The 43,977-nt window shown below is 70.4% G+C and carries 42 protein-coding genes (1 of these 42 running past the window's edge); 19 read left to right on the plus strand and 23 right to left on the minus strand.

Going from position 1 to position 43,977, the window contains the following annotated elements; genetic code table 11:
• Together murJ and AMK27_RS18390 are read right to left on the minus strand one after the other, a co-directional pair.
• Nucleotides 1–723: the beginning of a murein biosynthesis integral membrane protein MurJ gene (murJ, locus tag AMK27_RS18385; RefSeq protein ID WP_073908739.1), read on the minus strand. Its footprint begins 1,545 nt before the window's first position; 723 of the gene's 2,268 nt are visible here — the first part of the coding sequence; its start codon is at nucleotides 721–723; its stop codon lies beyond the left edge, outside the window.
• A 45-nt stretch (nucleotides 724–768) separates the two neighbouring features.
• Nucleotides 769–3,174: a DUF6049 family protein gene (locus tag AMK27_RS18390; RefSeq protein WP_073908742.1), complete on the minus strand. Its 2,406-nt coding sequence runs from the start codon at nucleotides 3,172–3,174 to the stop codon at nucleotides 769–771.
• A gap of 211 nt (nucleotides 3,175–3,385) precedes the next feature.
• Between AMK27_RS18390 and AMK27_RS18395 the strand changes: the two genes are divergently transcribed.
• Nucleotides 3,386–4,852, plus strand: coding sequence for a CCA tRNA nucleotidyltransferase (locus AMK27_RS18395; RefSeq protein WP_073908745.1), 1,467 nt, complete (start codon nucleotides 3,386–3,388; stop codon nucleotides 4,850–4,852).
• Nucleotides 4,853–4,933: 81 nt separating this feature from the next.
• Here AMK27_RS18395 and AMK27_RS18400 read toward each other — a convergent pair whose 3' ends face one another.
• The 3 genes from AMK27_RS18400 to AMK27_RS18410 all read right to left on the minus strand — a co-directional run bounded on the left by AMK27_RS18400 (nucleotide 4,934) and on the right by AMK27_RS18410 (nucleotide 8,082).
• Nucleotides 4,934–6,196, minus strand: coding sequence for an MFS transporter (locus AMK27_RS18400; protein ID WP_073908748.1), 1,263 nt, complete (start codon nucleotides 6,194–6,196; stop codon nucleotides 4,934–4,936).
• Nucleotides 6,197–6,270: 74 nt separating this feature from the next.
• Nucleotides 6,271–7,353 (minus strand): inositol-3-phosphate synthase, encoded by a 1,083-nt coding sequence (locus AMK27_RS18405; protein WP_073908753.1) that lies wholly within the window; start codon nucleotides 7,351–7,353, stop codon nucleotides 6,271–6,273.
• 48 nt (nucleotides 7,354–7,401) lie between these two features.
• The gene (locus AMK27_RS18410; protein WP_073908758.1) at nucleotides 7,402–8,082 is read right to left on the minus strand and encodes a PadR family transcriptional regulator; all 681 of its coding nucleotides are present in this window, start codon (nucleotides 8,080–8,082) and stop codon (nucleotides 7,402–7,404) included.
• Nucleotides 8,083–8,454: 372 nt separating this feature from the next.
• Between AMK27_RS18410 and AMK27_RS18415 the strand changes: the two genes are divergently transcribed.
• Both AMK27_RS18415 and AMK27_RS18420 read left to right on the plus strand, forming a co-directional pair.
• Nucleotides 8,455–11,223 (plus strand): transglycosylase domain-containing protein, encoded by a 2,769-nt coding sequence (locus AMK27_RS18415; protein WP_073908761.1) that lies wholly within the window; start codon nucleotides 8,455–8,457, stop codon nucleotides 11,221–11,223.
• A 147-nt stretch (nucleotides 11,224–11,370) separates the two neighbouring features.
• Complete coding sequence (locus AMK27_RS18420; protein WP_073908764.1) at nucleotides 11,371–12,870, plus strand: glycosyltransferase family 87 protein; 1,500 nt, start codon at nucleotides 11,371–11,373, stop codon at nucleotides 12,868–12,870.
• A 30-nt stretch (nucleotides 12,871–12,900) separates the two neighbouring features.
• On the opposite strand, the gene AMK27_RS18425 is transcribed toward AMK27_RS18420, so the two are convergent.
• From AMK27_RS18425 to AMK27_RS18435, 3 genes are all read right to left on the minus strand, one after another.
• Entirely contained in the window at nucleotides 12,901–13,932 is a 1,032-nt protein-coding gene (locus tag AMK27_RS18425) for an alanine racemase (protein WP_073908767.1), read from the minus strand.
• An 82-nt stretch (nucleotides 13,933–14,014) separates the two neighbouring features.
• The gene (locus AMK27_RS18430; protein WP_073908770.1) at nucleotides 14,015–15,133 is read right to left on the minus strand and encodes a lipid II:glycine glycyltransferase FemX; all 1,119 of its coding nucleotides are present in this window, start codon (nucleotides 15,131–15,133) and stop codon (nucleotides 14,015–14,017) included.
• Between the two features lie 119 nt (nucleotides 15,134–15,252).
• On the minus strand, nucleotides 15,253–15,567 hold the full coding sequence (locus AMK27_RS18435) for a hypothetical protein (RefSeq protein ID WP_073908773.1): 315 nt from the start codon (nucleotides 15,565–15,567) through the stop codon (nucleotides 15,253–15,255).
• A 281-nt stretch (nucleotides 15,568–15,848) separates the two neighbouring features.
• Between AMK27_RS18435 and rpsF the strand changes: the two genes are divergently transcribed.
• The 4 genes from rpsF (at nucleotide 15,849) to rplI (ending at nucleotide 17,574) form a co-directional block, all read left to right on the plus strand.
• A complete protein-coding gene (rpsF, locus tag AMK27_RS18440) occupies nucleotides 15,849–16,139 on the plus strand; it encodes a 30S ribosomal protein S6 (protein WP_015034882.1) in 291 nt (96 codons plus the stop codon).
• A 74-nt stretch (nucleotides 16,140–16,213) separates the two neighbouring features.
• Nucleotides 16,214–16,816 (plus strand): single-stranded DNA-binding protein, encoded by a 603-nt coding sequence (locus AMK27_RS18445; protein ID WP_073908775.1) that lies wholly within the window; start codon nucleotides 16,214–16,216, stop codon nucleotides 16,814–16,816.
• A 56-nt stretch (nucleotides 16,817–16,872) separates the two neighbouring features.
• On the plus strand, nucleotides 16,873–17,109 hold the full coding sequence (gene rpsR / locus AMK27_RS18450) for a 30S ribosomal protein S18 (RefSeq protein WP_003967857.1): 237 nt from the start codon (nucleotides 16,873–16,875) through the stop codon (nucleotides 17,107–17,109).
• 18 nt (nucleotides 17,110–17,127) lie between these two features.
• A complete protein-coding gene (rplI, locus tag AMK27_RS18455) occupies nucleotides 17,128–17,574 on the plus strand; it encodes a 50S ribosomal protein L9 (RefSeq protein WP_073908778.1) in 447 nt (148 codons plus the stop codon).
• A 104-nt stretch (nucleotides 17,575–17,678) separates the two neighbouring features.
• Here rplI and AMK27_RS18460 read toward each other — a convergent pair whose 3' ends face one another.
• Nucleotides 17,679–19,016: an MATE family efflux transporter gene (locus tag AMK27_RS18460; RefSeq protein ID WP_073908781.1), complete on the minus strand. Its 1,338-nt coding sequence runs from the start codon at nucleotides 19,014–19,016 to the stop codon at nucleotides 17,679–17,681.
• Nucleotides 19,017–19,439: 423 nt separating this feature from the next.
• On the opposite strand from AMK27_RS18460, the gene dnaB reads away from it, so the two are divergent.
• Nucleotides 19,440–20,924: a replicative DNA helicase gene (gene dnaB, locus AMK27_RS18465; RefSeq protein ID WP_073908784.1), complete on the plus strand. Its 1,485-nt coding sequence runs from the start codon at nucleotides 19,440–19,442 to the stop codon at nucleotides 20,922–20,924.
• On the opposite strand, the gene AMK27_RS18470 is transcribed toward dnaB, so the two are convergent.
• A complete protein-coding gene (locus AMK27_RS18470; RefSeq protein WP_073908787.1) occupies nucleotides 20,915–21,781 on the minus strand; it encodes an alpha/beta fold hydrolase in 867 nt (288 codons plus the stop codon). The genes dnaB and AMK27_RS18470 overlap by 10 nt on opposite strands.
• 92 nt (nucleotides 21,782–21,873) lie before the next feature.
• Between AMK27_RS18470 and AMK27_RS18475 the strand changes: the two genes are divergently transcribed.
• On the plus strand, nucleotides 21,874–22,359 hold the full coding sequence (locus AMK27_RS18475) for a MarR family winged helix-turn-helix transcriptional regulator (RefSeq protein ID WP_079188497.1): 486 nt from the start codon (nucleotides 21,874–21,876) through the stop codon (nucleotides 22,357–22,359).
• A gap of 40 nt (nucleotides 22,360–22,399) precedes the next feature.
• On the plus strand, nucleotides 22,400–23,782 hold the full coding sequence (locus tag AMK27_RS18480; protein ID WP_073908791.1) for a serine hydrolase domain-containing protein: 1,383 nt from the start codon (nucleotides 22,400–22,402) through the stop codon (nucleotides 23,780–23,782).
• An 84-nt stretch (nucleotides 23,783–23,866) separates the two neighbouring features.
• Here AMK27_RS18480 and AMK27_RS18485 read toward each other — a convergent pair whose 3' ends face one another.
• The 3 genes from AMK27_RS18485 to AMK27_RS18495 form a co-directional block, all read right to left on the minus strand.
• Nucleotides 23,867–24,319 carry a GNAT family N-acetyltransferase gene (locus AMK27_RS18485; RefSeq protein ID WP_073908794.1) on the minus strand — a complete coding sequence of 151 codons (453 nt, stop codon included), beginning with the start codon at nucleotides 24,317–24,319 and terminating at the stop codon, nucleotides 23,867–23,869.
• 86 nt (nucleotides 24,320–24,405) lie between these two features.
• A complete protein-coding gene (locus tag AMK27_RS18490; protein ID WP_055599091.1) occupies nucleotides 24,406–24,864 on the minus strand; it encodes a MarR family winged helix-turn-helix transcriptional regulator in 459 nt (152 codons plus the stop codon).
• Between the two features lie 180 nt (nucleotides 24,865–25,044).
• Nucleotides 25,045–25,908, minus strand: coding sequence for a GNAT family N-acetyltransferase (locus AMK27_RS18495; protein WP_073908797.1), 864 nt, complete (start codon nucleotides 25,906–25,908; stop codon nucleotides 25,045–25,047).
• Between the two features lie 162 nt (nucleotides 25,909–26,070).
• On the opposite strand from AMK27_RS18495, the gene AMK27_RS18500 reads away from it, so the two are divergent.
• The gene (locus tag AMK27_RS18500) at nucleotides 26,071–26,727 is read left to right on the plus strand and encodes an HAD family hydrolase (protein WP_073908799.1); all 657 of its coding nucleotides are present in this window, start codon (nucleotides 26,071–26,073) and stop codon (nucleotides 26,725–26,727) included.
• Between the two features lie 106 nt (nucleotides 26,728–26,833).
• Nucleotides 26,834–28,153, plus strand: a complete 1,320-nt coding sequence (locus AMK27_RS18505; RefSeq protein WP_382508562.1) for a globin domain-containing protein — start codon at nucleotides 26,834–26,836, stop codon at nucleotides 28,151–28,153.
• Here AMK27_RS18505 and AMK27_RS18510 read toward each other — a convergent pair.
• The 5 genes from AMK27_RS18510 to AMK27_RS18530 all read right to left on the minus strand — a co-directional run bounded on the left by AMK27_RS18510 (nucleotide 28,096) and on the right by AMK27_RS18530 (nucleotide 31,859).
• Nucleotides 28,096–28,575: an NUDIX domain-containing protein gene (locus tag AMK27_RS18510; RefSeq protein WP_073909553.1), complete on the minus strand. Its 480-nt coding sequence runs from the start codon at nucleotides 28,573–28,575 to the stop codon at nucleotides 28,096–28,098. The genes AMK27_RS18505 and AMK27_RS18510 overlap by 58 nt on opposite strands.
• A 111-nt stretch (nucleotides 28,576–28,686) precedes the next feature.
• Nucleotides 28,687–29,583, minus strand: a complete 897-nt coding sequence (locus AMK27_RS18515) for a LysR family transcriptional regulator (RefSeq protein ID WP_073908801.1) — start codon at nucleotides 29,581–29,583, stop codon at nucleotides 28,687–28,689.
• 267 nt (nucleotides 29,584–29,850) lie between these two features.
• Nucleotides 29,851–30,984: a cystathionine gamma-lyase gene (locus AMK27_RS18520; protein ID WP_073908804.1), complete on the minus strand. Its 1,134-nt coding sequence runs from the start codon at nucleotides 30,982–30,984 to the stop codon at nucleotides 29,851–29,853.
• Nucleotides 30,981–31,472 (minus strand): low molecular weight protein-tyrosine-phosphatase, encoded by a 492-nt coding sequence (locus AMK27_RS18525; protein WP_073908806.1) that lies wholly within the window; start codon nucleotides 31,470–31,472, stop codon nucleotides 30,981–30,983. Before AMK27_RS18525 ends, AMK27_RS18520 begins: the two co-directional genes overlap by 4 nt.
• A 9-nt stretch (nucleotides 31,473–31,481) precedes the next feature.
• Nucleotides 31,482–31,859, minus strand: a complete 378-nt coding sequence (locus AMK27_RS18530; RefSeq protein ID WP_073908809.1) for a phage holin family protein — start codon at nucleotides 31,857–31,859, stop codon at nucleotides 31,482–31,484.
• Between the two features lie 51 nt (nucleotides 31,860–31,910).
• On the opposite strand from AMK27_RS18530, the gene AMK27_RS18535 reads away from it, so the two are divergent.
• The 4 genes from AMK27_RS18535 (at nucleotide 31,911) to AMK27_RS18550 (ending at nucleotide 34,180) form a co-directional block, all read left to right on the plus strand.
• Nucleotides 31,911–32,228 (plus strand): cupin domain-containing protein, encoded by a 318-nt coding sequence (locus AMK27_RS18535; RefSeq protein WP_073908811.1) that lies wholly within the window; start codon nucleotides 31,911–31,913, stop codon nucleotides 32,226–32,228.
• Nucleotides 32,229–32,371: 143 nt separating this feature from the next.
• Nucleotides 32,372–32,590: a DUF5326 family protein gene (locus AMK27_RS18540; RefSeq protein WP_073908814.1), complete on the plus strand. Its 219-nt coding sequence runs from the start codon at nucleotides 32,372–32,374 to the stop codon at nucleotides 32,588–32,590.
• A 243-nt stretch (nucleotides 32,591–32,833) separates the two neighbouring features.
• The gene (locus AMK27_RS18545) at nucleotides 32,834–33,598 is read left to right on the plus strand and encodes an IclR family transcriptional regulator (RefSeq protein WP_073908817.1); all 765 of its coding nucleotides are present in this window, start codon (nucleotides 32,834–32,836) and stop codon (nucleotides 33,596–33,598) included.
• A gap of 138 nt (nucleotides 33,599–33,736) precedes the next feature.
• Nucleotides 33,737–34,180: an SsgA family sporulation/cell division regulator gene (locus tag AMK27_RS18550; protein WP_030317990.1), complete on the plus strand. Its 444-nt coding sequence runs from the start codon at nucleotides 33,737–33,739 to the stop codon at nucleotides 34,178–34,180.
• 51 nt (nucleotides 34,181–34,231) lie between these two features.
• Here the strand turns inward: AMK27_RS18550 and AMK27_RS18555 are convergent, their stop codons facing one another.
• Nucleotides 34,232–35,629: a YibE/F family protein gene (locus AMK27_RS18555; RefSeq protein WP_382502827.1), complete on the minus strand. Its 1,398-nt coding sequence runs from the start codon at nucleotides 35,627–35,629 to the stop codon at nucleotides 34,232–34,234.
• A gap of 211 nt (nucleotides 35,630–35,840) precedes the next feature.
• Between AMK27_RS18555 and thiC the strand changes: the two genes are divergently transcribed.
• Nucleotides 35,841–37,634 carry a phosphomethylpyrimidine synthase ThiC gene (thiC, locus tag AMK27_RS18560; RefSeq protein WP_073908823.1) on the plus strand — a complete coding sequence of 598 codons (1,794 nt, stop codon included), beginning with the start codon at nucleotides 35,841–35,843 and terminating at the stop codon, nucleotides 37,632–37,634.
• Nucleotides 37,635–37,693: 59 nt separating this feature from the next.
• Here the strand turns inward: thiC and AMK27_RS18565 are convergent, their stop codons facing one another.
• The 3 genes from AMK27_RS18565 to AMK27_RS18575 form a co-directional block, all read right to left on the minus strand.
• Nucleotides 37,694–38,347 (minus strand): hypothetical protein, encoded by a 654-nt coding sequence (locus AMK27_RS18565; RefSeq protein WP_073908826.1) that lies wholly within the window; start codon nucleotides 38,345–38,347, stop codon nucleotides 37,694–37,696.
• A 160-nt stretch (nucleotides 38,348–38,507) separates the two neighbouring features.
• Nucleotides 38,508–40,001: a metallophosphoesterase gene (locus AMK27_RS18570; protein ID WP_073908829.1), complete on the minus strand. Its 1,494-nt coding sequence runs from the start codon at nucleotides 39,999–40,001 to the stop codon at nucleotides 38,508–38,510.
• 273 nt (nucleotides 40,002–40,274) lie between these two features.
• Entirely contained in the window at nucleotides 40,275–41,381 is a 1,107-nt protein-coding gene (locus AMK27_RS18575) for a LacI family DNA-binding transcriptional regulator (RefSeq protein ID WP_030317999.1), read from the minus strand.
• A 581-nt stretch (nucleotides 41,382–41,962) separates the two neighbouring features.
• Between AMK27_RS18575 and hisC the strand changes: the two genes are divergently transcribed.
• Nucleotides 41,963–43,066 carry a histidinol-phosphate transaminase gene (hisC, locus tag AMK27_RS18580; protein WP_073908832.1) on the plus strand — a complete coding sequence of 368 codons (1,104 nt, stop codon included), beginning with the start codon at nucleotides 41,963–41,965 and terminating at the stop codon, nucleotides 43,064–43,066.
• A gap of 145 nt (nucleotides 43,067–43,211) precedes the next feature.
• Here hisC and AMK27_RS18585 read toward each other — a convergent pair whose 3' ends face one another.
• Entirely contained in the window at nucleotides 43,212–43,592 is a 381-nt protein-coding gene (locus AMK27_RS18585; protein WP_073908835.1) for a cyclophilin-like fold protein, read from the minus strand.
• Between the two features lie 205 nt (nucleotides 43,593–43,797).
• Between AMK27_RS18585 and AMK27_RS43730 the strand changes: the two genes are divergently transcribed.
• Nucleotides 43,798–43,977, plus strand: a 180-nt coding sequence (locus AMK27_RS43730) for a cytochrome ubiquinol oxidase subunit I (protein WP_241847534.1), incomplete at its 3' end; no start/stop codon positions are given.

Consider the following 43,977-nt stretch of genomic DNA (forward strand, 5'->3'; position numbering starts at 1 on the left):
GCTGCGGACGAAGCCGGTCAGCCGGGAGACCAGGGTGCCGGCGGCCATCACCGCGCTCGACTTGAGCAGCCCCGAGGCGCGGCCGGACTTCTTGGGGGCGGGCGCGGGCATGGGATCCGGCTCCGGGGCGGGCGGGGGCACCTGGCCGGGCGTCTGCTGGTCCCGGTAGAGGTGCGCGAAGGCGTCCGGCTCGGGTTCCTCCTCGCCGGCCCGGGTCACCAGGTCGTCGACGCCGGTGAACTGGACGGTGCGCGCGTCGTCGCCGTACGGGAGGTGGCGGGAGGGGCCCTCGGGCTCCGGAGCGGGCGTCTGGGCCCACACCCGGGGGTCGGGAGCGTGGTGGGGTGCGGCGGGCTGCTGGTAGAGCGGCTGCGGCTCCGGGTACGTGCCGGGCGGGGGCGGCGGGTGCGCGGCGCGGTCGTAGAGCGCCTCGGTCACCGGGTCCTGCGCGGACAGGTCCTGGGCCCGGTACGGGTCGTGGGTGAAGGCGTCCTGGACGTAGGGGTCCTGGGCGTACGGGTTCTGCTGGTACGCGCCCTGCGCGTAGCCGTCCTGCGGGTAGCCGTCCGGCGTGTAGGGGGCGTGCCCCTGGGGGCCGGGGGCACCGGGTGGCAGGGGCGGCACCGGCTGCTGGCCGGAGCCGGGGGGCGCCGCGGGCGTCCCACCGGACGGCGGCGTGCCGCCCGCGCCCTGGCCGCGGTCACCGTCGTACGGCGCGTTCATGGTTACCCCACCTCATCGTCCCCGGCCGACCGGCCACGGCATCGCTCAACGGTCCACTTTCTCACCCGTGCCCGACGGGTCGCCGCTTTCGGGCCCGGTGTCCGGTGTCAGGTCACTCGGCTGCTCGGGTTCGTCCGTTTCGGGCTCCTCCGAAGCGGCTTCCGGCTCCCGCGGCGTGTCCGCCCCGGGTTCCGCCTCGCGGGCCGCCCTGGATTCCGGCTGCGGCTCCGTCTCCTCCGGGGCGGTGTCCGCCTTGGCCTCGGCCTCGGCGTTCCGCGCGGCCACCCGCTTGCGCTGGCTGTACATCCGTACGCCGGCCAGGACGAGGAGGAGGACGCCGCCGGCGATCACCAGCATCACCGTGGCGGTGATCTCGGAGACCTTCACGGTGAACGTCATCGGCTGCCCGTAGGGCGTGCCGTCCTCGGTGTAGAGCTGCGCCGTCATCGGCACCTGGCCGTTGACGTTGGCGGAGGCGGAGAACTTCACCGACTGGCTGTGGCCGCCGCTGATCTTCACGGGCAGTTCTTTGTACCGCTCGCCGCTCAGGTTGAGGCGGTTCTTGCTGCCGGAGGTGAGCCGCAGTACGAGATGCACGTCCTGCAGCAGCTTGTTCTGGACGGTCACGGGGATCGTCGCGCTGCGGCCGGAGAGCGTGAGGTCGGACTTGTCGACCAGCTGCACCCCCTCGGTGAGGGTCTGCAGGTACTCCAGGACGTTGATCCGGTAGAGCGCGGCGGCCCGTGCCTGTCCGCGCCACGAGGTCGACATCTCGCGGTTGATCGCGTTGGTGAAGGGGGGCACGACGCGGTACTGGGCGGTGAGGATGACCTTGAAGTCGTCCAGCTCGTCGCGCGTGGTCTTCATGTCCCGGAAGGCCTGGACCGGAAGCTCACGGTCGCGCAGCTTCTTCGGGTACCGGGAGCCGGCGGGCACCGCGGTGGAGGCGTCGGGGTCCGGCTTGGCCGCGGCGGCCGCCAGGAGGTCGCTGGGCTGGCTCCAGCGCTTGGCGGAGAGCCCGCGCAGGGCGGTCGCCATGGTCTGCGCCTGCGCGACGGTCGGCACCCGCTGCGGGGCGACCACGACGCTGCGCTGGTCCTCCGGCTGCTCCAGGGTGATCGCCAGGGACTGGGCGAGGAACTCCTGGACCGCGAGCGTCGAGTTCTCCGTCCGGACCATGTCCCCGTCGAAGGCCGTGGACAGGAGCGCGTCGCTCACCACCGCGGTCGTGCCGTTGCTGAAGGGGCGGGCCGCGGTGGGCGTGTACGGGAGGTCGTCGCGGACGCTGTCGCTGCGGGCGATCACCTTGTCGGCACCGGCCGAGGTCGCCACCGCCACGATGGACGGATCGACGGCCCCGTCGACGGGCCAGGCGAAGTCGGTGGCGGGCTGGACGTGGAGGATCGTCTCGACCGTCGTCCCGGCGAGGGCGGTCGCCGACTGGAGGTGCCCCAGCGAGCCGGGGACGTCCTTGCCGCGGTGGGCGAGGGAGGCGAGATCGGGGTCGGCGAAGGGCAGGGCCACCACCTTGTGCCCCTGGACGGCCTTCTCCAGCGAGTCCAGCCACCGCTCGGCGAGGGCCTGGTGCTTCCCGGGGACGTGCAGGGTGCCGTCCTTGACGCGGTAGCCGTTCGCCATGGCGTCGACGGAGGCCAGGAGATCCGGGTCGACCACCCAGGTGACCGGGAGGTCCTTGCCCAGGGAGACGAGCTCGTCGAGCCGCCCGCCCGGCTTCAGCTCGGCCGCCAGGGCGTCGTCCTCGAACACCGGGGTCTGCTGGTCGTCGGTGGCCGTCTCGGCCGACACATGGGCCGAGGAGATCAGCGGCCAGAGGTAGGTGAGCTGGGTCCTCTTCTCGGTGGCCTCGGGCTGGTACGGGACGAAGGTCCGCTCGATGCCGAGCACCCGGTCGTAGCGGTGATCCGAGGTCTGCCCGCTGAGCGAGACGCCCAGCTGGTAGACCCCCGCCTCGTCGAATCCGAGGTCGGAGACCGGGACGGAGAAGGAGAAGTCCGCGCTGAGGCCCGGGTTCAGCCGGGGGATCTTGACCTCGGGAGCGTCGTCGAGGGGTGCGGGGTCGCTGTAGGGCCGGTAGCCGGTGCGCCCCGCCACCTGCTCGATCTCGCTGCGGCTGGTCATCTGCGGTCCGACGCGCAGATCCACGGTCGCGTCGGTCACCGCCTTCTTGCCCCGGTTGGTCACCGTGCCGGTGAGGGTGACCGTGTCCCCCTCGACGGGCGCGCTGGGCGCCAGCGTGTCGAGAGACACATCGACGGTCTTCGAGACGGCGGCGTCCTCGGCCGCGGCGGCCGCGGGGGCCGGGGCGGCCGTGGCCGGGGCCTGGAGGAGGCCGGCCAGGAGCGGTGCCCCGAAGGCGACGGTGATCGTGCGCCGCAGCCATCGGCGGGCAGGTGAGGGACCGGTCCCCTGGATGTCTGCCGCCTCGGCCACGCGTTCGCCCGTCCTCGTCGTTGTCTCTGGTGTCAGTGGGGTGGGTGGTTCCCGGTTGCTGTGTCCAGGCATGGTAACGAGGCACGCTGGGAGCAAGTGCCGGGGACTGCTCCAGGCGATCTTCGACCGGTCCCGTCCGACGGCTCCCGGTGCGCCGGCCGCGGGAAAACGAGGACGTCGGCGCGGGCCGGGGCACGTACCCTTTTCTGTTGTGCCGAACGCCAACGAAGACACCCCGACTGCACTGAGCCAGGTGCAACGCCGCGCGGTCAGTGAACTGCTCCGTGTGTCCCCTGTCGCCGACGACCTCGCCCGCCGCTTCCAGGATGCCGGGTTCAGCCTCGCGCTGGTCGGTGGCTCGGTACGGGACGCGTTGCTCGGCCGGCTCGGCAACGACCTGGACTTCACCACCGACGCCCGCCCCGAGGACGTATTGAAGATCGTCCGGCCGTGGGCGGACGCGGTGTGGGAGGTCGGCATCGCCTTCGGGACCGTCGGCTGCCACAAGGAGGCCCGCGTCGGAGACGTCGATCAGACCTACCAGATCGAGGTCACCACGTACCGCTCGGAGGCGTACGACCGGACCTCGCGCAAGCCCGAGGTGTCCTACGGCGACTCCATCGACGACGATCTCGTCCGGCGCGACTTCACCGTCAACGCCATGGCCGTGGCACTCCCGGAGAAGGAGTTCATCGACCCGTACGGCGGCCTTGAAGACCTCGCCGCCCGGGTGCTGCGCACACCGGGTACGCCGGAGGCGTCCTTCTCCGACGACCCGCTGCGCATGATGCGGGCCGCGCGTTTCGCCGCTCAGCTCGACTTCGAGGTGGCCCCCGAGGTCGTCACGGCGATGAAGGAGATGTCCGGCCGGATCGAGATCGTCTCCGCCGAGCGGGTCCGTGACGAGCTCAACAAGCTGCTGCTCTCCTCCCACCCGAGGAAGGGCCTCGGCCTGCTCGTGGACACGGGTCTCGCCGACCATGTGCTCCCCGAGCTGCCGGCGCTGCGCCTGGAGAGCGACGAGCACCACCGTCACAAGGACGTCTACGAGCACTCGCTGACCGTGCTCGACCAGGCCATCGACCTGGAGGAGGACGGCCCCGACCTGGTGCTGCGCATCGCGGCCCTGCTCCACGACATCGGCAAGCCGCGCACCCGCCGCTTCGAGAAGGACGGCCGGGTCTCCTTCCACCACCACGAGGTGGTGGGCGCGAAGATGACCAAGAAGCGCATGACCGCGCTCAAGTACTCCAACGAGATGATCCGGGATGTCTCGCGGCTCGTGGAGCTGCACCTCCGCTTCCACGGCTACGGGACCGGAGAGTGGACCGACTCGGCCGTGCGCCGCTACGTCCGGGACGCCGGCCCGATGCTCTCGCGTCTGCACAAGCTGACCCGCTCGGACTGCACCACCCGCAACAAGCGCAAGGCGGGCGCGCTCTCCCGTGCCTACGACGGCTTGGAGGACCGCATCGCCCAGCTCCAGGAGCAGGAGGAGCTCGACGCGATCCGTCCCGACCTCGACGGCAACCAGATCCAGGAGACCCTGGGCATCGGTCCCGGTCCCGCCATCGGGCAGGCCTACAAGTTCCTGCTGGAGCTGCGCCTGGAGAACGGGCCGATGGAGCACGAGCAGGCCGTGGCCGCACTCAAGGAGTGGTGGGCCACGCAGGGCTGAGCACCGGCCGCGCGCGGCGATGTTTCACGTGAAACGTCGGCCCGCACGACAGCTGCGAGGGGTGATGTTTCACGTGAAACATCACCCCTCCGCCGTGCGTCGCCCGCGCAGGGCGAGAGCGATGCCCGCGTAGATCACGGCCACCAGCACGACCAGCAGCGCGGATCGGCCGTCGGGCGGCAGCATCAGCGCCGCGACCCCCGCCGCGGCCACGAAGGCCACGTTGAACAGCACGTCGTACAGCGCGAAGACCCGGCCTCGGAAGGCATCGTCCACGGAGGTCTGCACCACCGTGTCCGTCGCGATCTTGGATCCCTGGGTGGTGAGCCCGAGGACGAAGGCGGCGGCGAAGAAGGGCAGCGGGGCGAAGGTCAGGCCCAGCACCGGTTCGAGCACGGCTGCCGTCGCCGCGCACACCGTCATCCAGCCGAAGGGCCCGAGCCGTCCCACCGCCCACGGGGAGAGCAGGGCCGCCGCGAAGAATCCCGCGCCCGAGGTGCCGACGGCGATACCGAGGAGCCCGAGCCCCTCGGACTCCGTGGAGCTCCACTCGTAGCGGCAGAGCATGAGCACCGTGACGAGCAGGGCGCCGTAGCAGAAGCGCATGAGGCCCACCGCGACGAGCGCGCGGGCGGCCGGCCGTCGCTCCCCGAGGTGGCGCAGCCCCTCGCCCAGGCCGCGGGCCGTCGATGCCAGGGCGGAACGGAGCCGCTGCGGCACGAGGGCCGGATCGGGGCCCAGGAGCTCCCGGGACATCCGCAGCGAGGCGAGGGCGGCGCAGAGGTAGAGGAAGGCACCGAAGGCCACCACGGCGGCGTCGGACTTGTCGGCGATCAGCTGGATGCCGAACGCGAGCCCGCCGCCCGCAGTCGCGGCGAGGGTGCCGGCCGTGGGGGAGAGCGAGTTCGCCACGACGAGCCGTTCGTCGTCGACGACCCTCGGGAGCGAGGCCGAGAGCCCGGCGAGGACGAAGCGGTTGACGGCCGTGACGGAGAGCGCGGAGGCGTAGAAGAGCCAGTCGGGAACGGAGGCGAGGACGAGCACGGCCGTCCCGCCGGCGAGGACGGCCCGCAGCAGGTTGCCGTAGAGGAAGACCTGGCGGCGCTGCCAGCGGTCGAGGAGCACCCCCGCGAAGGGTCCGACGAGCGAGTACGGCAGCAGGAGGACCGCCATGGCGGAGGCGATCGCGGCGGGGGAGGTCTGCTTCTCGGGGGAGAACACGACGTACGTGGCGAGGGCCACCTGGTAGACGCCGTCGGCGCACTGGGAGAGCAGCCGGACGGCGAGCAGGCGGCGGAAGTTCGTCAGGCGCAGGAGTACGCGCAGATCACGTACGACGGACATGGGAGCAAGACTCACATACGAAGAGGGCCCCCGGGCAGTGGCGCGGGGACCCTCGATCGACAAGCGTGCGGAGCTTAGCGCTCGACCTCACCCTTGATGAACTTCTCGACGTTGGCCAGGGCCTCGTCGTCGAAGTACTGGACCGGCGGGCTCTTCATGAAGTAGCTCGACGCGGAGAGGATGGGGCCGCCGATGCCGCGGTCCTTGGCGATCTTCGCGGCGCGCAGGGCGTCGATGATGACACCCGCCGAGTTCGGGGAGTCCCACACCTCGAGCTTGTACTCGAGGTTCAGCGGGACGTCGCCGAAGGCGCGGCCCTCGAGGCGGACGTACGCCCACTTGCGGTCGTCCAGCCAGGCCACGTAGTCCGAGGGACCGATGTGGACGTTCTTCTCGCCCAGCTCGCGGTCGGGGATCTGCGAGGTGACGGCCTGCGTCTTCGAGATCTTCTTCGACTCGAGGCGGTCGCGCTCGAGCATGTTCTTGAAGTCCATGTTGCCGCCGACGTTGAGCTGCATGGTGCGCTCAAGACGGACACCGCGGTCCTCGAACAGCTTCGCCATCACGCGGTGCGTGATGGTCGCGCCGACCTGCGACTTGATGTCGTCGCCCACGATCGGGACGCCCGCCTCGGTGAACTTGTCGGCCCACTCCTTGGTGCCGGCGATGAAGACCGGAAGGGCGTTGACGAAGGCGACCTTGGCGTCGATGGCGCACTGCGCGTAGAACTTCGCGGCGTCCTCGGAACCCACCGGCAGGTAGCAGATGAGAACGTCGACCTCGCGGTCCTTGAGGATCTGGACGACGTCCACCGGCTCCTCGGCGGACTCCTCGATGGTCAGGCGGTAGTACTTGCCGAGACCGTCGAAGGTGTGGCCGCGCTGGACCGTGACGCCCTTGTTCGGGACGTCGCAGATCTTGATGGTGTTGTTCTCGCTGGCGCCGATGGCGTCCGAGAGGTCGAGGCCGACCTTCTTCGCGTCGACGTCGAAGGCCGCGACGAAGTCGATGTCACGGACGTGGTAGTCGCCGAACTGCACGTGCATCAGGCCGGGGACCTTGGCCGCCGGGTCGGCGTCCTTGTAGTACTCGACGCCCTGAACCAGCGAGGCGGCGCAGTTGCCCACGCCGACGATGGCTACGCGAACCGAACCCATTCCGGTTGCTCCCTGTGTGATCGTGGAAGCCCTGCTGTGCGCAGGGTTTCACTTGGCGGTGTCGTCGGACGGATCCGGCCGGGTACTGCCCCCGTGCCGGGGCAGGCCGCCCGTTTCTCCAGAATCGTTGTCGTGCAGAGCGGGGGCACCGGGGCCGGATCGCTGATCCCGCCCTGCCCGCTCGCTCTCGATGAGCTCGTTCAGCCAGCGCACTTCGCGCTCCACGGACTCCATACCGTGGCGCTGCAGCTCAAGCGTGTAGTCGTCGAGGCGCTCCCGGGTCCGGGCCAGGGAGGCGCGCATCTTCTCCAGGCGCTCCTCCAGCCGGCTGCGGCGGCCCTCCAGGACCCGCATCCGCACCTCGCGCTCGGTCTGCCCGAAGAAGGCGAAGCGTGCGGCGAAGTGCTCGTCCTCCCAGGCGTCCGGGCCGGTGTGGGACAGGAGCTCTTCGAAGTGCTCCTTCCCCGCGGCCGTCAACCGGTAGACGATCTTGGCTCGGCGTCCTGCGAGTGAAGCGGCCAGGGCCTCTTCGGGAGCGCTGCCCGGTTCCTCGATCAACCAGCCGTTAGCGACCAGCGTCTTGAGGCAGGGATACAGCGTTCCGTAGCTGAAGGCCCGGAAGACGCCCAGCGAGGTGTTGAGGCGCTTGCGCAGCTCGTACCCGTGCATCGGAGCCTCGCGCAGCAGGCCGAGGACGGCGAATTCGAGAATGCCGGAGCGTCTGCTCATCCGTCGCCTCCTCCTCCGCTTTCGGGGCCCTTATGCCGCGCTGATGTATCGACTCGATACATCAGCACGATAGAACGGCCCGGAGGTCCCGACAAGTGGACCCGCCGTGACCGGCGTCACATCGTCAATTCACAGCGTTCGACTTGCCTGATTTGGGGTGAACTCCGGCCCTAGATGGGTTTTGGCCGTGCGTAGGCTGTGCGGCATGCAGAACACCGGGAACCGAGCACTGCCGAGGGGCGTCAGTGCTCCGGGTGACCGGCTGCGATACGGAGGGGCCTCCGATGGGGTTCCGGCCGTGCGCATTTCGGGGGGACCGGAACTCAACTGCCGCTTCCAGGCGTTCACGCCTGCCCGAGGAGTAGTCGTTCGATGAGCGAGCATCGTCGCAAAATGCCGCCGCAGCAGCCGCCGACGGGCGGTCGCGCGGCGGCACGGCGCGCTGCCCAGCAGCCGGTGGGCCGCAGGTCGGCCCCGGCCCATGACGTCGGTACGGGGGCCCCGTCGGCCTCGTACGGACCCCCGTCCTCCCCCGGGGAGGAGCAGCGGCCCTACGGCGGTCGCGCGGAGGCCCGCAGGGCCGCCCAGCGCGGCAGCCGCCGGAGGGGCGCAGAGGCCGGCCCGGGAGGTCCCGCAGGGCCCGGCGGCGGACGGCGTGGTGGTGGCGGCGGTGGCCGCGGCGGCGGTCCCGGCCGTGGTGCCGGCGGACGTCCGCCGGGCAAGAAGCGGATCATCGACTACCCCCGCTACGGAAAGTACGGCTGGCGTCGCTGGATGCCGTCGTGGAAGCTCGTGACGGGCACCTTCCTGTTCTTCACGGCCAGCCTGATGGGCGCGGCCGCGATCGCGTACACGCAGGTGGAGATCCCCAACGAGGCGCTGACCGCGAAGTCGCAGAACAACATCTACTACTGGTCGGACAAGACCAGGATGGTCGCGACGGGCAGCGGCACCAACCGCCAGATCGTCCCGTTCGAAAAGATCCCGAAGTCCATGCAGAACGCCGTGATCTCGGCGGAGAACAAGACCTTCTGGGACGACTCCGGCATCGACCCCATGGGCATCGGCCGCGCCGTGTGGAACATGGCCAAGGGCGGCGAGACCCAGGGTGGTTCGACGATCACCCAGCAGTACGTGAAGAACAACCGCCTCGACGACCAGTCGCAGACCCTCAGCCGGAAGGTGAAGGAACTCTTCATCTCCATGAAGGTCGGCAGCGAGGTCGACAAGGACGAGATCATGGCCGGCTACCTGAACACCGCGTACTACGGCCGCGGTGCCTACGGTGTCCAGGCGGCGGCCCGCGCGTACTTCAACGTCGACGCCGAGAAGCTCAACCCCAGCCAGTCCGCGCTGCTCGCCGCGGTGCTCAAGGGCGCGACGTACTACGACCCGGCCGGCTACCCCGAGATCGACGCGGAGGCCACGCGCGAGAAGAACACCGCGCGGGCCACCGACCGGTGGTCGTGGATCCTCGACGAGATGCAGAAGGACGGGCACCTCCCGGCCGCGGAGCGCGCGAAGTACACGACGTTCCCCAAGGTCGAGAAGCCCAGGAAGAGCGCGAACCTGAGCGGTCAGATCGGTTACCTGGTCACCACCGCGAAGGCCAACATCAAGGCCCAGTTCGGCATCACCGAACAGGATCTGGAGCGTGGCGGGTACGAGATCTACACCACCTTCGAGAAGAAGAAGGTGGACGCCATGGAGGACTCGGTCACGAAGATCCTCAAGGAGTACATCGACCCGAAGAAGCGCCCCAAGACGGACACCAACGTGCAGTTCGGCGGTGCCTCCGTCGACACGGCGACCGGGAAGATCGTCGCGCTCTACGGTGGCGTCGACGCGACCAAGCACTTCCAGAGCAACGCCGACAACACCGGCGCCCAGGTCGGATCGACGTTCAAGCCGTTCGTCCTCGCCGCGGCGATGAGGGACGGCGTCCGGGACAAGTCCCTGGGCGAGGTCCAGGACAACTCCAGCCGCAAGATCGTCGACCCTGACAAGAGCCGCTACTCCGGCAAGAACAAGCTGAAGATCCGCAAGTACAACGGCGAGATCTGGCACAACGAGGAGGGCAAGGAGTGGCTGCAGACGAATGACGACGACGCGAGCTACAAGGACATGACCCTGCGTCGCGCCATGATCAAGTCGGCCAACTCGCCCTACGTGCAGCTCGGCATGGACGTCGGCATCGACAAGGTCCGCAAGGCCGCCGTCGACGCGGGCCTGCGCCCCGACTCGCTCGTCGGGGGCGAGGTGCCCTCGTTCTCCCTCGGTATCTCCAGCCCGAGTGCCATCCGCATGGCGGGCGCCTACGCGACCTTCGCCAACGAGGGCGAGCAGAACGACCCCTACTCGGTGGAGTCCGTGAAGAAGGAGGGTGTCGTCATCCATCAGCACAAGGCGAAGACAGAGAGCCCCTTCTCCCCGGCCGTCGCCAACAACGTCACCGACGTCCTCCGCTCCGTCGTGGAGGACGAAGAGGGCACCGGCCGGAAGGCCCGGATCCCGGGTCGCGATGTGGCCGGCAAGACCGGTACCACCGACGGCAACAAGTCGGCCTGGTTCGTGGGCTACACCCCGCAGCTGTCGACCGCGATCGACATGTACCGGTTCGACGACGACGAGTCGAAGAAGAACCGCGAGTTCCAGGAGATGTTCGGCACGGGTGACCAGCCGAAGATCCACGGTTCGTCGTTCCCGTCGCGGATCTGGCAGGACTACATGACCGAGGCCGTGGAGAGCTACCCGGCCAAGTCCTTCCCGAAGCCGGAGAAGCTCGAGGGCGCCGAGGCCGTCTTCGGCGGTGGCGCCTCCAGCCCGACGCCGACCCCGACGGCCACCCCGACGCCCACCGAGACGACGGCCACGCCGACGACGACCGCGCCGACCACCACGCCGCCGCCGACGACGACCCCGCCGACGACGACGCGGACGCCGAAGCCGGACAAGACGACCTGTGGCGTCTGGGGCTGGGGCTGCACGGACGAACCGGGCGACCCCGGCGGCAACACCGGGGAGCCCACCACCACCCCGCCCACCACCGACACACCGACGGAGACGGGCACGCCGACGGACGACGGGAACGGTCCCGGCGGAGGGAACGGCAAACCCGGCAACGGGAGCCTCGTCCCCTGATCCGCCGCTGATCCGCCGCCGGGGGCTTTCCCCGGGCCCCCGCCGACACGCGGGAAGAGGGCCGTCGCGTCCGATCCGTACCTTCCGTACGGGCCGGCCGCGGCGGCCCTCGCCGTTTTCCCGGAGCCGTACGGCAGGATGTCCCCCATGCCGAGCCTCCAGAAGACGAGCGCGCCGCAGGACCGGCCCCAGGGCCGGCCGCAGACGGTCATCCCCACCCACCGGGACAAGGTGGCCGCCGCCGGCAGCGAACTGATCGGCGGCCCCTACGGCCGCCGGGCGAGGACCGGCACCGGGCAGTTCACGCCGGTGCGGGTGATCGCCCTCGTGGCCATCGGCATGTTCGCCCTCGGCATGGTGCAGAAGCTGCCCTGCTACAACTGGGCCTGGTTCCGGGGCACGACCTCCCAGTACACCCACGCCTGCTACTCGGACATCCCGCACCTCTTCACGGGACGGGGCTTCGCCGAGGGCCTGGTGCCCTACTTCGACCGGCTGGGCGGCGACATACCGTTCCTCGAGTACCCGGTGCTGACCGGGCTCTTCATGGAGGTCGCGGCCTGGCTCACGCCGGGCGGCGGCGGCACGATGCAGCGCGAGCAGTCGTACTGGCTGGCCAACGCGGGTCTTCTGATGGTCTGCGCCGCCGTCCTCGCGGTCTGTGTGGCCCGGACGCACCGGCTGCGGCCCTGGGACGGGCTGCTCGTCGCCCTGGCGCCCTCGATCGCGCTGACCGCGACGATCAACTGGGACATACTGGCCGTCGCGCTGACGGCCGCCGCGGTCCTGATGTGGTCGCGCGAACGGCCCCTGGCCTTCGGCATCCTGCTCGGCCTGGCCACCGCCGCCAAGTTCTACCCGATACTGCTCCTGTGCCCGCTGCTGCTGCTCTGCTGGCGGGCCGGGAAGTGGCGGGAGTACGGGACGGCGGTCCTGGCCGCGGGCAGCGCGTGGCTCCTGGTGAACCTGCCCGTGATGCTGCTCGCCCCCGAGGGCTGGAAGCAGTTCTACCTGTTCAGCCGGGACCGCAACGTCGACTTCGGTTCGGTCTGGCTGCTGGTCAGCCAGCGGACGGGCAACGCCATAACGCCGGGCCAGGCCAACCTGTACGCGCTGCTGCTGATGCTGGCGGCGATCGGCGGGCTCGCCTACCTGGCGTTCACGGCGCCCCGCAGGCCCCGCTTCGTCCAGCTGGCGTTCCTGGTCGTCGCCGCGTTCGTCCTGACCAACAAGGTCTACTCACCGCAGTACGTGCTGTGGCTGGTGCCGCTGGCGGCGCTCGCGAGGCCGCGCTGGCGCGACTTCCTGATCTGGCAGGCGTGCGAGGTCATGTACTTCGTCGGCGTCTGGATGTACCTGGCGTTCACGACCAGCGGCAACAAGCAGGGCCTGCCGGTGGACGGCTACCAGTTCGTGATCGTGCTGCACCTGCTCGGCACCCTGTACCTGTGCGTGATGGTCGTACGCGACATCCTCACGCCCGAGAAGGACCCGGTCCGGCAGGACGGCTCGGACGACCCCTCCGGAGGCGTCCTGGACGGCGCCGAGGACGTCTTCGCGCTGGGCAGGGCCGCCCGTCCCGCCCGGCACGCGGCCCCGGTCGCCGAGGACGCGCTGCTGGTGGAATGGGGAACCCCCAGGAGCTGAGCTCCCGGGGGTGAGGGGCGGTCGGCCGGCTCAGCGCTCGACGAGCCGGTCGAACTGCGTCGTGGTGTGGCGCAGATGCGCCACGAGCTCGTCGCCGACCCGGGGCTCCTGCGCGTCGGCCGGCACGAACAGGATCGACACCTGCATGTGCGGCGGCTCGGCGAACCAGCGCTGCTTCCCGGCCCAGACGAAAGGCGAAAGGTTCCGGTTGACGGTGGCGAGACCGGCCCGTGCGACGCCCTTGGCGCGCGGCATCACGCCGTGCATGGCCTTGGGGGCCTCCAGACCCACACCGTGCGAGGTGCCGCCGGCGACCACGACCAGCCAGCCGTCCGACGCGGCCTTCTGCTGGCGGTAGCCGAACCGGTCGCCCTTGGCGACCCGGGTCACGTCGAGGACGGCGCCCCGGTACTCCGTGGCCTCGTGGTCGCCCAGCCAGAGCCGGGTGCCGATGCGGGCGCGGAAGCGGGTCTGCGGGAACTGCTGCTGGAGACGCGCCTGCTCCTCGGCCCGCAGATGGCTGACGAACATGGTGTGCAGCGGCAGCCGCGCGGCCCGCAGCCGGTCCATCCAGCCGATGACCTCCTCGACGGCGTCGGTGCCGTCCGGGCGGTCCAGCGGGAGGTGGAGCGCGAAGCCCTCCAGGCGTACGTCCTCGATGGCGGCGTGGAGCTGCGGGAGCTCCTCCTCGCGGACGCCGTGCCGCTTCATCGAGCTCATGCACTCGATGACGACCCGGGCTCCCACGAGGGCGTGGACGCCGTCCACGGACGACACGGAGCGGATGACCCGGTCGGGCAGCGGAACCGGTTCCTCACCCCGGCGGAAGGGGGTGAGCACCAGCAGGTCGCCGCTGAACCAGTCCTTGATCCGCGCGGCCTCGTAGGTGGTGCCCACGGCGAGCATGTCGGCGCCGTTCCGGGCCGCCTCGTCCGCGAGGCGTTCGTGGCCGAAGCCGTAACCGTTCCCCTTGCAGACCGGGATGACACCGGGGAACTGGTCGATGACGGTCTTCTGGTGCGCCCGCCAGCGAGCGGTGTCGACGTAGAGGGAGAGCGCCATGGCCGGCCCGGAACCTTTCTGATGGCAGCGGTGTATCAAAGGTATGTACGAGACTACGGAAACGTCAGCGGCACGGCACGGGTCACCGGCGCGACATGTAGATGTCGAGCGCCTTGTGCAGCAGCTTGTTCAGCGGGAAGTCCCACTCGCCGACGTACTCGACGGCCTCGCCGCCGGTGCCCACCTTGAACTGGATGAGCCCGAAGAGGTGGTCGGTCTCGTCGAGCGAGTCCGAGATGCCCCGCAGGTCGTAGACGGTCGCGCCCATCGCGTAGGCGTCGCGCAGCATGCGCCACTGCATCGCGTTCGAGGGCCGGACCTCACGGCCGATGTTGTCGGAGGCGCCGTAGGAGTACCAGACGTGGCCGCCGACGACGAGCATCGTCGCCGCGGAGAGGTTCACGCCGTTGTGGCGGGCGAAGTAGAGCCGCATGCGGTTGGGGTCCTCGCTGTTGAGGACGGTCCACATGCGCTGGAAGTACGAGAGCGGGCGCGGCCGGAAGTGGTCGCGGACGGCCGTGATCTCGTACAGCCGCTGCCACTCGGCCAGGTCCTCGTAGCCGCCCTGGACGACCTCGACACCAGCCTTCTCGGCCTTCTTGATGTTGCGGCGCCACAGCTGGTTGAAGCCTTTGAGGACGTCGTCGAGCGAGCGGTTCGCGAGCGGGACCTGGAAGACGTAGCGGGGCTGCACGTCGCCGAAGCCGGCGCCGCCGTCCTCGGCCTGCTGCCAGCCCATCTTCCGCAGCCGGTCCGCGACTTCGAAGGCACGCGGCTCGATGTGGGTGGCCTCGACGTCCTTGAGGCGCTTGACGTCCGGGTCCTGGATGCCGGACTTGATGGCGGCCGAGTCCCAGCGCCGGATGACGACCGGCGGGCCCATCTTCACGGAGAAGGCGCCCTGCTGCTTGAGGTGCGCCAGCATCGGGTTCAGCCAGTCGTCGAGGTTCGGCGCGTGCCAGTTGATGACCGGGCCCTCGGGCAGATAGGCGAGGTAGCGCTTGATCTTCGGGAGCTGGCGGTAGAGGACCAGGCCGGCGCCGACGAGTTCGCCGCTCTTGTCGAACCAGCCGAGGTTCTCCGAGCGCCACTCGGTCTTCACATCAGCCCACGCCGGGACCTGGCAGTGGCTCGCCGCGGGCTGGCTCTGGATGTAGGCCAGATGCTGCTCACGGCTGATGGTCCTCAGGGTCAGGCTCATGCGGGGCGCTCCTCGGCAGGTGTGTCCCCATGGGTCAGGGGCTCCGGCTCTCGCGCCGAAGCCTACTGTGACCGGGGAGCGCCCCGAATGGGTGTGTGCGTCCTGACGTGGCCCTGGGCTCAGCTGATGACCCCGCCGAAGAGCCCGCCGTGGGCCATTCCGAGGTAGAAGCCGAACGCCGACGCGCCGAGTCCGAGGATCAGCAGGAAGCGCTCGCGTGTCGTCACGGAGATGAACTGTCCGTAGGCGCCGGTCAGGATGCCGATGAGCCCCGTCCAGGAACTCAGCAGGTGCAGGTTGTGGAACTGCGCCGTGACGAAGGCGATGACGCCGAGGACCAGCGTCACTCCGACCAGGGCGTCCTGGATGGGGTGCGGTTTGCCGTCGGTGGCGAAGAGGGAGTGGCCGGGGTCGGGTCGCATTGCCTGTGCCATGGGGCACCTCCTGGCGTAGCTGCCGGAAGGCGGCGCATCGTAGCGCCGCCGACATCCGTTGTGTACAGATTGCGTCCCCTCACCAGTGAATTTCAACCGGAGGGCGGTGAGCGGGTACTCTGTACGGTCTGCACCGGTGTCTGCCCTGGTCCGTCTGGATCCGGCAGCGTCCCTCGTTCGCGAGGGGGCTGTCAGTGGTGGCGGATACCGTTGCTTACGCATCACGACCCTCCTGCCACGGAACGACCGTGGCCGCTGAGTCCAAAGGAGGTGGGTTCCACATGCGTCACTACGAAGTGATGGTCATCCTCGACCCCGATCTCGAGGAGCGCGCTGTCTCCCCGCTGATCGAGAACTTCCTTTCCGTCGTCCGTGAGGGCAACGGAAAGGTCGAGAAGGTCGACACCTGGGGCCGTCGTCGTCTCGCCTACGAGATCAAGAAGAAGCCCGAGGGCATCTACTCGGTCATCGACCTGCAGGCCGAGCCTGCGGTCGTCAAGGAGCTCGACCGACAGCTCAACCTGAACGAGTCGGTCCTCCGGACCAAGGTCCTCCGTCCCGAGACCCACTGAGCGACTAGCTCAGTGATCTTCGGATCCGAGTAGCAGCAAAGCAGCCAGAAGCAATCCCGCCGAGAGGTTCCCCCATGGCAGGCGAGACCGTCATCACGGTCGTCGGCAATCTTGTCGACGACCCCGAGCTGCGCTTCACCCCGTCCGGTGCGGCGGTCGCGAAGTTCCGTATCGCGTCCACCCCCCGCACCTTCGACCGTCAGACCAATGAGTGGAAGGACGGCGAGAGCCTCTTCCTCACCTGCTCGGTCTGGCGTCAGGCGGCGGAGAACGTCGCCGAGTCGCTTCAGCGAGGCATGCGCGTCGTCGTGCAGGGCCGGCTGAAGCAGCGGTCCTACGAGGACCGTGAGGGCGTCAAGCGCACGGTCTACGAGCTGGATGTCGAGGAAGTCGGCCCCAGCCTCAAGAACGCCACGGCCAAGGTCACCAAGACCACCGGCCGAGGCGGCCAGGGCGGTTACGGCGGCGGGAACGGCGGCGGCCAGCAGGCCGGCGGCGGTGGCGGCTGGGGTGGAAACTCCGGCGGTGGCCAGCAGGGTGGTGGCGGTGCTCCCGCCGACGACCCGTGGGCGACCGGCGGTCCCTCCTCCTCCGGCGGCGGCCAGCAGCAGGGCGGCGGAGGCGGCTGGGGCGGAAACTCCAGCGGCGGCGGCTACTCGGACGAGCCCCCCTTCTAGGGCCACGCCCCGGAAGCAGCTCGTACCCCCATTCTTGATCACACAGGAGAAACACCATGGCGAAGCCGCCTGTGCGCAAGCCTAAGAAGAAGGTCTGCGCGTTCTGCAAGGACAAGACCCAGTACGTGGACTACAAGGACACGAACATGCTGCGGAAGTTCATTTCCGACCGCGGCAAGATCCGTGCCCGCCGCGTGACCGGCAACTGCACGCAGCACCAGCGTGACGTCGCCACGGCCGTCAAGAACAGCCGTGAGATGGCGCTGCTGCCCTACACGTCCACCGCGCGATAAGGAAAGGGTGACCGAATAATGAAGATCATCCTGACCCACGAGGTCTCCGGCCTCGGCACCGCCGGCGACGTCGTCGACGTCAAGGACGGCTACGCCCGCAACTACCTGGTCCCGCGTGGCTTCGCCATCCGCTGGACCAAGGGTGGCGAGCAGGACGTGGCGCAGATCCGCCGCGCCCGCAAGATCCACGAGATCGCGACCATCGAGCAGGCCAACGAGATCAAGGCCAAGCTCGAGGGCACGAAGGTGCGCCTGGCCGTTCGCTCCGGCGACGCCGGCCGTCTCTTCGGCTCCGTGACCCCGGCCGACATCGCCTCGGCGATCAAGGCCGCGGGTGGCCCCGAGGTCGACAAGCGTCGCGTCGAGCTCGGTTCGCCGATCAAGACCCTGGGCTCGCACCAGGTGTCCGTGCGTCTGCACGCCGACGTCGCCGCGAAGCTCGGCGTCGAGATCGTCGCCGCGTAACGCTGCCGCCGGCGCTCTGCGCTGAGCAGTGAGGAAGGGCCGCATCCCTCGGGATGCGGCCCTTCCGCTGTTTCACGTGAAACAGGGCGTTTCACGTGAAACATTCAGCGTGTGGCGCCGGTGACGATCCAGCGGCCGGAGCGGGAGCGGAACCAGAGCGTGGCCATCCGGACGGTCATCATGAGCGTCATCGCCCACCAGAGGGCCGTCAGGCCGCCGCCGAGCGCCGGGACCAGCAGGGCCACCGGGGCGAAGACGGCGAGCGTCAGCAGCATGGCCCAGGCCAGGTAGGGGCCGTCGCCCGCGCCCATCAGGACGCCGTCGAGAACGAAGACGACCCCGGAGATCGGCTGCGAGATCGCCACCACGAGCAGGGCCGGGAGCAGGGTGTCCTGGACGGCCGTGTCGCCGGTGAAGAGCGGGATGAACAGGGGGCGGGCGACGATGAGCAGTGCGCCGAGCCCCACGCCGGAGATCACGCCCCACTGGACCATGCGGCGGCAGACCTGACGGGCGCCCTCGGCGTCGTTCGCCCCGAGATAGCGGCCGATGATGGCCTGGCCCGCGATCGCGATGGCGTCGAGGGCGAAGGCCATCAGGCTCCACAGGGACAGGATGATCTGGTGGGCCGCGACCTCCGCGTCGCCCATCCGGGCCGCGACGGCCGTGGCGATCATCAGCACCGCGCGGAGCGAGAGCGTACGGACGAGGAGCGGCACGCCGGCCTGGGCCGAGGCACGTATGCCCGCCGCGTCGGGACGGAGGGAGGCGCCGTGGCGTCGGGCGCCCCGTACGACCACGACGAGGTAGGCGACGGCCATGCCGCACTGGGCGATCACGGTGCCCCATGCCGAGCCCGCGATCCCCAGACCGGCGCCGTAGACGAGGCCGACGTTGAGCGCGCCGTTGGCCACGAAGCCGCCGATGGCCACGTAGAGCGGCGTACGGGTGTCCTGGAGGCCGCGCAGGACGCCGGTGGCGGCCAGGACGACCAGCATGGCCGGGATGCCGAGGCTGGAGATCCTGAGGTAGGTGACGGCGTAGGGCGCGGCGGTGTCGGAGGCGCCGAAGAGGTCGATGAGCCAGGGCGCCGCGGGCAGGGTCACCGTGACGACGGCGGTGCCGAGCAGGAGGGCGAGCCAGATGCCGTCCATGCCCTGCCGGATCGCCGCCGGGAGGTCACCGGCGCCGACGCGCCGGGAGACGGCGGCCGTGGTGGCGTAGGCGAGGAAGACGAAGACGCTGACGGCGGTGGTCAGCAGGGCGGCGGCGATCGCGAGACCGGCGAGCTGGGGGGTGCCGAGGTGGCCGACGATGGCGCTGTCGACCATGAGGAAGAGCGGCTCGGCGACAAGAGCGCCGAAGGCCGGCAGGGCGAGGGAGACGATCTCGCGGTCGTGCTGTCGGCGGACGGCCTTGGGCGTCGCGGGAGCCTGGGTCATGGGGTCAATCTAATCTTCCACAGGTAAGAGATGCAATGCATTGGTGATCCTTACTTTCAGAGGGCAAGGCGCTTCGGGTGTGGGTCGTTTGTTCTGATCTTGGTCCAGGGGGAAAAGTTTTTCTCCCCCACAGCCCGTGGATGGGAAAGATGCAGGTCAGGACCCTGAGTCGGGGGTGCCTATGAGTTTGTCCACATGGCTGTCCCCCGGTCCGTGCACAGGTTCCGGCGAGTTCTCCACAGGCTGGGGCCCTTCACCCACAGGGCCTGTGGATAACCAGATTGGCTGACGCCTCTCGCGGGCCTACCGTGGTCCGGCGCCCGACGCGCCAGAAGCGGTCGCAAAGCCACCCGTTGATCAAGCCCGTGGCGTAAGAAAGAGTGGCACGGCGAGGTCCGCGGAGCGGACGGGAGGAGGTGCTTGGTGAGCATTGCCGAGCCCATGGACGACCCTTGGGCCGACAGCGGACCGAGTGACCGACTGCCCACCCGTACCCGCGGCGAGGGACGCGGCCGCGGCCGGAACCGAGACGACCAGCATGAGCGGGGCGGCGAAGGCGGCCCCTGGGACGGCGGGCTCTCCGGCTTCGAGCGGGTGCCCCCGCAGGACCTGGACGCCGAGCAGTCCGTCCTCGGCGGCATGCTGCTCTCCAAGGACGCCATCGCGGACGTCGTGGAGATCATCAAGGGCAACGACTTCTACAAGCCCGCCCACGAGACCGTCTACGCGGCGATCCTCGACCTCTACGCCAAGGGCGAGCCGGCCGACCCGATCACGGTCGGCGCCGAGCTCACCAAGCGCGGCGAGATCACCCGCGTCGGCGGTGCCTCCTACCTGCACACCCTGGTCCAGTCGGTGCCGACGGCGGCCAACGCCTCGTACTACGCGGAGATCGTCCACGAGCGGGCCGTCCTGCGCCGCCTCGTCGAGGCCGGCACCAAGATCACGCAGATGGGCTACGCGGCCGACGGAGACGTCGACGAGATCGTGAACTCGGCCCAGGCCGAGATCTACGCGGTCACCGAGCAGCGGACCACCGAGGACTACCTGCCGCTCGGCGACATCATGGAGGGCGCGCTCGACGAGATCGAGGCGATCGGCTCCCGCAGCGGTGAGATGACCGGTGTGCCGACCGGCTTCACCGACCTGGACTCGCTCACCAACGGTCTGCACCCCGGCCAGATGATCATCATCGCGGCGCGTCCCGCCATGGGTAAGTCGACCCTCGCCCTGGACTTCGCGCGGGCGGCGTCCATCAAGCACAACCTGCCCAGCGTCATCTTCTCCCTCGAAATGGGCCGCAACGAGATCGCGATGCGTCTGCTCTCGGCGGAGGCCCGGGTCGCGCTGCACCACATGCGCTCCGGCACGATGACCGACGAGGACTGGACCCGGCTCGCCCGCCGCATGCCGGACGTCTCCCAGGCCCCCCTCTACATCGACGACTCCCCGAACCTGTCGATGATGGAGATCCGGGCGAAGTGCCGCCGGCTCAAGCAGCGCAACGGGCTCAAGCTCGTCATCATCGACTACCTGCAGCTGATGCAGTCCGGTGGTTCGAAGCGGCAGGAGAGCCGTCAGCAAGAGGTCTCCGACATGTCGCGAAACCTGAAGCTCCTCGCCAAGGAGCTGGAGCTGCCGGTGATCGCGCTCTCCCAGCTGAACCGTGGACCCGAGCAGCGCACCGACAAGAAGCCGATGGTCTCCGACCTGCGTGAGTCCGGCTCGATCGAGCAGGACGCGGACATGGTCATCCTGCTGCACCGTGAGGACGCGTACGAGAAGGAGTCACCGCGAGCGGGCGAGGCCGACATCATCGTCGGCAAGCACCGTAACGGCCCGACGGCGACGATCACCGTGGCCTTCCAGGGCCACTACTCCCGCTTCGTGGACATGGCTCAGACCTGACCTCGCCCGAGGAGCGCGGGAACGACCTCGCTCCAGACCTCGCGGGGGAACACCTCGTGGCCGGTCCGCTCCATGGCGAGGAACCGGGCACCGGGGATCTCCGCGGCCAGGGCGCGACCGTGCGCCAAGGGGAACAACGGGTCCTCGGTGCCGTGCAGCACGAGCGTCGGAGCCGTGATCGCGCCGAGGCGGTCCCGCCAGGGTGCTCCGGCGTCGATCAGGAACGGGTTGGTGGCCTGCGCGGCGATGTCGCGCGCGTGGTCGACGACCCGTCCCGCCCAGGCGCGCATGGCGTCGGTGTCGAACGGGCGTGAGGGGGCGGCGAAGGGGCGCTCGCCCTCGACGAGCCACTCGACGACGGCGGCCCTGTCGTTCCAGTCGGGCACCGGGGCGTCCTCGGCGAAGACCGCGAGGAGCGCCTCGGTGATCGGCGGCAGATCGGGCTGTTCGTGGCCGGGTCCGCCGGGGGTCGAGGACGCGAGGGCGAGCGCGGCCACGCGGTCCGGGTGGCCGAGGGCGAGCAGCTGGGCGACGGCCGCGCCCTGGGACATGCCGACGATCTCCGCGGCCGCCACGTCGAGCGCGTCGAGCAGCCCCGCGGCATCGGTGACCAGATCGCGCAGGCCGTACGGCGGCTCGCCCACGGGGAACGCGGTGGAGCGGCCCGCGTCCCGGCTGTCGTAGCGGATCACGTACCTGCCGCCGGCGACGAGGCGGCGGACGAACTCCTCGTCCCACGCCAGCATCGAGTGGCCCGCGCCGTGGATGAGGAGGAGGGGCGTGCCGGCGGGGTCGCCGAAGGCCTCCGCGGACAGTTCGACGCCGTTGGTCCGAACGATGTGCTGGGTGCCTCGCATGGGGTGCCGCCTTCCCGTCTTCTTCGTTACGTGTAACGAAGATGCTAGCAAGTATTCGTTACATGTCACGGACCTCTTTGTAGACTGGGGGCATGTCCTCCCCTGACCGGCCCGGGCCTCAACGGTCCGAGCTTCACCGGCCCGAGCCCGCCGCGCTGGACGCCTGGCACGCGTATCGCGCACTGCCCCTGCTCATCGACGCGGAAGTCGCCCGCGACCTGGAGCAGGACGCGGGTCTGTCCATGGCCGACTACGACGTGCTGGCCGCCGTGACGGCACTGGCGTCCGACGACACCTGCATCCGTGTCAGCGGCCTCGCGGCCCGACTGCGCTGGGCCCACAGCCGGTTGTCACGGCATCTGGGGCGGATGGAGCGGCGCGGGCTCGTCGCCCGCGAACCGTGCGAGCGGGACGGTCGTGGCGACGACGTCCTGCTGACGCCCGCCGGCCGCGCGGCGCACGACGGGGCGACGCCGGTCTACCAGGCCTCCGTCCAGCGGCACTTCGCCGCGCTGCTGTCCCGGGAGCAGCTCGCCGCCCTGAGCGGCATCGAGGAGACCGTCACGGCGCACCGCTAAACCGGAGGCCTCGGTTCGGAAGATCACGTTGGATGGGGCCATGACGACAACTTTCGAAGCCCTGCTGCCCGGTACCGAGCGGGCTCTGCTGCATCGCGTCGCGGTCGCCCAGTCCGAGGGGCGGGCGCCCTCCTTCGTGGGGGCCGTGGTGCGCGACGGAGCGCTGGTGTGGAGCGGTTCGCGTAGCTGCGTGGACGGGCACGCGCCGGACTCAGACACCCAGTTCAGGATCGGCTCGATCACCAAGGTGTTCACCGCCGTGCTGGTGATGCGGCTGCGGGACGAGGGGCTCCTCGGGCTCGACGACCCGCTGGAGCGGCACCTCAAGGACACGGGCGTCGGAGAGGTGACGATCGCTCAGCTCCTCGGCCACAGTGGCGGTCTCGCGGCGGAGACGCCCGGTCAGTGGTGGGAGCGCTCGTCCGCGGCGCTGCGGCCGGGACTCCCCGACGTCCTGGGGGAGCAGCCCTTCCTGCAGGCGCCGGGGCGCCGCCACCACTACTCCAACCCCGGGTACACGCTGCTCGGTTCACTGGTCGAGGCCGTGCGGGGGGTCTCTTGGGAGGAGGCGCTGCGGCGCGAGATCCTGGAGCCGCTCGGGATGGGCCGTACGACGCTCGATCCGGTGGCCCCGCACGCGGGCGGCTGGGCGGTGCACCCCTGGGCCGATGTGATGCTGCCGGAGCCGTCCGAGGACCTCGGGCTGATGGCGCCGGCCGGGCAGCTATGGTCGACGGCGGGGGACCTCGCCCGCTTCGCCGCCTTCCTCGCGGCGGGCGACGAGCGGGTGCTGGGCGCGTCCACCGTGGCGGAGATGCGGGCGCCGGCTGCCCCGGTCGGCGAGGGGGACTGGGAGGGAGGCTATGGTCTCGGCCTCCAGCTGGTCCGCAAGGACGGCCGGACCCTGATCGGCCACACCGGCTCGCTTCCTGGTTTCGTCGCCGCCCTCTGGGTGAGCGTGGAGGACGGGCTGGCGGCGATCGCCCTCGCCAATGCCACCTCGGCGCCGCTGACGGGGGTCGTGGCCGCCGATCTCGTACGGATCGTGGCGGAGGCGGAGCCGAGGTTCCCGGAGCCCTGGCGCCCGCTTCCCGAGACCGAGGCCGATGAGGAGCTGCTGGCCCTGACGGGGCCCTGGTACTGGGGCACGTACGCCTACGGGCTCCGGGTCGGCGCCGAGCGGAGCGTGGTGCTCGAACCGCTGCGGGGAGCCGGACGGCGGGCCCGCTTCCGGGCGCTGCCCGACGGCGGCTGGGTCGGCCTGAACGGCTACTACGAGGGGGAGACGCTCCGGGCGGTGCGGCGGGCGGACGGCAGTGTGAGCCATCTCGACCTCGGCTCCTTCGTCTTCACCCGGGAGCCGTACGCGCCGGCCGACGTGGTGCCGGGTGGCGTGGACGAGGCGGGCTGGCGCGGTCTCTGAGCCGTTCCGCGGTGTTTCACGTGAAACAGGCGCCCTCGGCGGGCCGGAACCGACTCCCCCGGCCCGCCGAGGGCGTGCTCTGCCTCAGAGGTTCTTCTTGAAGCCCAGGTGGGAGGCCTCGAAGCCGAGCCGCTCGTAGAAGCGGTGGGCATCGGTGCGAGTGACGTCGGAGGTCAGCTGGACGAGTCGGCAGCCCTGGCGTCCGGACTCCTCGACGGCCCACTCGATGAGCTGGGTGCCCAGGCCGCTGCCGCGCTCCTCGGCGTGGATGCGGACGCCCTCGATGATCGAGCGGGTGGCGCCCCGGCGGGAGAGGCCCGGGATGATCGTCAACTGGAGGGTGCCGACGACCTTGTCCGCGCGGACGGCCACGACGAGGTGCTGCTGGGGGTCGTTCGCCAGGCGCTCGAAGGCCACGAGGTAGGGGCCGAGGTCGTCCGGGGACTCGCGCTGCGCGCCCAGGGGGTCGTCGGCGAGCATCGCGACGATGGCTTCGAGGTCCTCCGCGGTGGCGGGGCGTATCTCAAGATCGCTCATGCCCGCAGGGTACGCCGGAGGGCGACACCGCAGTACCGACGGAGGGCGGCACCGCAGTACCGACGGCATGCCGCGCGGCCGGCGCCTCAGGCGGGTACGCCCACGCCTTCCACGACCTGGACCAGCGGGGCGAGCTCCGGGTTCTTGGCGGCCTCGTCGAGCGCCTCGCGCAGAGCGCTGTCATTGGTGGGGCGGGCCTCCGCCAGGAGCTTCTGGCCGGCTTCGGTGACATCGGTGTAGATGCCGCGCCGGTCGGTGGCGCAGAGGTACCGGGTGAGCAGACCCCGGTCCTCGAGCCGGGTGACCAGCCGGGTGGTGGCGCTCTGGCTGAGGACGACCGCGTCGGCGACCTGCTTCATCTGGAGGTGCCCGCCGGGTCCGCTGTGCTGGCGGCTGAGGACGTCGAGCAGCGAGTACTCCCGCACGCTCAGACCGTGCCGTGACTCCAGGGCGCGCTCGATGTGCGACTCGATCCTGCCGTGCAGCAGGGAGAGGGCGCACCAGCGCTGGGAGAGCGCGGTGAGTGCGGGGTCCGTCGCGGTCATGGTCTCTCCTCGGTCTCTCCTCGGCACCGGAGTGGTTCTCGACCCAGGGTAAACGATGCGACGCAATAATGCGCGTGTGCAAGTAAATCCGGAGGGCTGGATCCCGACGTCCGGAGAGGTGGTTCCCGGCCCCGCCCAGAGGCCGGTGGGCCGGACTTCCGCGCTAGCCGGACTTCCGCGCTAGCCGGCCGCGACGGTCAGGGGAGCGAAGCGGCGTCGCCAGTCACCGGGGAGGTCGGGGAGGGAGCGGACCATCACCGCGTTGGAGGCGATCGGGTCGAGGCCGTTCTCCTTCACCCAGCCCAGCAGCGCCGAGTGCCGTACGTCGATGTCCGTGCGCAGCGGTCGGTCGCCGGCGGCCGCGAGCGAGGCGATCAGGGCCTGGGCCGTGGCGGTGTCCCGGGCGATCAGCGGTCCGACCACATGGGTGTCCATGTTGGGCCAGGCCGCCGCGAAGCCGGTGATCTCGCCGTCCTCCTCCGCCACCCGGAGATGGTCCGCGAACGCGGGCAGCCGGGTGATCACATGGGTGCGGTCGAGGCCGAAGACCTCGTGGTCCAGGCGCAGGATCGCCTGGAGGTCCTCCGCTGTCGCCGGGCGGACCGGGACGGCCGGAGCGGGCGCGGCGAACGTGAAGCGCCCGCGCACCATCTCCGCGCGCCCGGTCTCGGTGAAGCCCAGCTGCTCGTAGAGGGGCTGCCCGTTCGGGGTCGCGTGCAGGGTGAGCGGGGTGCTCCCGGCTTCCGCCAGGACGTGCTCCATGAGCCGGCGTCCCACCCCTTGGCGTGCGTACTGCTCGGCGACGAGCACCATGCCGATCGCTGCGAGCCCGGGGCCGTACGACGTGACCACGGAGCAGGTGACCAGCCCGTCTCCGGAAGGGTCGTCGATGCCGTAGCCCGTGCCCGCGGCGAGCAGGAGGCCCCACTTGTGCTCCTCACGCGGCCAGCCCCGGTTCTCGGAGAGGTCGGCGCAGGCGAGGAGGTCGTCCACGCCGAGACGCCGGATGGGGAGCTGGGCGAGCGAAGAGGGGGAGATCGGCATGGTGCCAGGCTGGCCGAAGCGGTGATCTTCCGTCCACCGCTTTAGCGGATCTGGCCGATACGGGCGCGGGACTCCGGGTGGGCGCGGAGCCGGCGTCGGGCCGGCGCCAGGTCGGCAGGCGGTCCGATGACGGCGTTGATTCCACGTCGTGGGACGGAGACCATGTTTCACGTGAAACCACGACAGCAGCGCCTTCACCTCTTCGACCTCGACGGCACCCTGATCCGGGGCTCGGCCGCGGCGGTGGAGATCTCCCGGCAGCTGGGTGTCGACGAGGAGATCGCCGCCCTGGAGAAGAGCTTCCTCCTCCTGGGACTCACCCCGGACGAGTTCGCCGTCCGGGCCCGCGAGCTGTGGTCGGCGCTCACCGTGGACCAGGTCGCGGCGGCCTTCGAAGGGGCACCCTGGCTGCTGGGCATTCGCGAGGTCTGGGCGGACATCCGGGACCGGGGCGATCGGTGCGCGGTCATCTCGCTCTCGCCCGACTTCTTCGTCGAGCGGCTTCTCGACTGGGGTGTCGACACGGTGCACGGCTCGCACTGGCCGGCCGTCCCCTTCACGGAGCCGATCCACCGGCCCGGCATCCTCGACGCGCGGGCGAAGGTACGGATCGCGGGGGAGCTCTGCGCGCGGTACGAGGTGGACCCCGCCCACTGCGTCGCCTACGGCGACTCGATGTCCGACGCGCAGCTCTTCGCGATCGTGCCGGACACCGTGGCGGTCAACGCGGACCACCATCTCGCCGGGCTCGCCCGCCACAGCTACACGGGCGGGGATCTGCGCGAGGCCTACGCCCTCGTCCGAAACAGCGCAGCTTAGTAAGAAACCCTGCCCTTTGGCCCGAGAACGTCGCTTTCTCTCCGAAGCGTTGTGCTGAGGGGTCATGCTGCGTCCACGAAAGCCGGCCAGCGATAGGGCGAGGCACATGATGGATGCTCCGACCACCACGAGGGCAGCGGAGGACGGGGACGGGCCGGAGCGCCCGGCGGCGGGCGGCCACGAGCCCCGCCGCCCGGCGGATGGCGGGAACGAGCCCCGAATACCAGCGGAAGCCTCCACCGACGCGATGCTCGTACGCCGCACCCTCGCGGAGATCGCACCGGTCGCGGACCGGGTGACCTCGTACTTCTACGCCCTGCTCTTCATAGGGAACCCGGGGCTGCGCGAGATGTTCCCCGCGGCCATGGACACCCAGCGGGACCGGCTCCTGAAAGCGCTGCTCACCGCGGCGGAGCACATGGACGACGCCCCGGTGCTCACCGCGTACCTGCAGAACCTCGGCAGGGGCCACCGCAAGTACGGTACCCACTCCGCCCACTACCCGGCCGTCGGCGAGGCCCTCATCGGCGCCCTCACGCGCTACGCGACGACGACCTGGGACGAGGAGACCCAGGCGGCCTGGGTCCGCACGTACACGACGATCTCCCAGATCATGATCGACGCGGCGGCGGAGGACGAGCGCTCGGCGCCCGCCTGGTGGCAGGCCGAGGTGGTCTCGCACGACCTGCGGACCCCGGACATCGCCGTCGTGACGCTCCGGCCCGACCAGCCGTACCCGTTCCTGGCGGGGCAGTACACGACGCTGGAGACCCCGTGGTGGCCGCGGATATGGCGGCACTACTCGTTCGCCTCGGCGCCCCGGCCCGACGGACTGCTCTCCCTGCACGTGAAGGCGGTCCCGGCGGGCTGGGTGTCCAACGCGCTGGTGCACCGGGCGCGTCCCGGGGACGTTCTGCGCCTCGGCCCGCCGGCCGGATCCATGACCGTCGACCACGACACGGACACGGGACTGCTGTGTGTGGGCGGCGGCACCGGGATCGCCCCCATCAAGGCCCTGGTGGAGGACGTCGCCGAGCACGGGGACCGGCGTCCGGTCGATGTCTTCTACGGGGCCCGCAGCGGCCACGACCTCTATGACGTCGACACGATGCTGCGGCTCCAGAAGACCTTCCCCTGGCTCTCCGTCCACACGGTCACCGAGGAGCAGGGACGGCTTCCCGAGGCCGTCTGCCGCTACGGCTCATGGAGCGAACGCGACGCCTATCTCTCGGGGCCGCTCGGCATGGTCCGGCGCGGGGTGGACGCGCTGCGGGGAGCGGGGGTCCCCGCGGAGCGCATCCGGCACGACTTCCTCGCCGAGCTGGCCTCCGCGGCCGACGCCGCCGACGCCGCCGACGCCGCCGAGGATCAGCCCAGGTCGGGGGCGTGCATCGCGCGGACGCCCTCGATGTTGCCGTCGAGGTAGTGGCGCAGCGAGAGCGGGACGAGGTGCACGGCGGCGATGCCGACCCGGCTGAAGGGCACCCGGACGATCTCGTACTCGCCGACGGGCTCCTCCATCTCGGGGCCGTGCCGCAGCGCGGTGTCCATGGAGTCGAGGCGGCACACGAAGAAGTGCTGGACCTTCACCCCGGAGACCCCGCCGTCGACGATGTGCTCGACGGTGTCGACGAAGCAGGGCACCACATCGACGATCTTGGCGCCGAGCTCCTCGTGCACCTCGCGGTGGAGCGCCTCGACGACGGTGGCGTCGGTGGGTTCCACGCCGCCGCCGGGCGTGACCCAGTAGGGGTCCATCCCCGGCTTGGTGCGCCTGATGAGGATGAGGTCGTCCCCGTCGAGCAGGATGGCGCGTGCGGTGCGCTTGATCACGGGCCGTTCGTTCATGGGCCGTTCGTTCATGGGAAGAAAATGGCCCGTCCGGGGTGTCCTGAAACTCGCCGTCCCCGGCGGAAACTCAGCAGTTCCCCGCGGAGGACGGGGTTCACCCACGGGGACTCACCAGTCTCCCGCGGCCCGCAGCAGCTCCTCGTGCGCGCGGGCGATGGGCGACAGCGCGAGCGTCCCCGTCCGTACGACCAGGAAGTAGGTCCGCAGCGGAGGGACCGGAGGGTCGAGCAGCGCCACGAGCCGGCCCTGCTCCAGGGCCTCCTCGCACAGATAGCGGGGCAGCACGGCGAGCCCGGCGCCGGAGGCCGCGGACTCCCGCACGGCACGCAGGTCGGGGGCGATCACGGTGGCGGCGACCGCCGGTTTGGTCTCGAAGACGCTCGCCCAGTAGCGCGCGACGAACGGCAGCGACTCGTGCACCTCGACCACCGGAAGCTGCTCCAGGACCACCGCGCCCTTGCGGAGCAGCGTCTCGGGGGAGAGCCGTGCCGCCCAGCGAGGGGCCGCGACCAGCACGTACTCCTCGTCGCAGAGCGGAGTGGAGACGAGCAGACCGCCCCGGGGGCGGGCCGTGGCGACGGCCAGATCGTGGTGGCCCGCGGCGAGCCCGTCGAGGATCTCCTCGGTGTTGCCGAGGAACGACGTCCGTACGGCGAGCCCCTGGCCGACCAGTGGGGTGAGGGCCGGCAGGACACGGAGCGCGGTGAACTCCGGGGGACCGGCGACGTGCAGGGTGCGGACGCCGCTCTCCTCGTCGAGGCCGGTCTCGGCGATCTCGACCAGGGCGTCCAGATGAGGAGCGGCGCGGTGGGCGAGCTCGTCGCCGATGGTGGTCGGCGTGACGCCGCGGGCCTGCCGGAGGAAGAGCGGCCGGCCGAGCTGTCGTTCGAGGGTCCGGATCTGACTGGTGACGGCCGGCTGCGAGAGCCCGAGGAGCGCGGCGGCGCGGGTGAAGGAGCCGGCCCGGTGCACCGTGACGAATGTGCGCAGCAGGGCCAGATCCATCTCCGCCCCCTCCCGGCCGTGCGGCCGTTCGACTCAGGCGGTCGGCTGACTGCGCCTCAGGAACGTCCAACTATAAATAAGTCGATAGGTCTCTGTCGCTACCGTGATTGGACACTGACGCACAGTCAACTAGCCTTGTTCAGGCGGTCTCCGCGCGTGGAACCGAGGCGTTCCGAGCCACGAGGGGGGAGGCTCGGAGCGTCTCGTTCCGTGCGCGAGAAGGCCGACAGAAGGCCGCCAGGCGACCCCTGAAGGCGCCCGAGGCCGCTAGGACCCGGCCTCGTCGAGGGCCCGCAGCACGTCGGCGATCAGGTCCTCCGGGTCCTCGGCGCCGACCGAGAAGCGGATGAAGCCCTCCGCCACCGCGTCCCCGCCCCAGCGCCCGCGACGCTCCGCCGTGGAGCGCACGCCGCCGAAGCTGGTCGCGTCGTCCACGATCCGCAGCGCGTCCAGGAACGTGTCGGCCCGCTTCCGGTCCGCCAGCTCGAAGGAGACCACCGGTCCGAAGCGCCGCATCTGCCGGGCGGCCACCGCGTGCGAGGGGTCGTCGGGCAGCCCCGGGTAGCGCAGCCCGGTCACGTCCGCGCGCCCCGCGAGCGTCTGCGCGAGCGTGAGCGCGGTGGAGCACTGGCGGTCGATCCGCAGCTGCAGCGTCGCGAGCGAACGGTGGGCCAGCCAGGCCTCCATCGGGCCAGGGATGGCGCCGACGACCTTGCGCCAGCGCCGTACCTCCGCCGCCCGCTCGGGGTCACGGCAGCTGACATGGCCGAGCAGGATGTCGCCGTGGCCGGTCATGCCCTTGGTGTCGCTGGCGACGGAGAAGTCCGCGCCCAGTTCGAGCGGGCGCTGGCCGAGCGGGGTGGCGAGCGTGTTGTCGACGGCCACGAGCGCCCCCGCGGCATGCGCCTCGCGCACCAGCCGCCGGATGTCGCAGACGTCGAGCCCGGGGTTGGACGGCGACTCGATCCACAGCAGCCGGGCCCCTTCGAGGACGGCGAGCTGGCCGTCGCCGCCGGTGGGCGCGGTGCGGACCTCGATGCCGTAGGCCCTCAGCTGCTCGTGCAGCAGGGGCAGCGCCTGGTAGCCGTCGCTCGGCACGACCACCACGTCGCCCGTCCTCAGCTGCGAGAGGAGGACGGCGGAGATCGCGGCCATGCCCGAGGCGAAGACCAGCGTCTCGACGCCCTCCTCCCCCGGCGCCTCCAGCTCGCCGATCGCGCGCTCCAGATGGGTCCACGTCGGGTTCTCGTCGCGGCCGTACCCGTATCCGCCGGTCGGCTCGCCCGGCAGATGGAAGTGCGCGGCGAAGACCGGACCCGGCAGGGTCGGCTCGTACTTCACGGGTTCGGGCAGCCCCGCCCGCACCGCGCGGGTGCCGTCGCCGTAGTGCTTGTCGGTCACGATGTCCGTTCCTCCAGTTCACGGCGTACGGCCGCGAGCAGTCCCTCGCTCGCGGCCTCCACCATCTCCAGGCACTCCTCGAAGCCCTCGCGGCCCCCGTAGTACGGGTCGGGGACGTCGAGTCCGTCCCCGGCGGCGGGGTCGTAGGAGCGCAGCAGTCGTATCCGGGCCGCCTCCTCGGGCGTCCGGGCCAGCTCGCGGAGCTCGCGCAGATGTCCTTCGTCCAGCGCGATCACCAGGTCGACGGCGGGGAACCAGGAGGCGCGGAACCGGCGGGCCGTGTGCGACGAGGTGTAGCCGTTCTCCTCGAGAACGGCGACCGTGCGCGGGTCGGCGCCGTCGCCCTCGTGCCAGCCTCCGGTTCCTGCGCTGTCGACCTCCACCAGGGTGCCGAGGCCGGCGTCCTCCACATGTCTGCGGAAGACGTGCTCGGCCATCGGCGAGCGGCAGATGTTGCCGGTGCAGACGAAGCAGACGCGGTACGTCATGGTCCGCGCTCAGTCGCCGTCGGGGAGCACGACGTTCAGCGCCCACGAGACGACGGAGATGATCAGGCCGCCGAGGACGGCGGTCCAGAAGCCCTCCACGTGGAAGCTGAGGTCAAACTGCTCGGCCAGCCAGGAGGTGAGGAGCAGCATCAGGGCGTTGACCACGAGAGTGATCAGGCCGAGCGTCAGAATGAAGAGCGGAAGCGTCAGCAACTGGACGATCGGCTTGACCACGACGTTCACGAGCCCGAAGACAAGGGCGACGAGAATGAGAGTCAGGGCCTTCTTGCCGGTGCTGTCACCGGTCAGGGTGATGTCCTGGACCAGCCAGATGGCTACTCCCAGGGCGCCCGCGTTGGCGAGCGTCTTGACTACGAAATTCATCATGTGTCTGATCGTGGCAGACATGATCGGGCCGACGGCAGGGGCTGACAGGCGATGAAGGCATTCCGACTGGATGAACTGGAGGCGGAGCGTGCCGCGAACAAGGGCGCGTACCTCCAGTTCCTGCGGGAACGGAACATGTCGGTGGGCCTGTACGCGCTGGACGCCGGGGAACTCGACCCGCAGCAGCCGCACGGCCAGGACGAGGTGTACTTCGTGGTGAGCGGCCGGGCGGCGATCACGGTGGGGACGGAGACGACCCAGGTGGCGCGTGGCAGCGTGGTCTATGTGCCGGCCGGGGTGGAGCACAGGTTCCACCACATCAGCGAGGACCTGCGCGTGATGGTGGTCTTCTCCCCGCCGGAAGCCTGAGGGCCGGGCGGGCGGACCCCCTAAGGGGCGGATCAGGGGAGAGCGGGGGCCGCAGGGCCCCCGTGCGCCTCGTCCGGACCCTAGCCTTGAGGGTGTTCGGTGCGGATGCGCGGAACGGATCTTCGAGAGCGAGGGAGAGGACGATGGCCGTACAGGAGGTTCTCGCGGGACTGCCGTGGTGGGTCAAGTGGGTCGCCATACCCGTACTCGCACTGCTCGTCTTCGGCGGACTGATCACCAGCGTGCTGGCCTTCGTGGTCGGGCTCCTCTTCAAGGTGCTGCTCTTCGTGGCCCTCGTCGCCGGACTGATCTACGTCGTACGGAAGTTCAGCTCCTCGGACCGGTCGCGCGAGGAGTGGTAGCACACGCTACCGAGCGGTATGAAGGCGACGGAGGGGATTAGCCCGGCCGGGGGAACGCACTGGTCGAATCAGGGCACGGGCCCAAGGGCTGCCACTAGAGTGGAATCCCTCCGCCGCGTTGGGGACTACAGGCGTAGACCTCCCTGCTGACCAGCGGTTTCCCAGGCCCGGCGGGCGCGCGGGGGCGGCCCCCGCGGGCGGATGCGATGCATCCGTCGTCACGCCTGGGGGTGACCTTTGGCCATGGCTACGCAGCGCGCTGCGCCTACCCTGATCGGCTCGGTGCAGCGCGCACTGAGACTTCTGGAGGCCGTCGCCTCCCATGCGGACGGCGCCCCCGCCAAGCAGCTCGCCCGCGAGACGGGCCTTCCGCTGCCCACCACGTACCACCTGCTCCGCACCCTGACGCACGAGGGCTATCTGCTCCGCGACAAGGGTGTGTTCGTCCTGGGCGACGCCGCGGCCCGACTGGCCGGCGGCGGAGATGTGCAGAATCGTCGCATCAAGATCGAAGACTCCCTTGCCCGGTGGCGGGACGCGATCGGTGTGCCGATCTACTTCGCTGTCTACCGCGAGGGAGAGATCGAGCTCGTCGCCGTCGCCGACACTCCCTCCGCTCCCGCGGTCGAGGAATGGGCCGACTTTCGCGAGACCGGGCACGCCCATGCGATCGGGCAGTGCCTGTTGAGCCAACTCGATCTGAAATCTCGTCAAGACCACCTTGACCGCCACCCGGTGGAAGCCATCACTCCGTACACGCTCCGTAACCGCCATGTGCTTTTGGATCGTTTGGGCGGTTTGGGGCGAATGGAGCCCCTGGTGGAACGTCAGGAATATGCGCTCGGCACGGTCTGTGCCGCAATCCCCATCACTGCGGGCTCCACGGCGGCCGCAATGGCCATTTCCCTCCCCCTTCACCAGGAAGAACGGTTGCTCCCAGCAATCGACCGACTACGTACGGAGATCGGGAGGCTCTTCAGTTCGCTCGCTTTCTCTATCAGTATCTGAAAAATCACTCCTTGTGATCTGCTAGTGCTTACAGCACGATTGCGTCAAGAGGGCCGTGGGGGATCATTCCTGGCCGTTTCGGTCACAGCTTTCAGCAGCTGTGTTTACACAACTGCTCCATCTACTGCGGGGTACATGATGCGAGAGTCGGTTCAGGCCGAGGTCCTGATGAGCTTCCTCGTCTCCGAGGAGCTCTCCTTCAAGATCCCGGTGGAACTGCGGTACGAGACCCGGGATCCCTACGCGGTGCGGATGACCTTCCACCTCCCCGGAGACGCGCCTGTGACCTGGGCGTTCGGTAGGGAGCTGCTGCTCGACGGGATCAACCGGCCGAGCGGGGACGGCGATGTGCACATCGCCCCGACGGAGCCCGAAGGCCTCTCGGACGTCTCCATCCGGCTCCAGGTCGGCGGCGATCGCGCCCTGTTCCGGGCGAGCGCACCGCCGTTGGTCGCCTTCCTCGACCGCACCGACAAACTGGTACCTCTGGGTCAGGAGCGGACGCTCGGCGACTTCGAGGACAACCTGGAGGCCGCGCTGGGCCGCATCCTGGCCGAGGAGAGCGCGGGCCCGGCCGCCTGAGCCCCCGGCTGTTCCCCCGTACCGGCTCGGCGCCCGTCGACCCGGTGCACCTCATTTCGCACGGCGGCGCCGTCCGCCTCGTACCGCCGCGGGCTTCCCGGCGTCCGCGCCCGGCCGGCCCTCGGCGCCCTTGCGGTCGGCGGAGACCACCAGGGCCGCGAGCACGGTGGTGAGCGGCACGGCGGCGACCAGACCGATCGATCCGACGAGCGTCCGGACGATCTCCTCCGCGACCAGCTCGCTGTTGGCCACCGTCCCCATGCTGCTCTGCGCGATGGAGAAGAGCAGCAGCAGCGGGAGGGCGGCACCCGCGTAGGCGAGCATCAGCGTGTTCACGACCGAGGCGATGTGGTCGCGGCCGATCCGGATGCCGGCCCGGTACAGCGCGCGTGGCCCCATGCCCGGGTCGGCCTGGTTCAGCTCCCAGACCGCCGACGTCTGGGTGACCGTCACGTCGTCGAGCACACCGAGCGAACCGATGATCACCCCGGCCAGGAGCAGGCCGGACATGTCGATCTCCGGGTACAGGCCGTGGATCAGGCCGGTGTTGTCGTCGGTGTTGCCGCTCAGCGAGGCCCAGCCGATGAACACCGAACCGAGCAGACCGGTCAGCAGCAGCGAGATCAGCGTCCCGAGCACCGCGACCGAGGTACGCGCCGAGAGCCCATGGCACATGTAGAGCGCGATCAGCATGATCGCGCTCGATCCGACCACCGCCACGACCAGGGGGTTCGACCCCTGCAGGATCGCCGGCAGGATGAAGAACGTCAGGATCAGGAAGCTCACGACGAGCGCGACGAGGGCCATCACGCCCTTCATCCGGCCGACGGCCACGACCGCGACGGCGAAGATCGCGGCGAGCACGGCCAGCGGGAGCTTCCGGTTCACATCGGTGACCGAGTACTGCAGATCGCGCGGGGCGTCGGGGGCGTACGCCACCACCACGCCCTGATCCTCGTGCAGTTGGCGCGGCGCGTCCGGCTGCACGATCTCGGTGAACGTACGCCCCTTCTCCGGACCGCTGGTGACCTCGATCGTGGCCTTCGCGCACTCCCCCTGCTGCGCGTTGACCGCCTCGCGCCCCGCCGGAGTGGAGGTGTCACCGGTCGGCGGGACCTGCCCGGCGTTCACGGACGCGCAGTCCACGTGCTGGACGGCGACCACCTTGCCCTGCTCGGTCTGCCGGTCGAAGCCGACACCGGTGCGCTCGTGCGGCGGGGTGCCACCGGGCCACAGGACCACCAGCCCGACCGCGACCGCCGTGGCGAAGGGGATCAGGATCGCGGCGATGACCCTGCGCAGATGCCGGGAGGCAGGGGTGGCGGGTCCGTGGCTGTGGCTGTGGCTGTGCCCATGGGATCCGTGGGATCCGTGCGCGGAACCGTGTCCGTGAGGGCTGTGATCCTGGTCGTGGCCGTGCGGCTCGGGAGTCTGTCGGGGGGAAGTCACCGACCGATCATCGCAAGAACGGCGGGGGCCCACTGTTCAGCACGCCAGACATGACGCTAGCGTGGTGGCACCTTTGCACACGCGGGAGCTCGGAGCACCGGGCTGAGAGGGCGCTGATCACCGTACGCGCGTACTGATGTACGTACGGGAGGAGGCTGCGCCGACCGCCGAACCTGTTACCGGGTAATGCCGGCGTAGGGAGATCGGTCTCATGACCATTCAGGATGCACGCACGCCTGCCTCCGAGCAGAACGACACCTCTGCAGACGGCGCCCGCACGCCGGGCTGGCACAAGGGGTACGTCCAGGGCTCGCGCCCCGACCTCAGGGTGCCGGTCCGTCAGGTGCACCTCACCAACGGCAAGGACGTCACGCTGTACGACACGTCCGGCCCGTACACCGACCCCACCGTCGACACCGACGTACGGCGGGGCCTTCCGCCGCTGCGCGAGAACTGGATCATCGCGCGCGGCGACACCGAGGAGTACGCGGGCCGCCCGGCCCGCCCCGAGGACGACGGCATCAAGCACACCTCGCCGCGCGGCGGGGGGCTGAAGAACCTCGACGCGGTCTTCCCCGGCCGGCCGCGCCTGCCGCGCCGCGGCCGCGACGGCCAGGCCGTGACCCAGCTCGCGTACGCCCGCCGGGGGGAGATCACCCCGGAGATGGAGTACGTGGCGATCCGGGAGAACGTCTCTCCCGAGGTCGTACGGGAGGAGATCGCCGCGGGCCGCGCGGTGCTGCCGGCGAACGTGAACCACCCGGAGATCGAGCCGATGATCATCGGCAAGCGGTTCCTGGTGAAGGTCAACGCCAACATCGGCAACTCCGCCGTCACCTCCTCCATCGAGGAGGAGGTGGAGAAGATGACCTGGGCGACCAAGTGGGGCGCCGACACGGTCATGGACCTGTCCACCGGCCGCAACATCCACACCACCCGCGAGTGGGTCCTGCGCAACTCCCCCGTGCCCATCGGCACCGTGCCGCTCTACCAGGCGCTGGAGAAGGTCGACGGCCGCGCCGAGGACCTGACCTGGGAGATCTACAAGGACACGGTCATCGAGCAGGCCGAGCAGGGCGTGGACTACATGACGGTGCACGCCGGCGTACTCCTGCCGTACGTGCCCCTCACCGCGCGCCGCAAGACCGGCATCGTCTCGCGCGGCGGCTCGATCATGGCCGCCTGGTGTCTCGCGCACCACAAGGAGAACTTCCTCTACACGCACTTCGAGGAGCTCTGCGAGATCCTCGCGACGTACGACGTCACGTACTCGCTCGGCGACGGGCTGCGCCCCGGCTCGATCGCGGACGCCAACGACGCGGCGCAGTTCGCGGAGCTGCGCACGCTCGGCGAGCTCAACACCATCGCCAAGCGCCACAACGTGCAGACCATGATCGAGGGCCCGGGCCACGTCCCGATGCACAAGATCAAGGAGAACATCGACCTTCAGCAGGAGATCTGCGAGGAGGCGCCGTTCTACACGCTCGGCCCGCTCACCACGGACGTCGCTCCGGCGTACGACCACATCACCTCGGGCATCGGCGCCGCGATGATCGCCTGGTGGGGCACGGCGATGCTCTGCTACGTCACGCCCAAGGAGCACCTGGGCCTGCCGAACCGCGACGACGTGAAGACCGGTGTCATCACGTACAAGATCGCGGCCCACGCGGCGGACCTCGCCAAGGGGCACCCGGGCGCGCAGGAGTGGGACGACGCGCTCTCGGACGCGCGGTTCGAGTTCCGCTGGGAGGACCAGTTCAACCTGGCGCTCGACCCGGACACCGCGCGCGAGTTCCACGACGAGACGCTGCCGGCGGAGCCCGCGAAGACCGCGCACTTCTGCTCGATGTGCGGTCCGAAGTTCTGCTCGATGAAGATCTCGCAGGACATCCGGCGTGAACACGGCGGCGACCTGAAGGCGGACGAGATCGAGGCGGGCATGGCTGCGAAGTCGGCCGAGTTCGCGGCGACCGGCAACCGCGTCTACCTGCCGCTGGCGGACTGACCCCGCCCGGAGACCACGCCGGCCCGCGACCCCGGGGGGAGTCGCGGGCCGGTGGGGTGTCAGGTGCCCGGTGGGGCGGTGGCGGCGAGGACGTCGCGGAGGAAGGGCATGATGCCCCGTTCGAGGAGGGCGCGGCGCCAGGCCTCCCGGGCGCGGGACAGCTCGTCGTCCGGTGCGGGCGCGGGCGGGCCGCCCCTGCTCACCTCGGCCGGGCTGTTGCGCAGGGCGGTCACGAGGAGCCCGGCGGCCGCGCCGAGCAGTCCGGCGGCCGCCACCGAGCCGAAGACCAGGCCGGCCGTGAGCAGGGTCGCCCCGAACGCCACCGTGGGGGCGACGGCATGCAGGACCGCGCCGACCAGCAGGAAGATGACGGCGGCCGCGCCCGCGAGGACGGGCACCATGACGGTGAGGATCGCGACGACGCCGGGGCCGGGGCCGGGGCCCGGGCGGTCCTGGGACGCCGGTGTCCTGGTCCCGAGGGCCGCGCGGTGCTGCTCGCGGACCTTCACGAAGTGGTCGTACTCGCTCGCCGCGGCGCTGGTGACCAGGGTGGTCGCGTTCAGGGTCAGGGAGCGCAGTTGGGCGAGCGAGAGCCGGGTTCCCGCTCCGGCGAGGTCCGGACGTGCGTGGGCGGTGCTCAGTGCGTCGTCGAGGATCCGCTCGTACTCGGCACGGTCCTCGGTCAGCAGGTGCGGAGCCACGTTCATGTGCATCCCCCGATGCTCCGTAGGCCCGGATCAGCCGTGGGAAACGGTCGGTCGGGCGGAAACGGAGGAGAGCCTGCTACGGATGGACCCGATGGTATTGCGGCGGTGCCACACGCTGACAGGGTGTTTCCGGAATTCGACTTCCCCGGATGCGGAGGGTTATGCGTCAGCCGTTCAGGGGGAGTTGGACGACCAGTAGCTTTCCGGCCATGGTCACTCCGCCGTCCATCGCGATCGCCAGACCGTCCGCGTACACGTGCGGTCCGTCGACGAGCGGGCCCGAATCTCCCTCGCCGTCCTCCGTGCCGACCTGGCCGAGGAGGTACGGGATGGGACTGTGGCCGTGCACGATGCGGGAGCCGCCGTAGGTGGAGAGCAGCTCCTGGACGGCCTGCGGACCGCCCTCGTCGCGGAACGCGAAGCGCTTGGTGAACTTGCGGAAGACGTCCCAGACCTCGTCGGCGTCGTTCCGGTTGAGGATCTCGTGGACCGTGTCGTTGACGTCCTCGATGGTCTGGCCGTAGTCGAGGTACGCGGTGGTGTCGGAGTGCAGGAGCAGGTGGTCGTCCTCCTGCACCACGGCGTCGAGCCGGGACATCCACTGCAGATGGACGTCCTGGAGCCGGTCCATGTCGTGCTTCTGGCCGCCGTTGAGCAGCCAGGCGGCCTGGAAGGTGGCGGTGCCCGCGCCGGAGTTCACCGGGGTGTCGCCGAAGCGCTTGGCGCCGATGAGCAGCAGCTCGTGGTTGCCCATGAGCGCCTTGCAGTAGCCGCCGGCGGCGGCGGCCTCGGCGGAGAGGCGCATGACGAGGTCGATGACGCCGATGCCGTCGGGACCGCGGTCGGTGAAGTCGCCGAGGAACCAGAGGCGGGCGTTGCCCGCGGCCCAGCTGCCGTTCTCGTCGATGAGCCGCTGGGCGCGGAGGGCCTCGATCAGTTCGTCGAGGTAGCCGTGGACGTCGCCGACGACGAAGAGCGGGCCCGGGCCTTCGCCGCTCGCCGGGGCGGGTTCGGCGGCGGGGGCGGGCTCGGCCGTGACCGGGACCTGGACGGTGTCCCCGCGGTTGATGACCGGGAGGTCCCGCTCGGTCGGGGTGTAGCCCTCGGGCATCCCGCCTTCGGGGAAGGCGTTCCCGGGGTGGCCGGTGGCGACGGAGACGATGGAGGAGCCGGCCGGGGCGGGGACCGGAGCCGCGGCGGGCGCCTGGGCCGAGGCAGGGGCGTACGCGGGAGTGGTGAGGCGTCCCAGGTGCAGGGTCGGCTCGGCGGGCGCGGGCGCGGGCGCGGGCGCGGGCGCGGGTGTCGGCGTGGGTGCCGGCGCGGGCGGACCGGCCGGGGGCGCGGGCGCGTGCGCCGGGGCGGCGGGTACGTGCGCCGCGGCGGCGGGTGCGGCCGGGGGGACGGCGGGTGCCGACGCGGGCGCGGAGGCCGCGGGCGCGGCTGTGCCCGCGGTGGCCGGGGGCGCGACGGGCGCGGCGGGTGCCGCCCCGGGTGCGTGCTCCGGGGGAGCGGGTTCGGCCGGTGGACGCACCGGCCGGGGCTCCGTGCTCGTCTGATCGCCGGCATGGCCCTGTACGGGCACGCGGGCGTACGGCGGTACGCGGAAGTCGCGCAATGTCGCCGTGCGCACCACGGGCTCCTGCCCGGCCCCCTGAGTCATGGACCCCTCCACCACCGTCGCGATGCCCTGCACAGCGCGGACCGGCCTGGTCGGGGTGGTCCGCGGTGTCGTGCGCCCATCATAGGAATGAGGGTCCTCCTGTGTGACGCACCAGGGGTGGTGAATCCGGGTCCACTCCGGGTTCACCGGTTGTTTCGCCCGAATTGAGAAGGTCGAGCCCCGGGTTGAGGCCGGTTGGGTGGCCGGTTTCGCCGTCCCGGCCCACGGGCAGGGGCGGGGACGGCGGATTCGGTGGCGCCGGTTGGCGGGGTGTCAGTCCTTCGCGGGTGAGCGCGGCGGGCTGACGGTGGTGCGCGGTGAACGGCGCTGCGAGGAGGTGCGGACGATGAGTTCGGTCGGTATGACCCGCTCGACCGGGCCGTCGGTGTCGATCCCTTCGATGGCGTCGATGAGGAGCTGGACGACGGCCGTGCCGATCCGGCGCGGCTTGAGCGAGAGCGTCGTGATGGGCGGTTCGGTGGTGGCGTAGACGGTCGACTCGCTGCAGCAGACCAGCAGCAGGTCGTCCGGGACGCGCAGCCCGTAGCGGCGCGCGGCCGCGAGGAGGTCGGTTCCGTTGGGGTCGAAGAGGCCGTACACGGCGTCGGGCCGGTCCGGTCGGGCGAGCAGCCGGTCGGCCGCGACGGCGCCCGCGCACGGGTCGTGCGCCGGATAGGCCTCGTAGACGGGATCCTGGCCCACCCGCTCGCACCAGTTGAGGTACGCGGTGGTGGACAGGCGGGTGTAGGTGTCGGTGGTGGTTCCGGTGAGGAGACCGATGCGGCGGGCGCCGGCGTCGGCGAGATGGTCGAGCAGATCGAGAACGGCGGCTTCGTGGTCGTTGTCGACCCAGGCGGTGACCGGAAGGGTGCCGGCGGGGCGTCCGTCGGAGACGACGGGCAGGCCCTGCCGGACCAGTTCGGTGACGACCGGGTCGTGGTCGGAGGGGTCGATGACGACGGTGCCGTCGAGGGCGACGTTCGACCAGACGTCATGGCGGGAGGTGGCGGGGAGGATGACCAGGGCGTAGCCCCGCGCGAGCGCCGCCGATGTGGCTGCTCTGGCCATCTCCGCGAAGTACGCGAATTCGGTGAAGGTGAAAGGTTCATCCCCGTACGTGGTCACGGTCAGGCCGATGAGTCCCGACTTCCCCGTGCGGAGCGTGCGGGCCGCCGCGGACGGGCGGTAGCCCAGCCGGTCGGCGACCTCGCGCACGTGACGGCGGGTGGCGTCGGGGAGTCGGCCCTTGCCGTTGAGCGCGTCGGAGACAGTCGTGATGGAGACCCCGGCGGCGGCGGCCACGTCCCGGATGCCCGCTCGGCCCTGCCGGCTTCCCCGGGTCTGTGCCCGGCTCACCTGGTGCTTCCCTGCTGCTGTCATGGCGAGCCGATAGTAGGGCGATGAGGGGCGGTTGGGCCGGTCGCATATGCAGACGTTGACAGGCACGTTTCTGCATGGCTGGAAGGTGTCAATGGGCAAGGAATCCAAGGTAGTTACAGCATTCACCATGGGACCAGTGGTTGCCGAACGGTGTAGGCCTGGCGTGGGGGCGAGGTCTCGAAGAGGTCTCAACTCACCTCTACGGGGGATGCGCGCCACGGCGCCCGCCACCGGCGCGCGCCACCCATGCGCGCGCTCCCCCGCCCTGGGCCCGAGGCGGGGCCGGGCCGTGGGGCGGCTCGTGGGGCGGCCCGTGGGGCGGCTCCCCGCGCCGCTGCGGGGGCCCGTTCAGGGTGGCGTGGCGGGTGGCGTGCCGGGGCGGCCGGCGGGTCCGCGCGGGTGGCGCGGGCGGAGATCGCGCCGGGGGTGCTTCAGGGGCGTTCGGACGTCGCTTCGTGCGCCGTTCCCCGAGGTCGTGTCCACAGCGTGTCCCTCCTGTTGTCCACAGCCCATTCGCAGCGGAGGGGAATCCTCTTAAGGTGAGGAGTATTGGCGGTACGGACGGTCGAGGAGGCCACAGAGTGAGCGAGACCAGCGGGACCAGCGGGACGAGCACGGGCCCGAAGCTGCGCGCCGAGCTGGACGGCGTCCCCACCTACAAGCCGGGCAGGCCGGCGGCCTCGGGTGGGCCCGTGGCCTTCAAGCTGTCCTCCAACGAGAACCCGTATCCGCCGCTGCCGGGGGTCATGGAGACCACGCTGGCCGCCGCCGCGAACTTCAACCGCTACCCGGACATGGCCTGCACGGGTCTGACGGAGGAGCTGGCCGACCGCTTCGGCGTGCCCGTCTCGCACCTTGCCACCGGCACCGGCTCGGTCGGCGTCGCCCAGTCGCTCCTCCAGGCCACCTCCGGCCCCGGCGACGAGGTCATCTACGCCTGGCGCTCCTTCGAGGCGTACCCGATCATCACGCAGATCAGCGGGGCGACCTCGGTGCAGGTGCCGCTGACCGAGGGCGAGGTGCACGACCTCGACGCGATGGCCGCGGCGATCACCGACAGGACCCGGCTGATCTTCGTCTGCAACCCCAACAACCCCACGGGCACCGCGGTGCGGCGGGCCGAGCTGGAGCGCTTCCTCGACCGGGTGCCCTCCGACGTCCTGGTCGTGATCGACGAGGCGTACCGCGAGTTCGTCCGCGACACCGACATCCCGGACGGCATCGAGCTCTACCGCGACCGGCCGAACGTCGCCGTGCTGCGGACCTTCTCCAAGGCGTACGGCCTGGCGGGGCTGCGGGTCGGCTTCGCGGTCGCCCACGAGCCGGTGGCGGCGGCGCTGCGCAAGACGGCCGTGCCGTTCGGCGTGAGCCAGCTCGCGCAGGACGCGGCGGTGGCCTCGCTGCGGGCCGAGGACGAACTCCTCGGGCGGGTCGGCTCCTTGGTGGCCGAGCGCGAGCGGGTCCACGCGGGTCTCGTGGCGCAGGGCTGGACCGTGGCGGACACCCAGGCGAACTTCGTCTGGCTGCGGCTCGGCGAGCGGACCCTGGACTTCGCGGCGGAGTGCGAGCGGCACGGGGTGATGGTGCGGCCGTTCGCCGGCGAGGGCGTGCGCGTCACGATCGGCGAGTCCGAGGCGAACGACCTGTTCCTGAAGGCGGCGGAGGGCTTCCGCCGGGAGAGCTGAGCCCGCGCCGGCCGGCCCGCCCGGCCGGTGATGCTCAGGACCGGCCCGTGGCTCAGGACCGGCCGGTGACGCTCCGGACCGGCCGGTGACGGCGAACCGGCCGGTGGCGCTGAGCCCTGACGTCTCTGGCCTGCCCTGACGGCGGTCAGCCGTTGACGCGTTCCACCCGGATCGGGTCGCCGTCCCGGACGGTGGCCAGGATCCGGGGGTCGTCGTCGAGCACGCCCAGGACGTTGCAGGGGCTCGCGAGCCGGCACTCCTCGCCCCGTGAGATCGGGGTGGGGCCGTAGGGGAGCGCGAGCGCGTCGCCCTCCGTCCAGAAGGCCACCGTGCCCGGGTCGACGACCTGCCGTGCCCCGGCTTCGACGGAGGCGGCGACCGGAGTGTCGAAGTAGACCTCCTCGCCCCAGGTCCGGGCGGTGGAGGAGATCGGGAGAGCCCCCGCGAGCGCCGCGCTCGTGGGGGTTTCCTCAAGGGTGGCCGTGGTGTGTCCGGCCGGCCAGACGATGCGTATCCGAAGGGTCATGCCCCGGATTCAACAATATGTTGAAGGTCCTGGGAAGAGGTGACCTTCGGTAGAGGGACCCCCGACTGAAGGTACGGATTTCGTATGAGCAATAATGCTTGTGAATGTGAACGCGTTCACAAGCGTGTCCTGGTTCATCCCTTGTTTGGTGGGATTATCCGGGCAAACTGCCGATGTGACCACGGCGATGTAAGGAGATAACGACGTGGACCTCGCTCTTGCGCCAGAGACCCTGGCGCGCTGGCAGTTCGGCATCACCACCGTCTACCACTTCCTCTTCGTCCCCCTGACGATCTCCCTCGCCGCCCTCACCGCAGGTCTCCAGACCGCATGGGTCCGCACGGAGAACGAGAAGTACCTCAGGGCGACGAAGTTCTGGGGCAAG

The organism is Streptomyces sp. CB02009, from assembly GCF_001905825.1.
Classification (GTDB): Bacteria; Actinomycetota; Actinomycetes; order Streptomycetales; family Streptomycetaceae; genus Streptomyces.

What these genes read in the sequence shown, in the direction of transcription:
- AMK27_RS18540 (WP_073908814.1), top strand. Translation starts at nt 32,372, where the DNA reads ATGGCCGTACAGGAGGTTCTCGCGGGACTGCCGTGGTGGGTCAAGTGG.
- thiC (WP_073908823.1), top strand. Translation starts at nt 35,841, where the DNA reads ATGACCATTCAGGATGCACGCACGCCTGCCTCCGAGCAGAACGACACC.
- AMK27_RS18425 (WP_073908767.1), bottom strand. Translation starts at nt 13,932, where the DNA reads ATGGCGCTCTCCCTCTACGTCGACACCGCTCGCTGGCGGGCGCACCAG.
- AMK27_RS18420 (WP_073908764.1), top strand. Translation starts at nt 11,371, where the DNA reads ATGCCGAGCCTCCAGAAGACGAGCGCGCCGCAGGACCGGCCCCAGGGC.
- AMK27_RS18480 (WP_073908791.1), top strand. Translation starts at nt 22,400, where the DNA reads ATGACGACAACTTTCGAAGCCCTGCTGCCCGGTACCGAGCGGGCTCTG.
- AMK27_RS18430 (WP_073908770.1), bottom strand. Translation starts at nt 15,133, where the DNA reads ATGAGCCTGACCCTGAGGACCATCAGCCGTGAGCAGCATCTGGCCTAC.
- AMK27_RS18445 (WP_073908775.1), top strand. Translation starts at nt 16,214, where the DNA reads ATGGCAGGCGAGACCGTCATCACGGTCGTCGGCAATCTTGTCGACGAC.
- AMK27_RS18490 (WP_055599091.1), bottom strand. Translation starts at nt 24,864, where the DNA reads ATGACCGCGACGGACCCCGCACTCACCGCGCTCTCCCAGCGCTGGTGC.
- AMK27_RS18470 (WP_073908787.1), bottom strand. Translation starts at nt 21,781, where the DNA reads ATGCGAGGCACCCAGCACATCGTTCGGACCAACGGCGTCGAACTGTCC.
- AMK27_RS18575 (WP_030317999.1), bottom strand. Translation starts at nt 41,381, where the DNA reads ATGACAGCAGCAGGGAAGCACCAGGTGAGCCGGGCACAGACCCGGGGA.
- AMK27_RS18505 (WP_382508562.1), top strand. Translation starts at nt 26,834, where the DNA reads ATGATGGATGCTCCGACCACCACGAGGGCAGCGGAGGACGGGGACGGG.
- rpsR (WP_003967857.1), top strand. Translation starts at nt 16,873, where the DNA reads ATGGCGAAGCCGCCTGTGCGCAAGCCTAAGAAGAAGGTCTGCGCGTTC.
- AMK27_RS18410 (WP_073908758.1), bottom strand. Translation starts at nt 8,082, where the DNA reads ATGAGCAGACGCTCCGGCATTCTCGAATTCGCCGTCCTCGGCCTGCTG.
- AMK27_RS18485 (WP_073908794.1), bottom strand. Translation starts at nt 24,319, where the DNA reads ATGAGCGATCTTGAGATACGCCCCGCCACCGCGGAGGACCTCGAAGCC.
- AMK27_RS18495 (WP_073908797.1), bottom strand. Translation starts at nt 25,908, where the DNA reads ATGCCGATCTCCCCCTCTTCGCTCGCCCAGCTCCCCATCCGGCGTCTC.
- AMK27_RS18475 (WP_079188497.1), top strand. Translation starts at nt 21,874, where the DNA reads ATGTCCTCCCCTGACCGGCCCGGGCCTCAACGGTCCGAGCTTCACCGG.
- AMK27_RS18530 (WP_073908809.1), bottom strand. Translation starts at nt 31,859, where the DNA reads ATGATGAATTTCGTAGTCAAGACGCTCGCCAACGCGGGCGCCCTGGGA.
- AMK27_RS18400 (WP_073908748.1), bottom strand. Translation starts at nt 6,196, where the DNA reads ATGTCCGTCGTACGTGATCTGCGCGTACTCCTGCGCCTGACGAACTTC.
- AMK27_RS18565 (WP_073908826.1), bottom strand. Translation starts at nt 38,347, where the DNA reads ATGCACATGAACGTGGCTCCGCACCTGCTGACCGAGGACCGTGCCGAG.
- AMK27_RS18535 (WP_073908811.1), top strand. Translation starts at nt 31,911, where the DNA reads ATGAAGGCATTCCGACTGGATGAACTGGAGGCGGAGCGTGCCGCGAAC.
- AMK27_RS18525 (WP_073908806.1), bottom strand. Translation starts at nt 31,472, where the DNA reads ATGACGTACCGCGTCTGCTTCGTCTGCACCGGCAACATCTGCCGCTCG.
- AMK27_RS18545 (WP_073908817.1), top strand. Translation starts at nt 32,834, where the DNA reads ATGGCTACGCAGCGCGCTGCGCCTACCCTGATCGGCTCGGTGCAGCGC.
- AMK27_RS18515 (WP_073908801.1), bottom strand. Translation starts at nt 29,583, where the DNA reads ATGGATCTGGCCCTGCTGCGCACATTCGTCACGGTGCACCGGGCCGGC.
- AMK27_RS18585 (WP_073908835.1), bottom strand. Translation starts at nt 43,592, where the DNA reads ATGACCCTTCGGATACGCATCGTCTGGCCGGCCGGACACACCACGGCC.
- AMK27_RS18405 (WP_073908753.1), bottom strand. Translation starts at nt 7,353, where the DNA reads ATGGGTTCGGTTCGCGTAGCCATCGTCGGCGTGGGCAACTGCGCCGCC.
- AMK27_RS18415 (WP_073908761.1), top strand. Translation starts at nt 8,455, where the DNA reads ATGAGCGAGCATCGTCGCAAAATGCCGCCGCAGCAGCCGCCGACGGGC.
- rpsF (WP_015034882.1), top strand. Translation starts at nt 15,849, where the DNA reads ATGCGTCACTACGAAGTGATGGTCATCCTCGACCCCGATCTCGAGGAG.
- AMK27_RS18435 (WP_073908773.1), bottom strand. Translation starts at nt 15,567, where the DNA reads ATGGCACAGGCAATGCGACCCGACCCCGGCCACTCCCTCTTCGCCACC.
- AMK27_RS18500 (WP_073908799.1), top strand. Translation starts at nt 26,071, where the DNA reads ATGTTTCACGTGAAACCACGACAGCAGCGCCTTCACCTCTTCGACCTC.
- AMK27_RS18460 (WP_073908781.1), bottom strand. Translation starts at nt 19,016, where the DNA reads ATGACCCAGGCTCCCGCGACGCCCAAGGCCGTCCGCCGACAGCACGAC.
- AMK27_RS18570 (WP_073908829.1), bottom strand. Translation starts at nt 40,001, where the DNA reads ATGACTCAGGGGGCCGGGCAGGAGCCCGTGGTGCGCACGGCGACATTG.
- AMK27_RS18510 (WP_073909553.1), bottom strand. Translation starts at nt 28,575, where the DNA reads ATGAACGAACGGCCCGTGATCAAGCGCACCGCACGCGCCATCCTGCTC.
- rplI (WP_073908778.1), top strand. Translation starts at nt 17,128, where the DNA reads ATGAAGATCATCCTGACCCACGAGGTCTCCGGCCTCGGCACCGCCGGC.
- AMK27_RS18550 (WP_030317990.1), top strand. Translation starts at nt 33,737, where the DNA reads ATGCGAGAGTCGGTTCAGGCCGAGGTCCTGATGAGCTTCCTCGTCTCC.